Annotated in this window: 59 protein-coding genes (1 of these 59 only partly in view); 28 read left to right on the forward strand and 31 right to left on the reverse strand. The window is 63.4% G+C overall.

The window, feature by feature from the left end; genetic code table 11:
• On the reverse strand, positions 1-152 hold a 152-nt coding region (locus tag C481_RS13240), incomplete at its 3' end, for an NAD(P)H-binding protein (protein ID WP_006109737.1).
• A 165-nt stretch (positions 153-317) separates the two neighbouring features.
• Between C481_RS13240 and C481_RS13245 the strand changes: the two genes are divergently transcribed.
• On the forward strand, positions 318-1373 hold the full coding sequence (locus C481_RS13245; protein ID WP_006109738.1) for a phytoene/squalene synthase family protein: 1056 nt from the start codon (positions 318-320) through the stop codon (positions 1371-1373).
• A gap of 71 nt (positions 1374-1444) precedes the next feature.
• On the opposite strand, the gene C481_RS13250 is transcribed toward C481_RS13245, so the two are convergent.
• On the reverse strand, positions 1445-2668 hold the full coding sequence (locus C481_RS13250; RefSeq protein ID WP_006109739.1) for a hypothetical protein: 1224 nt from the start codon (positions 2666-2668) through the stop codon (positions 1445-1447).
• Positions 2669-2929: 261 nt separating this feature from the next.
• Between C481_RS13250 and C481_RS13255 the strand changes: the two genes are divergently transcribed.
• From C481_RS13255 to C481_RS13265, 3 genes are all read left to right on the forward strand, one after another.
• Positions 2930-3850 carry a helix-hairpin-helix domain-containing protein gene (locus C481_RS13255; protein WP_006109740.1) on the forward strand — a complete coding sequence of 307 codons (921 nt, stop codon included), beginning with the start codon at positions 2930-2932 and terminating at the stop codon, positions 3848-3850.
• A 134-nt stretch (positions 3851-3984) separates the two neighbouring features.
• Positions 3985-4773 carry a class I fructose-bisphosphate aldolase gene (locus C481_RS13260; RefSeq protein ID WP_006109741.1) on the forward strand — a complete coding sequence of 263 codons (789 nt, stop codon included), beginning with the start codon at positions 3985-3987 and terminating at the stop codon, positions 4771-4773.
• A gap of 6 nt (positions 4774-4779) precedes the next feature.
• On the forward strand, positions 4780-5667 hold the full coding sequence (locus tag C481_RS13265; RefSeq protein ID WP_006109742.1) for a class 1 fructose-bisphosphatase: 888 nt from the start codon (positions 4780-4782) through the stop codon (positions 5665-5667).
• 156 nt (positions 5668-5823) lie between these two features.
• Here C481_RS13265 and C481_RS22235 read toward each other — a convergent pair whose 3' ends face one another.
• A complete protein-coding gene (locus C481_RS22235) occupies positions 5824-5991 on the reverse strand; it encodes a hypothetical protein (RefSeq protein ID WP_169331457.1) in 168 nt (55 codons plus the stop codon).
• Between the two features lie 260 nt (positions 5992-6251).
• Positions 6252-7385, reverse strand: a complete 1134-nt coding sequence (locus tag C481_RS13270) for a hypothetical protein (RefSeq protein WP_006109743.1) — start codon at positions 7383-7385, stop codon at positions 6252-6254.
• Positions 7386-8095: 710 nt separating this feature from the next.
• On the opposite strand from C481_RS13270, the gene C481_RS13275 reads away from it, so the two are divergent.
• On the forward strand, positions 8096-8446 hold the full coding sequence (locus C481_RS13275; protein WP_049904659.1) for a DUF5658 family protein: 351 nt from the start codon (positions 8096-8098) through the stop codon (positions 8444-8446).
• A gap of 48 nt (positions 8447-8494) precedes the next feature.
• Here the strand turns inward: C481_RS13275 and C481_RS13280 are convergent, their stop codons facing one another.
• The 4 genes from C481_RS13280 to C481_RS13295 all read right to left on the reverse strand — a co-directional run bounded on the left by C481_RS13280 (position 8495) and on the right by C481_RS13295 (position 12022).
• Complete coding sequence (locus tag C481_RS13280; protein WP_006109745.1) at positions 8495-9190, reverse strand: PH domain-containing protein; 696 nt, start codon at positions 9188-9190, stop codon at positions 8495-8497.
• On the reverse strand, positions 9187-9927 hold the full coding sequence (locus C481_RS13285) for a PH domain-containing protein (RefSeq protein ID WP_006109746.1): 741 nt from the start codon (positions 9925-9927) through the stop codon (positions 9187-9189). Before C481_RS13285 ends, C481_RS13280 begins: the two co-directional genes overlap by 4 nt.
• The gene (locus tag C481_RS13290) at positions 9924-10409 is read right to left on the reverse strand and encodes a MaoC family dehydratase (protein WP_338043605.1); all 486 of its coding nucleotides are present in this window, start codon (positions 10407-10409) and stop codon (positions 9924-9926) included. Before C481_RS13290 ends, C481_RS13285 begins: the two co-directional genes overlap by 4 nt.
• A gap of 191 nt (positions 10410-10600) precedes the next feature.
• Positions 10601-12022 carry an NAD-dependent succinate-semialdehyde dehydrogenase gene (locus C481_RS13295; RefSeq protein ID WP_006109748.1) on the reverse strand — a complete coding sequence of 474 codons (1422 nt, stop codon included), beginning with the start codon at positions 12020-12022 and terminating at the stop codon, positions 10601-10603.
• A 404-nt stretch (positions 12023-12426) separates the two neighbouring features.
• On the opposite strand from C481_RS13295, the gene gdhB reads away from it, so the two are divergent.
• Positions 12427-13710, forward strand: a complete 1284-nt coding sequence (gdhB, locus tag C481_RS13300) for a glutamate dehydrogenase GdhB (protein WP_006109749.1) — start codon at positions 12427-12429, stop codon at positions 13708-13710.
• Between the two features lie 151 nt (positions 13711-13861).
• Here gdhB and C481_RS13305 read toward each other — a convergent pair whose 3' ends face one another.
• Positions 13862-15229: a Cdc6/Cdc18 family protein gene (locus C481_RS13305; protein WP_006109750.1), complete on the reverse strand. Its 1368-nt coding sequence runs from the start codon at positions 15227-15229 to the stop codon at positions 13862-13864.
• A gap of 412 nt (positions 15230-15641) precedes the next feature.
• Positions 15642-16142, reverse strand: a complete 501-nt coding sequence (locus tag C481_RS13310) for a pyridoxamine 5'-phosphate oxidase family protein (protein WP_006109751.1) — start codon at positions 16140-16142, stop codon at positions 15642-15644.
• A gap of 586 nt (positions 16143-16728) precedes the next feature.
• On the opposite strand from C481_RS13310, the gene C481_RS13315 reads away from it, so the two are divergent.
• From C481_RS13315 to C481_RS13330, 4 genes are all read left to right on the forward strand, one after another.
• The gene (locus C481_RS13315; RefSeq protein ID WP_083860918.1) at positions 16729-17613 is read left to right on the forward strand and encodes an HpcH/HpaI aldolase/citrate lyase family protein; all 885 of its coding nucleotides are present in this window, start codon (positions 16729-16731) and stop codon (positions 17611-17613) included.
• A gap of 145 nt (positions 17614-17758) precedes the next feature.
• Positions 17759-19015, forward strand: coding sequence for a Glu/Leu/Phe/Val family dehydrogenase (locus C481_RS13320; protein WP_006109753.1), 1257 nt, complete (start codon positions 17759-17761; stop codon positions 19013-19015).
• A 135-nt stretch (positions 19016-19150) separates the two neighbouring features.
• Positions 19151-19654, forward strand: a complete 504-nt coding sequence (locus tag C481_RS13325) for a DUF2062 domain-containing protein (RefSeq protein ID WP_006109754.1) — start codon at positions 19151-19153, stop codon at positions 19652-19654.
• 94 nt (positions 19655-19748) lie between these two features.
• Positions 19749-20561 (forward strand): DUF6517 family protein, encoded by an 813-nt coding sequence (locus C481_RS13330; RefSeq protein WP_006109755.1) that lies wholly within the window; start codon positions 19749-19751, stop codon positions 20559-20561.
• 129 nt (positions 20562-20690) lie between these two features.
• Here the strand turns inward: C481_RS13330 and C481_RS13335 are convergent, their stop codons facing one another.
• Entirely contained in the window at positions 20691-21878 is a 1188-nt protein-coding gene (locus C481_RS13335) for a DUF7544 domain-containing protein (protein WP_006109756.1), read from the reverse strand.
• A 189-nt stretch (positions 21879-22067) separates the two neighbouring features.
• On the opposite strand from C481_RS13335, the gene C481_RS13340 reads away from it, so the two are divergent.
• Positions 22068-22877 (forward strand): RIO1 family regulatory kinase/ATPase domain-containing protein, encoded by an 810-nt coding sequence (locus C481_RS13340; protein ID WP_006109757.1) that lies wholly within the window; start codon positions 22068-22070, stop codon positions 22875-22877.
• A gap of 760 nt (positions 22878-23637) precedes the next feature.
• Here the strand turns inward: C481_RS13340 and C481_RS13345 are convergent.
• A complete protein-coding gene (locus C481_RS13345) occupies positions 23638-25047 on the reverse strand; it encodes a sodium:solute symporter family protein (RefSeq protein ID WP_006109758.1) in 1410 nt (469 codons plus the stop codon).
• A gap of 143 nt (positions 25048-25190) precedes the next feature.
• Between C481_RS13345 and C481_RS13350 the strand changes: the two genes are divergently transcribed.
• The 3 genes from C481_RS13350 to C481_RS13360 all read left to right on the forward strand — a co-directional run bounded on the left by C481_RS13350 (position 25191) and on the right by C481_RS13360 (position 29156).
• On the forward strand, positions 25191-26363 hold the full coding sequence (locus tag C481_RS13350) for a M24 family metallopeptidase (protein WP_006109759.1): 1173 nt from the start codon (positions 25191-25193) through the stop codon (positions 26361-26363).
• A 124-nt stretch (positions 26364-26487) separates the two neighbouring features.
• Positions 26488-27210 carry a helix-turn-helix domain-containing protein gene (locus tag C481_RS13355; protein WP_006109760.1) on the forward strand — a complete coding sequence of 241 codons (723 nt, stop codon included), beginning with the start codon at positions 26488-26490 and terminating at the stop codon, positions 27208-27210.
• A 410-nt stretch (positions 27211-27620) separates the two neighbouring features.
• Complete coding sequence (locus C481_RS13360; protein ID WP_006109761.1) at positions 27621-29156, forward strand: aldehyde dehydrogenase family protein; 1536 nt, start codon at positions 27621-27623, stop codon at positions 29154-29156.
• Positions 29157-29591: 435 nt separating this feature from the next.
• Here C481_RS13360 and C481_RS13365 read toward each other — a convergent pair whose 3' ends face one another.
• The 6 genes from C481_RS13365 to C481_RS13390 all read right to left on the reverse strand — a co-directional run bounded on the left by C481_RS13365 (position 29592) and on the right by C481_RS13390 (position 33921).
• Positions 29592-30449 (reverse strand): carbon-nitrogen family hydrolase, encoded by an 858-nt coding sequence (locus tag C481_RS13365; RefSeq protein ID WP_006109762.1) that lies wholly within the window; start codon positions 30447-30449, stop codon positions 29592-29594.
• On the reverse strand, positions 30446-30880 hold the full coding sequence (locus tag C481_RS13370) for a CoxG family protein (RefSeq protein WP_006109763.1): 435 nt from the start codon (positions 30878-30880) through the stop codon (positions 30446-30448). Before C481_RS13370 ends, C481_RS13365 begins: the two co-directional genes overlap by 4 nt.
• 102 nt (positions 30881-30982) lie before the next feature.
• Positions 30983-31219: a DUF7123 family protein gene (locus C481_RS13375; RefSeq protein WP_006109764.1), complete on the reverse strand. Its 237-nt coding sequence runs from the start codon at positions 31217-31219 to the stop codon at positions 30983-30985.
• 68 nt (positions 31220-31287) lie between these two features.
• Complete coding sequence (locus C481_RS13380) at positions 31288-31476, reverse strand: DUF7525 family protein (protein ID WP_006109765.1); 189 nt, start codon at positions 31474-31476, stop codon at positions 31288-31290.
• A 102-nt stretch (positions 31477-31578) separates the two neighbouring features.
• Positions 31579-32610: a phosphate signaling complex PhoU family protein gene (locus tag C481_RS13385; RefSeq protein ID WP_006109766.1), complete on the reverse strand. Its 1032-nt coding sequence runs from the start codon at positions 32608-32610 to the stop codon at positions 31579-31581.
• A 105-nt stretch (positions 32611-32715) separates the two neighbouring features.
• Entirely contained in the window at positions 32716-33921 is a 1206-nt protein-coding gene (locus C481_RS13390) for an ATP-NAD kinase family protein (RefSeq protein WP_006109767.1), read from the reverse strand.
• 127 nt (positions 33922-34048) lie between these two features.
• Between C481_RS13390 and C481_RS22975 the strand changes: the two genes are divergently transcribed.
• The gene (locus C481_RS22975) at positions 34049-34177 is read left to right on the forward strand and encodes a hypothetical protein (protein WP_006109768.1); all 129 of its coding nucleotides are present in this window, start codon (positions 34049-34051) and stop codon (positions 34175-34177) included.
• Positions 34178-34205: 28 nt separating this feature from the next.
• On the opposite strand, the gene C481_RS13395 is transcribed toward C481_RS22975, so the two are convergent.
• Positions 34206-34889, reverse strand: coding sequence for a competence/damage-inducible protein A (locus C481_RS13395; RefSeq protein WP_006109769.1), 684 nt, complete (start codon positions 34887-34889; stop codon positions 34206-34208).
• Positions 34890-35029: 140 nt separating this feature from the next.
• Here C481_RS13395 and C481_RS13400 point away from each other — a divergent pair, with 140 nt between their 5' ends.
• The 4 genes from C481_RS13400 (at position 35030) to queC (ending at position 37605) form a co-directional block, all read left to right on the forward strand.
• Positions 35030-35383, forward strand: coding sequence for a winged helix-turn-helix domain-containing protein (locus tag C481_RS13400; protein WP_006109770.1), 354 nt, complete (start codon positions 35030-35032; stop codon positions 35381-35383).
• Positions 35384-35516: 133 nt separating this feature from the next.
• On the forward strand, positions 35517-36005 hold the full coding sequence (locus C481_RS13405; protein WP_006109771.1) for a 6-pyruvoyl trahydropterin synthase family protein: 489 nt from the start codon (positions 35517-35519) through the stop codon (positions 36003-36005).
• Positions 36006-36010: 5 nt separating this feature from the next.
• Positions 36011-36835, forward strand: a complete 825-nt coding sequence (locus C481_RS13410; RefSeq protein ID WP_006109772.1) for a 7-carboxy-7-deazaguanine synthase QueE — start codon at positions 36011-36013, stop codon at positions 36833-36835.
• A gap of 29 nt (positions 36836-36864) precedes the next feature.
• Positions 36865-37605: a 7-cyano-7-deazaguanine synthase QueC gene (queC, locus tag C481_RS13415; RefSeq protein WP_006109773.1), complete on the forward strand. Its 741-nt coding sequence runs from the start codon at positions 36865-36867 to the stop codon at positions 37603-37605.
• Between the two features lie 160 nt (positions 37606-37765).
• On the opposite strand, the gene C481_RS13420 is transcribed toward queC, so the two are convergent.
• Together C481_RS13420 and C481_RS13425 are read right to left on the reverse strand one after the other, a co-directional pair.
• Positions 37766-38185, reverse strand: coding sequence for a hypothetical protein (locus C481_RS13420; protein WP_006109774.1), 420 nt, complete (start codon positions 38183-38185; stop codon positions 37766-37768).
• A gap of 48 nt (positions 38186-38233) precedes the next feature.
• Complete coding sequence (locus tag C481_RS13425; RefSeq protein WP_049904664.1) at positions 38234-39499, reverse strand: iron-containing alcohol dehydrogenase family protein; 1266 nt, start codon at positions 39497-39499, stop codon at positions 38234-38236.
• Between the two features lie 137 nt (positions 39500-39636).
• Between C481_RS13425 and C481_RS13430 the strand changes: the two genes are divergently transcribed.
• Positions 39637-40836, forward strand: a complete 1200-nt coding sequence (locus tag C481_RS13430; protein ID WP_006109776.1) for a M48 family metallopeptidase — start codon at positions 39637-39639, stop codon at positions 40834-40836.
• Between the two features lie 30 nt (positions 40837-40866).
• On the opposite strand, the gene C481_RS13435 is transcribed toward C481_RS13430, so the two are convergent.
• On the reverse strand, positions 40867-41847 hold the full coding sequence (locus C481_RS13435) for a ring-cleaving dioxygenase (RefSeq protein WP_006109777.1): 981 nt from the start codon (positions 41845-41847) through the stop codon (positions 40867-40869).
• A 120-nt stretch (positions 41848-41967) separates the two neighbouring features.
• Here C481_RS13435 and C481_RS13440 point away from each other — a divergent pair, with 120 nt between their 5' ends.
• From C481_RS13440 to yqeC, 4 genes are all read left to right on the forward strand, one after another.
• On the forward strand, positions 41968-42756 hold the full coding sequence (locus C481_RS13440) for a hypothetical protein (RefSeq protein WP_006109778.1): 789 nt from the start codon (positions 41968-41970) through the stop codon (positions 42754-42756).
• A gap of 185 nt (positions 42757-42941) precedes the next feature.
• On the forward strand, positions 42942-43226 hold the full coding sequence (locus C481_RS13445; RefSeq protein WP_006109779.1) for a hypothetical protein: 285 nt from the start codon (positions 42942-42944) through the stop codon (positions 43224-43226).
• Complete coding sequence (locus tag C481_RS13450) at positions 43223-44065, forward strand: BKACE family enzyme (protein ID WP_006109780.1); 843 nt, start codon at positions 43223-43225, stop codon at positions 44063-44065. The genes C481_RS13445 and C481_RS13450 overlap by 4 nt, the downstream gene beginning before the upstream one ends.
• Positions 44066-44144: 79 nt before the next feature.
• Complete coding sequence (gene yqeC, locus C481_RS13455; RefSeq protein WP_006109781.1) at positions 44145-44897, forward strand: selenium cofactor biosynthesis protein YqeC; 753 nt, start codon at positions 44145-44147, stop codon at positions 44895-44897.
• A 53-nt stretch (positions 44898-44950) separates the two neighbouring features.
• Here the strand turns inward: yqeC and C481_RS13460 are convergent, their stop codons facing one another.
• The gene (locus C481_RS13460) at positions 44951-45655 is read right to left on the reverse strand and encodes a molybdenum cofactor guanylyltransferase (RefSeq protein WP_006109782.1); all 705 of its coding nucleotides are present in this window, start codon (positions 45653-45655) and stop codon (positions 44951-44953) included.
• A 57-nt stretch (positions 45656-45712) separates the two neighbouring features.
• The gene (locus tag C481_RS13465; RefSeq protein ID WP_006109783.1) at positions 45713-46297 is read right to left on the reverse strand and encodes a hypothetical protein; all 585 of its coding nucleotides are present in this window, start codon (positions 46295-46297) and stop codon (positions 45713-45715) included.
• Positions 46298-46463: 166 nt separating this feature from the next.
• Between C481_RS13465 and fdhF the strand changes: the two genes are divergently transcribed.
• Together fdhF and C481_RS13475 are read left to right on the forward strand one after the other, a co-directional pair.
• Positions 46464-48572, forward strand: a complete 2109-nt coding sequence (gene fdhF / locus C481_RS13470) for a formate dehydrogenase subunit alpha (RefSeq protein ID WP_006109784.1) — start codon at positions 46464-46466, stop codon at positions 48570-48572.
• A 111-nt stretch (positions 48573-48683) separates the two neighbouring features.
• Positions 48684-49109: a methylated-DNA--[protein]-cysteine S-methyltransferase gene (locus C481_RS13475; RefSeq protein WP_006109785.1), complete on the forward strand. Its 426-nt coding sequence runs from the start codon at positions 48684-48686 to the stop codon at positions 49107-49109.
• Between the two features lie 64 nt (positions 49110-49173).
• Here the strand turns inward: C481_RS13475 and C481_RS13480 are convergent, their stop codons facing one another.
• From C481_RS13480 to C481_RS13500, 5 genes are all read right to left on the reverse strand, one after another.
• Positions 49174-49542 carry a hypothetical protein gene (locus C481_RS13480; RefSeq protein WP_006109786.1) on the reverse strand — a complete coding sequence of 123 codons (369 nt, stop codon included), beginning with the start codon at positions 49540-49542 and terminating at the stop codon, positions 49174-49176.
• Between the two features lie 332 nt (positions 49543-49874).
• Positions 49875-50303 (reverse strand): VOC family protein, encoded by a 429-nt coding sequence (locus C481_RS13485; protein WP_006109787.1) that lies wholly within the window; start codon positions 50301-50303, stop codon positions 49875-49877.
• Between the two features lie 8 nt (positions 50304-50311).
• Positions 50312-51313, reverse strand: a complete 1002-nt coding sequence (locus tag C481_RS13490) for an ABC transporter substrate-binding protein (RefSeq protein WP_006109788.1) — start codon at positions 51311-51313, stop codon at positions 50312-50314.
• Positions 51310-52338 carry an ABC transporter substrate-binding protein gene (locus C481_RS13495; protein WP_006109789.1) on the reverse strand — a complete coding sequence of 343 codons (1029 nt, stop codon included), beginning with the start codon at positions 52336-52338 and terminating at the stop codon, positions 51310-51312. The genes C481_RS13490 and C481_RS13495 overlap by 4 nt, the downstream gene beginning before the upstream one ends.
• Positions 52335-53243, reverse strand: coding sequence for an ABC transporter substrate-binding protein (locus C481_RS13500; RefSeq protein ID WP_049904666.1), 909 nt, complete (start codon positions 53241-53243; stop codon positions 52335-52337). The genes C481_RS13495 and C481_RS13500 overlap by 4 nt, the downstream gene beginning before the upstream one ends.
• Before the next feature lie 142 nt (positions 53244-53385).
• On the opposite strand from C481_RS13500, the gene C481_RS13505 reads away from it, so the two are divergent.
• Complete coding sequence (locus tag C481_RS13505; RefSeq protein ID WP_006109791.1) at positions 53386-53733, forward strand: cupin domain-containing protein; 348 nt, start codon at positions 53386-53388, stop codon at positions 53731-53733.
• Positions 53734-53830: 97 nt separating this feature from the next.
• On the opposite strand, the gene C481_RS13510 is transcribed toward C481_RS13505, so the two are convergent.
• On the reverse strand, positions 53831-54064 hold the full coding sequence (locus tag C481_RS13510) for a hypothetical protein (protein ID WP_006109792.1): 234 nt from the start codon (positions 54062-54064) through the stop codon (positions 53831-53833).
• A 113-nt stretch (positions 54065-54177) separates the two neighbouring features.
• Positions 54178-55044, reverse strand: a complete 867-nt coding sequence (locus C481_RS13515; protein ID WP_006109793.1) for a hypothetical protein — start codon at positions 55042-55044, stop codon at positions 54178-54180.
• A 174-nt stretch (positions 55045-55218) separates the two neighbouring features.
• Between C481_RS13515 and C481_RS13520 the strand changes: the two genes are divergently transcribed.
• Positions 55219-55725: the 5' portion of a hypothetical protein gene (locus tag C481_RS13520; protein WP_006109794.1), read on the forward strand. Its footprint extends 411 nt past the window's final position; 507 of the gene's 918 nt are visible here — the first part of the coding sequence; it begins with the start codon at positions 55219-55221; its stop codon lies beyond the right edge, outside the window.

Consider the following 55725-nt stretch of genomic DNA (forward strand, 5'->3'; position numbering starts at 1 on the left):
ATCGCTTCCATCTCCTCGACCTGGTCGTCCGCCCGGACCATCGCGCGGACGGCGTGATCGCTCGCGACGAGTTCAGTCGTGACGTGCTGGCCGACCTGTCCGTGGGAGCCGGCGACGAGGACGGTCGTATTCGAATCGGTGGTGTCCGCCATACGTACCCGTCGGCGAGAAGGGGGATAGTGTTAGTCCCGAGGACTGCCGGGGTGAGTGGGTGCCACGGGTGCCGACGGCGATGATTCCGTGGCGCGAGTTCCAACAGAATGAAATGTTTGGACCGCGGTGTTTTTCCGGGATGGGGTCGAAATAGGAGCGAGTAGATGACTACGGGCCAGTCCGAACACACAACTGACGCCGACATGGAGTGGTGTTACGATGCGGTTCATGGCGTTTCGCGGACCTTCTCGATCACAATCGACCGACTCGAGGAACCAATGGCGAAGCACATCTGCCTGGGCTACCTCTTGTGTCGGGTTGCTGATACGATCGAGGACGCGGGCCACATTCCGCCGGCAGAACAGACTGCCCTACTCTCGACGTACGACCGCCTGCTCGACCCGAATGCGGCACACTCCCTGGAGTCGTTCATGGACGACATCGAGCCGTGGCTCCCCGGTCCGGAAAACCGATCCAACGACTGGGAGGTCGTCGCCAACACGCCGCGCGTGTTAGCCACGTTCGAAACCCTCGACGAGGAACCCCGCGAGATCATGCGCGAACCCGTTCGTGAACTCGTCGACGGGATGGCGATGTTCACCGACCGGTACGCCGACGAGGGCGGACTGCGCCTCCAGACGCTCGACGAACTCGAGGAGTACTGCTGGTACGCCGCCGGGACCGTGGGGACGCTCATCACCGGACTGGTCGCCCGCGGTGCCTCCCCGGAGCGAGCAGCAGAGATGCGGGACAACGCCCGATCGTTCGCGTTACTCTTACAACTCGTCAACATCGCCAAGGACGTTGAGACGGACTACCACGAGGAAAACAACGTCTATCTCCCCGCCGAGTGGCTGGCCGAGGAAGATGTCGACGTCGAGGCCGTCACCGAGGTGGAAAACAAAAGCGGCGTGACGAACGTCGTCAAACGAATTACGGGCCGCGCGGAAACCTATCTCGACGATGCCCAGCGGTATCTCGAGGTCGTCCCCGAATGCCACGGAAACCGCCTTTCGGCGTGGGCGATTCCGTATCTGCTCGCAGTCGGGACGATGCGCGAACTGCGCGAACGTCCCGAGGATGTCGTCGAGGAGGGGAACGTAAAGATCGCGCGCGCAGAGGTCTATGCGCTGATCCAGCAGTTCGAGGAGGGCACGTCCCGCTCGCGGCTCGACGAACTCCGGAGCAAAATGGCCGAGCAGCCGCTTCACCACAACTAACCGTCGAATTCTACGGCGCAGAAGGCGTGTCGACGATTGGACGTGCCGACGGTGAGTGACGACGACGAGGATCACTCCGCTGCCACGCGCCGTCCGATCAGCGAGAGGACGTATCCGACGAGGCCGGCCCCGAGCGACCACGGGAGGAACAGCAAGACGACGACGTACAGCAGTGAAAGCGAACTACCATACGGCGCGAAGGCGGTCGCTACTGCGAGCGGCCCCAAAACGGCGAGTCCGCTGTAACCCCACACAGCAGCGGTATCGCCGCGTTCGAGCGCGTGCCCGAGCGGGAGGAACGATGCGGCGGCGAGGACGAACGAACCGACGAGGACCGCATTCGCGAATCCGAACGCAATCCAGGTTCCGACGGTGAGGACGGCCCCCGCGCCGAACGCGAGCAGCGAAAGCGTTCGTCGTCCGGAGGAGAGACCGAGTGCAGCACAGCCCGTCTCGATCGCAGTTTGACCATGGGCGCTGATCGATCGCCGAGCGCCGAACATCCCGACCCGTCCGATCCCGAACTGCCTCGTCGTACCGATTGCAAAACCGAGAACGACGACGGGGACGACGCCGGCGCGGACGGCGTGTGCCGTTACCAGCGGCCCGAACGTCACCGCCGCCCCACCCCAGGAAGCGAGCGTGCCGGCAACGCCGGTCGGTCCGTAGGTGACGTACGTGCGACTGCCGAACTCGTCAGTGGCGAACTCGTCTGCGACGTAATCGCGAGCCCACGTCAGCGTCCCATCCTCGGCGGCGGAACTCGATGGCGAGTTCGTCGCCGCGTACCCCTCCGGCAGATGGATCGAAACGCGCTCGGCGACGAGGTCGTACCGGTCGGACGTGTCGCCGGCGTAGAAGTAATCGAGAACCCAGCCGTCGCCGACCGCTGAACTCGCGACGGCCGGAACGGTATAGTTGACGCGGACCGTCCGGCTTTCGGGCTCGATCGACGGCGTGATGTCCCGAGCATCGTCGGCGGCGACGTCGTAGCGGTGCCAGCCGTCCTCGACGGCGGTCTCGAGTGCGGTGGTGTTCGTCCGGTAGGTTTCGGCCGCCGTGTGGTTGACGGGGACGCGAGCGACCCAGCGCGAGTCCCCGGCGTCGTCGACGTGGATGTCGAGCGTTCCCGGCCCGGACGCTCCGTCGATCGAGTCCGGACCGCAGACGCCGCAGATGGACAGCGGTGGTGGGGCAGCAGCGACGAGCGAGACGGTCGTGAGACAACAGAGGGCGACGAAAGAGAGGGCGAGCGCCGAACGCACGACCACAGCGGGGGACCGGAGTGAGAGCATAGCCCACGATTGGTGTTGGAAATTATAATTGTTTGGATCAGTTGAACGATCGTCGCTGGGAACGTGATCAGCGACCTGTTGTACGAGCTGTCTGTCAGGATAGTCGATAGGCAAACCACCGAGTTCATCCCGAGTGTCCTGAGTCCGGCACAGCGTCCGTCTCCCGCCCGCCGTTCGCGACACGAACGCGTCTGACGGGAGTCAACTCGAGGACAAGTTTCAAGGCTAGACGGTGAGAGCTACAGACGAGCGGTGACTCGCGTGAGTAAAGAACAGTTCGTAACCGAGTCGGGGGAACCGAGTTCGGGGCGCGGCCGAGAGCGGGGTACGGGGACGAGAACGGGAAGCCAACACGAGGACGATACCGGTCGATCGGCGGTCGCAACGAGGGCCGAAGACGGCGGGAGTGAGCGCGATAACGGGTCCGATAGTGATGCTGACGCCAACGACGACGCCGACGCCAGCAGAACCGACACCGCCGAAAGCGGGACGCGGGAAACGGACGCCGGAACGCGAACGATCAGCCTCGGCATCGGCCTCGGTATCGAACTCGAGGTCGACCCCGATGCCGACGAGGTGTTCGAGGTGGAGACGACTGGGCGGTCACAGGGAATGCCCAGATCGAACTCGCGGTTCGAATCCGCAGAACGGGCGTCGCTTGCGGCCGCGGATATCGAGCCCGAGGCAGTTGCGAACAAGGAGTACTCCTACCAGATGCTGCTCGAAACGGAAATCGACGAAGACCTCGCAGACTGCCTTCGGCGACGGTTTTCGCTGCCGTGGTCGTTCCAGACGGACGACGACCACAACCTCGACCGACGCTCGAACGAGGTTCGCGGGCTCGGGGCGGCCGAACGCGCCTGGATCGCAGCGAGCGGTGACGAGGCGTGGCAGACCTTCGAGGGGATGGCCCCCGACGCCGATGATGACGGGGCAACCGGGATCGGCGGGGACCGGACAGACGCCGAACGCGACGGCGGGAACCGACCCTGGCCGCGACCAACGCCGGTGACGACGGTGACCGGAGTCGGCCCGAACGACGCCGAAACGCTCGCCGAGGCGGGCATCCGCTCCGCGGAACGGTTGGCGACGATCAACGCCGCGACCGTTGCCCGCCTCCTCGAACTCGACGTGCTCCACGTTCGGACATGGCGTCACAACGCGCGCGAAGTCATCAACTAACCGCGTACTGACGAGTGTAACCAGTTCACAAACGCCGGACTGGACGTCGGTTCCGAACACTTACTACCCAAATAAGTAATTTCGATAATACGGACCATCAGAGATATATAGCGGCCTAGTGGACCATCAAACAGATGATTCCGATCGACGATTCCCCGATCGTTCGTGACGGTAAAACACTGATCCTCGCGATGGACCACGGGCTGGAACACGGACCGACCGATTTCGCGGACGTGCCGGAGAAACTCGACCCGGAGACGGTCTTCGAGACGGCGACCCACGACGCCGTCACCGCGATGGCCGTCCAGAAGGGAATCGCGGAGGGGTACTACCCGAGCTACGAGGACGACGTGAATCTGCTGGCCAAACTCAACGGCACCTCGAACATGTGGATGGGCGAACCCGACTCCTCGATCAACTGGTCGGTCGACTACGCCGCAGAGGTGGGGGCCGACGCCATCGGCTTTACCGTCTACAGCGGCTCGAACCACGAAGTCGAGATGTACGAAGAGTTCCGTAAGGCCCAGGAAAAGGCCCGCGAGCACGACCTGCCGGTCGTCATGTGGTCCTACCCGCGCGGACAGGGGCTCAAGAACGACACCAAACCGGGCACGATCGCCTACGCCAGCCGCATCGCGCTCGAACTCGGGGCTGACATTGCGAAGGTCAAGTATCCCGGCAGCCCCGAGGCGATGCAACGCGCCTGCAAGGCTGCGGGCGATATGAACGTCGTCATGAGCGGCGGCTCGAAAACCTCGGATTACGAGTTCCTTTCGACGGTCGAGGCGGCGGTCAACGCCGGCTGCACCGGCCTTGCCGTCGGCCGGAACGTCTGGCAGCGCGATGACCCAACCCGCCTCCTCGATGCGCTCGAAAAGGTTATTTACGAGGAGGAAACCGCCGACGCTGCACTCGAGGACTAACGCTGCATGACGGTATCCGATCCGATCGTCGAGAGCGTCATCACGACGCTCAGTCGCTCGGTAAGGGAGATTCGACAGGGACTGATCGGTCGCCGCGGGAGCGCAAACGCCGAGAACCCGAGCGGCGAAACCCAGATGGAGGCCGACATCTGGGCGGATGATCTGCTCGCGGACCGTCTCTCCTCGATCGATGGCATCAGTCAGTACGCAAGCGAAGAGCGAGACACGGTTCTCGACTGCGGGGGCGATACCTCGACCGGGGACGGCTACGCCGTCGCAGTCGACCCGCTCGACGGCTCCTCGAACCTCAAATCGAACAACGCCATGGGGACCATCGTCGGCATCTACGACGCTCCCCTGCCAGCCCGCGGCGATGAACTCGTTGCGGCGGCGTACGTGCTCTACGGACCGATCACGACGATGGTCCTGGCGACCGACGAGACCGTCCTGGAGTACGAATTGACGGGTGGCGAGCGACGACTCGTTCGCCGCGACGTGACGCTCCCCGAGGATCCCGTCGTCTACGGCTTCGGCGGCCGCGTTCCCGACTGGACCGACGAGTTCAGGAGTTACGCTCGTGCGATCGAACAGGAGTACAAACTCCGGTACGGTGGTGCGATGATCGGCGATATCAATCAGGTGCTGACCTACGGCGGGGTGTTCGGCTATCCGGGACTCGTCTCCCGTCCGGAGGGGAAGCTTCGGTTGCAGTTCGAAGGCAATCCGATCGGTTACATCGTCGAACGGGCGGGCGGCAGGTCCTCGAACGGGCACCAGTCGCTGTTGACGGTTGATCCGAACGCCGACGACATCCACGAGCGGACGCCGGTGTTCGTCGGCAACGACGCGCTGATCGATCGCCTCGAAGCTGAACTCGCGGATACACGGATGTAGCCGAGGGAGATCGGTCGCATCGGTAGCCGTTCGCTGCTTCTCGATGCTATTCGACGCTGTCCGATGCGTCTCGTCGGTTTTCGATAGTTGGTTCTCGATAGCTGCGTGGGTGCGGCAAACGCTTGCCGACGGCGAGACCGTCGCTCCAGTTGGGGCTCAGTTACTGAGCCAGGGCCGAGTTATGAAAACGTAGCCGCCGACGGAGACCGCGACCAGTCCGTAGAACGCCGCCCGCGGTATCCCGGTTCGGAGGGCGACCAGCGTCAGCAGCAGGACGAGAGCCAGAACCGCGATAGCATCGACAACGATCTTGAGGGCGGTCATGGCGACACTCCCCAGTCCTGCTTCAGCCGGTGAACGCCCGGAGTCGGACCGAGAGGCGATCGCTGTCCCATCCGTGGACGCACCCCCGGAACTACCGTCGGCGTCGGATCCGGCGGTGGGACCGGAGCCAGTAGTCTGACGCCGGACGCGCGTTGGCTCTCGATCGCGTTCGTGGGGTGATCGTCGGTCACTCATCGTTCACCGAGCGGTATTCACGGCAGTACGTACTCGTCGAGGGCAGTTCGCTGGCCGGTTGTTTGTTAGAAGTGATAGCCATGGCGTTCAGTCATCTTGTACGCACTAACGCCCCAGACGTAACTCTGGCCGGGCCACCAGGTACGAGCGTTGTTGAATCCCGCAATCAGGACATCGCCGTCCTCGCCGTCTGGATCTTCGTGAAAGCTAACCGAGCCGCTATCACCGTCGGTCAGGTCCATTTCACCGCCCCAACGAATCTGTCCACGCCGACAGAACGCCTCCGTGAAGCAGGTAACGGCATCGATTCCTTGAATGGCGCCGGTCGTATGGCCGGTCATCGCACCGACTTTCTCGAGGCGCTCGCCGCGAGCCATGAGATCTGCAAGGCCGAATCTCGTGTACTGTCCGCGCACGCGTAATGGCGATGGCGAGTCGATTAGACTCGTCGGCTCGAGTTCACTGGTCGGTTCGACCGTCGCGAGGTCGAGGACGGGGTGGGTAGCTGAGAGCGTGCCGATCGCGACCGGATCGCCGCCCTCGACGGGCAGCGTGAGGTGCGTCTCATCTTCGGATGCCGACTTGAAGGCGTGATTCGCGGTGACGAAGAGCGACTGTTCCGTCTCCGGGTGATACAGTGCTGGTCCGAGCGTCGCCAGACTCGTGGCTGTCTCACAGGCAACGCCGCTCGGAGCATAGCCACTGTGGGCCTGTTCGACGAGTCGCGGTTCGAACGAATCCGCACCCCCCTCGAGATCGTCGAGGTCATCGATACCCTCGTCGTCGAAATCGTCTCCCTCGAAAATCGTCTCGATATCGACCGGGAAGCCGGCAATGAGCCGTTCGATGAACTCGCGCAGTGACACCCAGTCCCGCGAGATACCGACCGAGACGGCGGCCGTCCCGTTCTCGTAGGAACCGGGGACGACCGCGCTACCTAAATACCCGGTGAAGGCTACCCGTGCAAGGAGTTCGTTCAGTTCGAACGCTTTCTTGACGGCAGCGTACCACTCCGCGGGGACGTATCGCGTCCGCTCTGTCAGCGACCAGGGATCGTCCGGATCTTCCCTGACCAGCGCAGTGACGACCGGAACCTCCCCATCGCCGGCCGAAAGAAAATCATCGACACCGAGAAACTGAGCGACCCCGATCGCGTACCCGCCGGTCGCAAGCGTCCGAATGAACTCGCGGCGGTCCATTCCCCCATCGAGTTGCTCACGGAGCGTCGATAGTCGCTGAACAGTTCCCGAATTACTCTCCTCTGACATAAGCTGATAGCCGGTTCCGTCTTCGGTTCCACCCCCTCACGCTAAAGCTAATATTCACGTACACGGGTCACTCCAGTACGCCTCGTAGGATCGAGCGAACTGCGAATAGCCGTTTTGCCTGCAGTCGCTACCATTTTGTCCGCTACAAATAAAGTATCTGATACCTATTATAGGGGAGAATTTGCTTATAATATCTGTCTCACTGAACGCAACCGTTCGTGGGTTCCGAGCCACTACCCGAACTCGTCTCCGTGTTGGTGACCGCGGAGACACCACCGAACCGACACACCGCGACGTGAGTCGTGCCAGCCGTTCCCGCACGCACCTCTCTTCGCCTGTTCGAGGGAGTTGCCGCCCTGTCGGGAAACGGGTGGCTCGACTCGTCGTCCGCTCTCGCTGTGACTACCGCGAATACCCGTGAGCAACTGGCCGGAGACTCTCTACAGCATTTCTGCCGCCCGTATTCGTCCGCACCCTCGTTCGAGTTTATCACCGCTTACTCGGCCGTAATGACCGATGATACCGATCTATGGTTCGGATAACAATACCGCCGCTTCGTGACCCATCGATCGCGAGAGCGCCTCTCGATGGGAACGCGGCCCGCGTCGGGCCGCTCCCGGTTCGATTCCGGGCGAGAGTCTATGCAATTCAACCGCGACCTCCGCTCTCGCGGATTGTCGGTCGCCGTTACGCCATCCGAACTCGAACGATTGCTCTGGGGACTCGTCGCCGTTTCGCTCATCGGAGACGTACTCACGACCTTCGTCGGCCTGCATCTCGGTCTGACGGAGTCGAACCCGGTCGCTCACAGCGCAATCGCGGGCTACGGCGTCATCGGAATGCTCGCGCTCAAAGCCGGCGCACTGGCCGTCGGACTCGCCTGTCGACCCCTGCTTCCGCCAACGTACCGGGCTGTCGTTCCGGCCGGCCTCGCGATTCCGTGGACGCTCGCCGTCGGCATCAACGTCTACATGATCTCGACGGTCGTCTGATATCGCCCGACCGACGCCGCACAAACTGACCGGTTTTCACCGACGCTATCACCGAACCGTTTCGCGTTCATCGAGCGCCCGGCGCGCCGCACGAACCTCCTCGCGGACCGCCTGCCACTGCGCGAGCGTCCCCGGAATCGGCTCCGAGCGAGCCGAGCGCGAGACGGCCTCACTTTGCAGTCGCCGATCACGACACCGGGACCGATACCGATTGAGCGTCCGCCGAACTGAACTCGGGTCATCGACGTTCCAGAACGCGAGGAGCGTGCCGCCGGCGGTATCGATCGAGACGGTGCCGTACCCGACGAACCGACCGGCGACGCCCTGCGTGACCGTCGTATTCTGGATGTGTTCGAGTGAAACCGTTCGGACGGAGCGGCCGAGCACTCCCTGCCTGATCGCAACTCGCCGCGCCGTGATCACGAATACCGTTCGCGAGAGACGCGCGTACTGCCAGGCCGTCGGAACGACAAGGAGAACCACCAGAAGGAGCCCCTGCCAGGGAACGAGTTCACGGACGACGGCGGCGAGGAGTGTGAGCGTTCCCAGGAGTGTGACGGCGAGCCAGGGATAGATAGTCTGGATACGCGGGCGGCCACGCCACCGGATGGGTTCGTCGGGAGCGAGTGCGAGCCAGGCGAGTTCGGCGTCACCGAGAGCCGTGGAGTCGGATGGACCCGGAGAACCGGCTGCAGCGTCGCGTTTGCCGGCAGAGTTACCGGACGCGCCATCGTGTGAGTTCATGATCCGGTCGAGTGGTCGTCGTACGTGTGCGTGCGCGTCTTGTTCGCGCCTGTGTTGTCGTCGTCCGTCCCTGTGTTGTCGTGGGTGGGGGTTCGCTCGGTTTCCGTGCGAGCACCAGTTCCTGCGTGGCGGTCACGGTCGTCCGAGGGGCCGGTCCCGTGAGCGCCCTCCGGCTCCTCCAGCAGTTCGCGGATCGTCCGGAGTTCAGTGCGAATATCGACGAGTACGTCCGCTTTTGTAGCGTCACTGCCTCCTTGCGGTTCGGAATCGGTCCGTTGGGGTGCTCCTCGCTCGCGGCGACCGCGTCGTGTTCGGTCGAGTCGTTCGCTGAGCAGTTGCTGTACTCCCGTCGGGTCCGGCACCGAGTTGAACGACATTTCGACGCCCGACCCGCCCGCAGTGCTGATCTCGACCGTTCCGTAGCCGAGTCGCGTTCCGAGGGCGGACTGCGAGTAGGAACTGTCCTGTACCTTCTCGTGTTCGATGCGCTTGACGTCTCGCGAGATGATACCCGTCTTCCGGTAGAGCGCACGGTTCGTGACGACGTACTGGGTGTTCGTGACGCGGAGATACTCGGCCGCGATGATGACGAGTCCGATCAGCACGATCGAGAGCGGAATGCCGATGAGTACCACCGGCAGGAGCGTTCGCCGATCCGGACCGCTCTCCCAGACGAGTTCTTCGTCGTCGTCTATCGTGAGCCACTCCAGATCGGCGTCGGTCTGTGGCTCGCTCATTGGGTGGGGTCGTCGGCGAACTCTCGTTTCAACGAGAGGACGGTCCGGTCGAACGCGCAGACGAGGTCGTCGTCCTGGTTGAAGACCTCGACGCGCATGGTGACGACGCCGCGCTCGCCGTCGCTGGTCTCGCGCTTGTCCGTGACCGTCGATCGGGCGCGGATGGTATCGCCGTGAAAGACCGGCTGGGGATGTTCGACGTTGTCGTACGAGAGGTTCGCGACGATAGTGCCGTCGGTCGTCTCGGGGATCGAAACGCCGACGGCGAGACTCATGGTGTAGAGCCCGTTAACCAGCCGTTCGCCGAACTCGGTGTCGCCCGCGAACTCGGCGTCGAGATGCAGCGGTTGCTGGTTCATCGTCATATCGCAGAACCGTTGGTTGTCGCTTTCCGAAATCGTTCGCCGACGCTCGTGGGCGATCGTCTCGCCGACTGTGAACTCCTCGTAGTACAGCCCGGTCATAGAGTCGCAGTGGGGCAGGGCCACCAAAAAACTAGTGCCGTGCGTCGAGTTTTGGTACGGGCGGCTGCGATATCGTATTCGTATCCCGGCGCAGTCACCGGTCGGGACACTGTTTTTCACTGCGCCCGCTCGTGCGGACGAGCGAGCGCGTTACTCGACCAGATCCGTCTCCTCACCCGCTTCCTGCTGCACCCAGATCGTCTTCGTGTTCACGAACTCGCGAATGCCCTCTCGCGCGAGTTCGCGACAGTAGCCCGAATCTTTCNCTGCTGCACCCAGATCGTCTTCGTGTTCACGAACTCGCGAATGCCCTCTCGCGCGAGTTCGCGACCGTAGCCCGAATCTTTCACCCCGCCGAAGGGCAGTCGCGGGTCCGACTTGACGAGTTCGTTGACGAACGCCAGGCCGGATTCGAACTCGCGGGCGACGCGCTCGCCGCGGTCCAGATCCGCGGTCCAAACGCTCGCTCCCAGTCCGAACCGAGTGTCGTTCGCCTTCTCGATCGCGGCGTCCTCGTCGGGGACGCGAAACACCGTCGCGACGGGGCCGAACAGTTCCTCGCTGTCGGCGGGCGCGTCCGCGGGAACGTCCGTCAGTACCGTCGGCGGGTAGAAGGCACCCTCGCGGTCCATCGGCTCGCCGCCCAGTCGAACCTCGCCGCCCCGATCGACCGTCTCTTGGACTTGCTCGTGAAGCTGATCGGCCAAGTCGTCGCGGGCCTGCGGGCCGATGTCCGTCTCCTCGGCCATCGGATCGCCGACGACCTGGTCGTCCATCTCCTCGACGAACCGATCCATGAACTCGTCGTAGACGTCCTCGACGACGATGAACCGCTTGGCTGCGATGCACGACTGCCCCGAGTTCAGCAGTCGGGCCTGGACCGCCGTCTCGACGGTCTCGTCCATCGGGGCGTCCTCGAGCACGACGAAGGGGTCGCTGCCGCCGAGTTCGAGAACGGTCTTTTTGAGTTCGCTGCCGGCGGTTTCGGCGACGGCTCGGCCCGCCCCGTCGCTGCCGGTGAGCGTAACGCCGGCGATGCGGTCGTCTTCGATCACCGCGTCGATCTCGTCGGAACCGATCAACAGCGTGGAAAAGACGTTCTCCGGGAAGCCCGCTTCGCGGAACACGTCCTCGATGGCGCGCGCACAGCCGGGGACGTTCGAGGCGTGTTTCAACAGGCCGACGTTACCCGCGACGAGGTTCGGCGCGGCGAATCGAAACACCTGCCAGAACGGGAAGTTCCACGGCATGATCGCGAGTATCGGCCCCAGCGGCTGGTGAGCGACGACCGTCCGCGCGTTCGGGTCGCCGGCAACGACCTCGTCCCCTAAGAACTCGGCCGCGTGCTCGGCGTAGTAGTCACAGACCCACGCGCACTTCTCGACCTCCGAACGCGCCTGGTCGATCGGTTTTCCCATCTCCGCCGTCATCAGTTCCGCGTACTCCTCGCTGCCGTCTCGAAGCACGTCGCCGGCGGCGGCGAGCAGTTGCTGGCGCGTCTCGATGGAGACCGTCCGCCACTCGTCGAACGCCTCCGTCGCGTTCTCGAGGTGGTCGTCCCACGTGTCCGAGTCCGCCTCGTAGGTGTCGATGGTCTCGCCGGTCGCCGGATTCGTGCTCTCGATACTCATGCGGAGACCCACCACGAGGAGACACTTGAACGGCCCCGGTTAGGACGCAACCACAACTCGCGGTCACCCGGTGCCCGTCGCGCTGAACTCGGTGGACGGAGAAAGTAACGTCCTCTGTCCAGGGCCGCCAGGACGGAATCGACCGGAGACTGATCGAGGCGGACTGTCGGCAGTCGGTTCCGGCGCCCCCCGCAGGACGGTTCGCGGGTACGCCTGGAAACCGGTACAGCAGACCGTCTGAACTGGCGAGTGCAAGTATTGCACGAACTAAATGTGAGTAACAAGGGTTATGGCAGTGGACCGGAAACTGCCTCATCTACACCCGCCTGACAGTCACGCCGTGACTGCCCATTCACTATGGGGCGTCCGATCGTCGTTCCACGCGGGGACTCCACTCTCTGACTATGACAGCAGCCGAACCGACAACGGAATCGGAAATAGCGGAGGAGGAAAGTGCCGTCGAAACAGCCCGTCGCCAACTCGAACGCGCGGCCGCACATCTCGATGTCGACGAGGGTATCGTCGAACGGCTCCGCCACCCAACGAGCGTCTACCGCGTCACGATTCCCCTCGAGCGCGACGATGGAACGCGCGAGATGTTCACCGGCTATCGCGCCCACCACGACAGCGTTCGTGGTCCCTACAAGGGCGGGCTGCGCTACCACCCTGCCGTCAACGAGGAGGAGTGCGTCGGGCTCTCGATGTGGATGACCTGGAAGTGCGCCGTGATGGACCTTCCATTCGGCGGCGCGAAAGGCGGCGTCGTCGTCGACCCCAAGGACCTTAGCTCCGACGAAAAGGAACGGCTCACCCGCCGCTTTGCGGAAGAACTCCGTCCCGTCATCGGACCGAAAACCGACATTCCCGCGCCAGACATGGGCACCGATCCGAAGACGATGGCCTGGTTCATGGACGCCTACTCGATGCAGGAAGGCGAAACCGAGCCCGGCGTCGTCACCGGCAAACCCCCGGTCGTCGGCGGCTCTTACGGCCGCGAGAAGGCACCCGGCCGCAGCGTCGGTATCATCACCGAACAGGCGATCGACTACTACGACTGGGACATTACCGACACGACCGTTGCCGTCCAGGGATTCGGTAGCGTCGGGGCGAATGCCGCCCGCTACCTCGACGACCTCGGCGCCTCGATCGTCGCCGTCTCCGACATCGACGGCGCAATTTACGACCCGGACGGTTTCGATACGAACGATGTCGAAGACCACGACGAAACCCCCGGTATGGTCTCCGGCTACGCTGACGCGCAGTCTCTCTCGAACGACGAACTCCTCGAACTCGATGTCGACGTGCTCATCCCCGCCGCAATCGGCAACGTGCTGACCGGCGAAAACGCTCGCCGCGTCCAGGCGGACATGATCGTCGAAGGAGCAAACGGACCCACGACCTCGACGGCGGGTCAAATCTTCGAAGAGCGCGATATCCCCGTCATCCCCGACATCCTCGCCAACGCCGGCGGCGTCACCGTCTCGTACTTCGAGTGGCTGCAGGACATCAACCGACGCTCCTGGCGGCTCGAACGCGTCCACGAAGAACTCCAGACCGAAATGCTGCGCGCCTGGGAAGGCGTCCGTGACGAATACGACGCCCGCGATATCACCTGGCGCGATGCTGCCTACATCGTCGCACTCGAACGAATCGCCGAGGCACACGAGGCCCGCGGCCTCTGGCCATAACGCGACCGCGATCGATTCTCCGCTTCGGTATCGCATTGATTCTCGCCGCCCCCACCCCCTGTTCAGACTGAAAGCGGCGCGAACTGCCCCGGGTAGAACTCGATCGGACTTACGCGAAATTCTTCCCCCACCCCCGTCGTTCAGACTGAACTCACGAGAACGAGGAGAGGTCCGTCTCGATGTCGCGCTTGTGCGAGGACCCGCCGGTGTTCACGAGCTGATCGTAGGCTGGTAACTCTTCGAGTGAAGAGTCGCGTCGAACCGCCTTGACGATGTGCTTCGGATCCGTCACGAGCCGATGGAGGAGGTAGCTCCCCTGCGAACGGCCACCGCCCGTCTTTTCGGACTCGATGACGCCGAGAAAGGCCTGTTCTTTGAGCTGTCGGTACAGCCCGTTCTCCGTGATCGGATCGTTTGCAACCATCTCACAGATTCCGACGTATCGCTGATAGATTTCCCGCGTCTTGTACGTCTCGCGATCACCGGTGATAATACGGCTCGCGAGCGAGTAGAGCGCGAGTTTTGCGTGAACCGTCGCCCCGCTCGTTAGTTCTTCGATGCGATTGATCTCGGCGACCTCCTGGGCCTGCTGGATGTGGCTCTCGGAGACGGTCTCCGAGCCCGTCCGCCGAGCGAGTTCACCCGCTTCCTTGAGAATCNCCTGCTGGATGTGGCTCTCGGAGACGGTCTCCGAGCCCGTCCGCCGAGCGAGTTCACCCGCTTCCTTGAGAATCTCGATCGCCTTGCGGGCGTCGCCGTGTTTCTTCGCGGCGAGGGCGGCGCAGAGTTCGATCGTCCCGTCCTCGAGAACGTCGGGCTGGAAGGCGTCCTCGCGATTTCGCATGATCTCACGGAGCTGAGAGGCGTCGTAGGGGTGAAAGAACAGTTCGCGATGACCGAAACTGCTGTCGATGCGTTCGTCGAGCGTTTCGCGGTACTGGACCTTGTTGCTGATGCCGATCACGCCGATGTAAGCGTCGGTTTTACGCGCCTCGCGAGCGCGGGAGAGTTGCATCAGGATGTTGCTGTTATCGAGTTTGTCGATCTCGTCGAGAATGATGATCGTCGCGTCGAAAAACGACTCCAGAATCCCCCAGATGTGTTGGTAGTACTCCATCGTCCCGACGCCGCGAAGCGGAATGTGATCCTGGTAGCTCGTTTGTTCCTTGAGGTTGAGAGCGAGTTGTCGCGTTGCCCGCGTTTCCGTATTCGCCTCGGAACAGTCGACATAGAGGACGCCACAGTCGATATCGTTGTCCCGAGCGGCATCCTGTGCTCGCGTCGCGACGTGGCGAGAGATGAGGCTCTTTCCGGTACCGGTCTTGCCGTAGATCATCACGTTGTTCGGTGGATCGCCGCGGGTGATCGCGCCGACTTCGGCAGCGACTGACTGAATTTCGTTGTCCCGGCCGACAATTCGATCCTCATCGGGAACGTGTCCGACGTGCAAGAGTTCTTTCCGATTGAAGATCGGATCGTGAGATTGAAAGAGCGGGTCCCCACCAGCCGTATCAGCCATGCTTCCATTCTGGAAGACAGGTATTATAAAACCAGGGGAAAGAATTCAGACTGATAACGAACTGCACTGGTCGAAGTTTCCCGAGGTGAGCGTCAGATGCCGCCGTATAGCACGGGTTCGTGTTCTATTGCTCGGAACTATTGCTCCGAACGGACCCGCCCCTTATTCAGAGTGAAACGGACGGCGGTGGGTGCGGGTCACGACGGTTCGGTATCGAGCGTACCGTACCAGTGGTCCTAAATGGAACGATACGACGAGAGGAATTCATCAACTGGGTAACTGTATGGCGCGTCCAGTTCGGAGCGGCAAAGGCTATCGCCGAGAAGATCACCGGCGAGAAGACCTCTGGTGAGAAAACCATCGTCGGGAAGACCGATACGGATCGGCAAGCGGACGGAACCGCGAGCCATTCCTACTCGAACTGCCAGCGCGTCGAGGAAACCGAGGCATCCAGACCGAAGCCGAAGACCGTCTCCGGGGTTACTTCGTACACCTCGTACGGCGGTTCTCCCGCAGTAGGGGCTCCAGCAGCGTAAAACGCACCGTCACGAACCTCCACCTCCCACTCGTATTTAGTCGCATACGCGCCAGCCACGTCTTGGAGCGCGGTTTCGTCGCTCCGCTTCGTCGCCTCGCCTTCGACCACGAAGTGGAACGTATCCGTTTCGGTCGCGAGACTGCAGGACGGAACGGCTGTGAGATACCCAGACTTTCGCGTGGCTGCCCCCGAACAGAAGTACATCGCGTCCGCGACCCAGACGGCGAGCAACGGTCGAACGTGCGGCCGACCGTCCGAATGCACTGTTGCGAGCCAGTAGTAATCGGCTGCCGCGAGCCGCCCGCGCGCATCCGTCCACGCAGTCGCGTTACCGTCTCCGAGGGGCTGTGTTTCCGGTCGCTTCCTTTGAGTCATCGATGCTTCCCGTACTCCCTTCGATCGCCACCTACATGAACAGCGCGCCACGGGAAATAGACGAGAAAATGATGATCGGCGTGTAACTGCTCTGTCCGATCTGTAACCGTTCTTTCCCGGTCGTTTTCGTTCTAGTCTAGTTTTGTATTGTATATTTCGATACCAGACGTTCTCGCCGGGAACAATACATCTCTCTTTCACGCTCGTTTCCTCCATCGAAACCGACGACAAAACTCCGCTTCTTCTCCCCCCACCCGGCCCTCGACCGGATACACTCTGAATCGGGGGTGCCCCCGGGCGACCACACCCGGTTCATTGATTCGATAACGACTGCACCGGCTCTCACCCGCTATCGCGTTCGAAAATAGGTACTGGTTACCGTGAGAACCATCGAGAGTTCACGAGAACGCCACCCCTGATTCAGAGTGAAAACGATTCGGCGGACGTCGGTCCCTCACGCCGGCCGTTTCACTTTGAACGAGGGGTGTCTCAGCGAGCCACCGATCGGTGAGCGCACTCGGGTACCCACGACGGGGCGAGATTCGGAATCCCTACTTTCACGTCACCACTTCACGCACACTGAGACATGGTACGACGTAGTCTCCTCTTCACACCCGGTGATCGCCCGGAAATGCTCCACAAAGCGCCCGAATCCGGTGCCGACACGATCGTCTTCGATCTCGAAGATGCGGTGGCACCCAGTCGGAAAGATGCGGCCCGAGAAACGGTCCGCGAGGTCCTCTCGGATCCCGAGTTCGCGTCGGATTGTGAAGTCTGCGTGCGCGTCAACGCGTCGTCCGCGGCCGTCGCCGCAGATCTCGAGGCGCTTCTCGCTCACGGACCCATCCGACTCGACAGTCTGTTGCTCCCGAAAGTCGAGCGTCCCGACGACGTCGAAACCCTCACGGGTGAACTCGAACGGTTCGACAGCGACGCCGCTGACGTTCCCGTTCTCGCGTTGATCGAAACCGCTCGCGGCGTCCTCGCCGCACCCGACATCGCCGGCGTTCCGGAAACCGACGCGCTCGTCTTCGGCGCTGAAGACCTCTCAGCCGACATCGGAGCCACGCGAACCGACGACGGGACTGAAGTGCTCTACGCCCGCGAACGCGTCGTTCTCGCCGCCGCTGCGAACGACTGTTCTGCAATCGATACCGTCTTCACCGATTTCGGGGATGAGGCGGGACTGATCGACGAAACCGAGTTCGCCATTCGACTCGGGTACGACGGCAAACTCGCGATTCATCCTGCCCAGGTCGACCCGATCAACGACGCGTTCACGCCGACGACTGAAGAACTCGAGTGGGCAAGAGGCGTTCTGGACGCGAAACGAGACGCCGACGCTGACGGCCGCGGTGTCTTCGCGGTCGACGGGCAGATGATCGACGCGCCACTGATCGCGCAGGCAGAACGAATCGAGGCCCGAGCTGCGGCGGCTTCCGCGGACGAAGACGGCAGTTCCGACACCTAGCTTTTCCGACTGCCTCCGATCCGAGCGAATTGCCACCTAGTACCATTTCACAGAATATAATGGAATCTATAATCCTTATATTGTGTTTTACTTACTATGGACATCTTCGTCACGCTTATTTCCGGTTCGTTAGAATTGGGGGATAATGGTAGCAGACATCAACCCATTCGAGAGCCTCCAGTCGCAGATCGACGACGCGGCGGCGCACCTCGATATCGGCGACGACGTCATCGAACGACTCAAGCACCCGGAACGAGTTCTCGAAACGAACCTCACGGTCGAACTCGACGACGGTGAACTCGAGCGGTTCAAAGCGTTCCGCTCGCAGTTTAACGGCGACCGCGGCCCGTACAAGGGCGGTATCCGCTACCACCCGAACGTCTCCCGCGACGAGGTCAAGGCCCTGTCGGGCTGGATGGTCTACAAGTGCGCCATCGTCGACATCCCTTACGGCGGCGGCAAGGGCGGCATTATCGTCGATCCGGACGAGTACTCCGTAAGTGAACTCGAACGCCTGACGCGGTCGTTCGCGACGGAGCTTCGTCCTCTCATCGGTGTGGACCGCGATATTCCCGCCCCCGATGTGAACACGGGCCAGCGGGAGATGAACTGGATCAAGGACACCTACGAGACGCTCGAGAATACTACCGAGCCAGGCGTCATTACGGGGAAAAACATCGCGAGCGGAGGCAGCGAGGGCCGCGTCGAGGCGACCGGGCGCTCGACGGTGATCGCCGCGCGCGAGGCGTTCGACTACCTCGACAAGGACCTCGAGGGCGCGACCGTGGCCGTCCAGGGCTACGGGAACGCCGGCTGGATCGCCGCCAAGCTCATCGACGAGATGGGGGCCACCGTCGTCGCCGCGAGCGACTCCAGCGGCGGTATCTACAATCCCGACGGCTTCGATCCGGTTGCCGTGAGGGGCCACAAAAACGAAACCGGCAGCGTCGTCGGCTACGAGGAAAGCGTCGAGGAGGTCACCAACGAGGACGTACTCACGATGGATGTCGATCTGCTCATCCCCGCCGCACTCGAGAACGCAATCGACCGTGACCTCGCCACAGACGTCACCGCCGACGTCATTTCCGAGGCCGCGAACGGGCCATTGACGCCCGAAGCCGACGAAGTACTTCGGAAACGGGACACCTTCGTCATCCCGGACATCCTCGCAAACGCCGGCGGCGTTACCGTCTCGTACTTCGAATGGGTCCAGAACCGCCAGCGCTTTTCCTGGAGCGAACAGCGTGTCAACGACGAACTCGAGACGCTCATCGTCGACGCCTTCGATGCGCTCGTCGATACCTACGAGACATACGATCTTGACAACCCACGGACTGCTGCATACGTCGTCGCAGTCGACCGCGTTGCCAACGCCTACGAGGAAGCGGGTAGCTTCCCCTGATCGGCTATCGAACCGCAGCGCCGCCCTCGACCGTCAGTTATCTTCGAGTTCAGCGAGATGCTGTCAGGGTGACACTACGTCTTTGTCGACCGGGGTCTTTTTCCACGTCCGTCTGGATAGGCCATATAGAGACGCGTGAGCATACGGGACCGGCTCGGTCACTATCGCGAAGAAGCCCTCCACAAGTTAACCGTCGCGATCCAGGAGGAACACACACCCCACGAGGTCGCCGTCAGTTTCGCGATTGGAATTTTCGTGACGACATTACCAACCGGTGGTCTCGGTATCGGTCTGTTCTTCGTGTTCAGTGCCCTGTGGTCGTGGATCTGCAAGCCTGCGCTGTTCGCCTCGGTCGCCGTCCTCAACCCGTTCGTCAAACCCGCCGTCTACCTTTCGAGTGTTCACGTCGGCGGCGTCCTCCTCGGCACCAATCCGATCCGCTCGCACGAAACGATAGCCGAATCTGCCACCGTGACCGCTCACCAACTGATCGTCGGCAACGTCGTGCTCGCGACGATACTCTCGGCCATCAGTTACGTCATCGTCCGGCGACTGACGCGGCTTCACCGTCGCCGAGCGCACCACTCGTCCGATCGCTCGCTCGTCTCGACGATCCGTCAGGTGCTCCGTCGCAACTAAGAACGCCACACGACGGTATCGAGTCCTGTTAGGGAACCGAGAGACAATCACAAGACCAGTAAACACTTATAAACTGATCATTGATTGTGGTAGCATGAAACGTCGAACGCTCCTGGGAAGTCTCGGTGTCGCCGGCCTTACCGGCCTTTCGGGTTGTCTGGGACTCGTTGGTCTGGCGCGCCACGAGTCCTCTCCCGCCGGTGTCGACGCTACCGTTCGCAACGAGACCGGGTACGAGCAGACTGCAATCAACGAGTTCTCCGTCGAGCGAGAGGTCGGTGTCAGCATCGCAACCGAAACGGTCGTGATCACGAATTACATGACCGAACACGAGAAGGCGGTCGACATGGGCCCGCTGGGTGAGCAACGCGGGGCCGTCTTCATCGTCCTGACGACGCCGCAGGTCAATGCGCTCGGTTCGCAGTTCAATCCCGTCGAGGACATGTCCACCGACGAACTCGTCGAGTTGGTCGCGAGCAATTACGACGATATCGGATCCGTATCCTTCGTCGAGGAAACGTCGGTGACGGTGTTCGACGAGTCGACGACCCAGTCCAGATACACCGCCGAAGCGTCGTTCCAGGGACAGCCTGTCGATGTCGCGTTGCACGTGAGCGAGGCCATCGAGACCGACGACGATCTGCTCGTAACGGTCGGCGTCTATCCGAACGAATTCGATTGGAGCGAGGAAGAACAGATATTCTCGCTGATGGACGGTGTCGTTCCGGATATCGACGAGGAGGCCGCTGGCGATACCGAGAACGGAACCGACGAGTCGGACAGTGACGGCAACGACACCGATACCGGCTCCGAGAGCGATACCGAGGGCAACGATACCGACACCGGTAACGGGACGGACGAAAACGGTGACAACGAGGACGACGACCTTCTTTCTGATAGCAACTGACGGGCGTCAATCCTAATCCGTCTGGTTGAGTGCCAACCCGACCATCTGGTTGCGCGTCACCCCCAAGCCGTCTTGTTGGTAGACGTGAGCCGATTTCGACGAGTACATCGAGTTCAGCGAGGGACTGCCTCACCAGCCGCGGTCAGCGTCGTCGTCGCGGTCGTCGCTGGGAGTAGTGTCGTCATTGCGGTCATCGGTGGCGTCGGTTCCAGTTCGGTCATTATCACGGAATCCGGACTCGTCGAGCCACCCGTAGTCGTCGGTTTCGTCGCGGGATTCGGCGTCGAACTCGTCGTGTACGTCGTCGGGGCGATGGGTCCGCTCGTCGGCTCGAACCGTCTCGCCGGCACCGGTGTGATTGGTCCGGGCGGCGCCTCGTTGCTCCGGAACGAGGTCGAGTTCGGAATCGGTGTCGCCGAGCAGGAGCAGCGCGTAGTACTGGAAGTAGGTTCGGACCGGCATCTGGACGAGAGCGACGAGTGCGATGAGCGCGAGCAGACCGACGACGCCGATGGCACCGGCGAGGTAGACCCCGACGCCGCCCAGCGCATACGCCAGTACGCCGACGATCACGAACGGAATCGCGAGGACGACCGCGCCGAAGAGGACGACGAACCCGACGGCGATACTCGTCACGAGTTGCAGAATCCAGACCAAAAGCAGGTAGACGACGTACTCGCCGACGTTCCCTCGAAGCGTCGCCCAGAATCGCCGCCACCCGCCGAGCACGCCGCGGTCCTCGAGCAGCATGATCGGCGCGACGAACTCGGACGTAAAGCGCATCGCGATGGCGTAGACGATATAGAGCGGAATCGCCACGAGCGCAATAAGCGCGAGTTCGCCGACGAACTCGTCCGTGGTGGCCGTGCTGGTGAGGAAGTATCCGACCGGGATGGCGATGACTGCAAGCAGGGCGAGCGAGACGAGCGCCCGGAACGCAAAGAGCCGGATGCCGCGACCGAGATTCGCCCTGCTGTATCGTCGCACGTGAATCTCCGTCGATCGGAGCGTTTCGATGAAGACGAATTCCATGATGGCACCGAGAAGCGCGAACAGGGTCCAGAGCAGGATGCCGACAATGGCGAGGACGACGATTGCCGCAAGGACATCGTCTGGAATCTCGCCGAGTCCGTCCTGTGGCATCGGCTCGTCGGCGACCATCTGTGGATCGCTGGTTGCGAGGTTTCCCGGCGAACCCAGGCTCCCACCGACGAAGAGCACGACGATAGATAGCTTGAGCCACAACCACACGCGCACCGGGAGTAACAGCGCTCGCGTGGTTTCGATCGCATCCCCGAGATCGTCGACAGCATCCATAGCTACGGTAAACGTCTCAGAGCAACGATAAAAATGGTGCTGTCTCTCGTATCCCGTTCGAACTCGAGCGTGAGCCGAGAGTGATGGTTCGCCCGTGCTGTCGATGCGAGCAGCGTTCAGGCGACCGAACACATCTCGTTTGAAACACTTCGAGACGCATTTAACCGCGAATCCACTCACGGTCTAGTAATGGATCTCCGCCAGCTCGCCCGCGGGACCGTCGAGTGGGGACGCATCGAGCGCGTCATCCGCACGCTGGCGGAACGTCACGACCGCGAGTTCGTCCGCGTCGAGTTCCTCGAAGCCGATAACTGGTTGTCGACGCCCTGCGTCATCGACGAGCGATGGTTCGTTAAAATCGTCAGCCGTCAGAACGCGCTCGTCCACGCGCTCTTGACGACGGGGCGGAACGTCGGCGCGGTGTCCTCGGGTACCGAGGGCTTTTTCGACCGCTTCGATACGCCCCGCGAGATGGTCGAACACGAGTACGAGGCGACCCAGCGGATGCGCGAAGTCGGTCTCAACGCCCCTCGGCCGATCGAAGCCTTCGAAGTCAACGGCCTGGGCGTGCTCGTCCTCGAGTACCTTCCCGAGTTCGAGTCGCTCGGAGCGGTCTCGGACGCCGTCGTCGCCGAGCGCGCGCCGGATCTCTTCGAAATGCTCTCGCTCCTGCACGACCACGGCCTGGCACACGGCGACCTGCGCGACGAAAACATCTTGCTTTGCGACGGCGACCTCTACTTCATCGATGCGACCAGCGTCCACGAGAACCGCGTCGCGGAGACGACCGCCTACGACCTCGCCTGCGCGCTCGCCATTCTGGAACCGCGTATCGGTGCCCGCGAGGCCGTCCTCGCCGCCTCGTCGGTCTACGACACCGACGAACTCCTCTCGGCGCGACGCTTCCTCGACTTCGTCCGCCTGCGCCCCGATCACGAGTTCGACTCGACGCTCCTCCGAAGTGAACTCGAGAAGGCGGCGGATCTGAGCCAGCACTGACTGATTGAACGCGTCTCGCAGCGGATCGGACGGTTGCGGTGAGAACGCTGTCCGTGGAAGTTTCGTTTCGGGTTGATGGCTGCGTTTTCGCGCACAGTCAGTGGGTCGCCGTCACTACCGTCAATCGCGAATGCAAAGGTAATCAACCCACATCTTTCGATAATCCACTGATATCCTCATGCAAATTGTAACTCTCTGCTAGAGGGGAAACACGAGATTCATAGCTGAATAGTGCTGACGCTATACTCCGAGTGGACGCCGACGGGCCGATACAGGTTCGGTAGGTCGAGAACAATCCAGGTCTAACGACGCTACGGTTGGCCTCGAGGCAGTCGGCCAGCGAGGTTGTTTAGGACGTCTGTGAGAGCGCTTCGAGTAGAGCGCATCTCAAAGCACTTGGCCCGTTTTCGATGTGATTACAATATTCTCCTCATTACATTTTCTCTGCAATTTGTTCAATTGCTCGCACAAAACGCCAAATAAGGTATAACAATATTGTTGGAATAGCATAATTAAACAAAAGTAACGGTGATACGGGAAATATGCCCGATAGTAAAACGGCTCCGATAACTACTGCAAACGGGACTATTTTTGATAGGTATTGGTCATTCATAGATCGTTAGCGGTTCCGCATTCGAATAGACGTACTCTCACGCATGAGACTCATTTCATCTATCATTTCAGAAGCATATTAAACTAATCGGAGTGATAGCCGCGTCGTCCGAGCGGAAAGCCGGAAAGTACGGCGGGATTCCCCAGTTCAGGCGCGCGTCGGCGACGGCGACGACAACGTACTCGTGAGGTAACTGACGAGGACGATGAGCACGCCGGCGACCGGTGCTGCGATAATCACCGCATCCAGTCCGTAGGGACTCCCGAGAACCGTGTCCCAGGAGACCGCGAGCACGGCACCGGCGATCATTCCGGCGAGGCCGCCGATCTTGGTCAGGCGCTCTCGCATTAGGAAGATCGCGAGCAGCGGCGGCGTGATTGCGGCCCCGTAGGCCGTGTACGAGTACATCTGGATCTCGAGAATCGTCGGGAAATATTGCCCCAGGACGAACGCAAAAATACCGAGGACGACCACGAACGCCCGGGTCAGCCAGAAGACCTGTTGGTCGGACGCATCGGGATTAATGAGTCCCCTGTAGAGGTCCTGGGAGAGGTTGGTACAGGCAGACAGCAGGTAGGAACTCCCCGTCGTGACGATAAACGCCGTGGCGGCGGCCAGCAAAATGCCACCGATCCAGGTCGGAATCTCCGTCGTCGTCGCGATCAGCGCCATTCCCGGATCGAGTTCGGGGAACATCGCTCGCGAGGCGAACGCGATGAGGGGGACCAGCGTCATGGTTGCGACCGCGCCGCCGAACCAGGCGATGAGTCCGGTGTTCGTCCCGTCGTCGGTTTCGCCGGCGATGATGCGCTGGTACATGTTCTGGTCGGCGAGGATCAACAGCAACGGCGGAGCCCACAGCGCGAAGAACTCGAAGAACGAGAGGTTTCCGAGCGCGTCGAGGTGGGTCGCGGGGACGTTCGCGGTGACCCCGCTCCAACCGCCGGCTTCGATGAGGACGAACGGGACTGCGACGACGAGCCCGACGAGCATCAGGAACGCGCTGATCGCGTCCGTGTACGCGACGGACATGAGGCCGCCCATCGCAGCGAGTGCGATGATAATGGCGGTTCCGATGAGCGTCCCCTGGGTGACCGGGATGCCGGTCGTGACGTTCAGTACGTATCCGAGCCCGGTGAACTGGTAGGAAACGATTCCGACGTATGCGAACGCGATGACGAGCAGGCTGATAATACGGCCCTCCTTGCCCAGTTCCTCCTCGATCATTTCGGGGACCGTCAGTTTGTTGAAGGCCCTGATACGCGGCGCGAGCGCTTTCAGGACGCCGATACCGAGGAGTGATCCCGTACCGAGAATAATCGCGGGCCACAGCCCGTTTCCGTACGCCACCGAGTTCGCGCCGCCGGTCACCGTGCCGGACCCCATCCACGTCGCAAGCAGCGTTCCGGCGATAATGACCGCGCCGAGGCTCCGGCCGGCGACCATGAAGTCCTCCGCGGTGTTCGTTTTTCCGTACGCCCAGACACCGACGCCGAGCATCACGACCAGATACGCGGCGACGATGTACAGTAACGTCATGTCGCTCTCGACTGCCATGGCGTGAGAATATGAGACACGGGTGTTAAATACCTCACCGACCAATCGTTCCTGATCGATACACACAGATATCAAATATAAACGCGGCAAGACCGACCTGGTCGGGTTCGGTTTTAATATCGCGAGCCGTCTGATGGCGTGTGATGGCAGACCTCACTATCCCCGAATCGGAACATCGCGAGCGAAAGCGAACAGTGCTAGAGCGCGCTGACGCGGACGGTTACGACGGTCTCGTTCTCTTCGGATCGATAAACATTCACTACGTCAGCGGCATGTACCACCTGCCGACCGAGCGGCCGGTCGCACTCGGGATCACCGACGAGCGCGTCGAGGCCGTCGTTCCGCGACTCGAACAGGAACACGCCTCTCGGGACGAGTTCATAATCGACGAGGTCACGACGTACTTCGACTATCCCCAGGGCGAGCCGATGGAGGCGGTCGCCGATATGTGTGCCCGACTTGGAATCGCCGACGGGAGCATTGCGGTCGATGCTGACGGGAGTCCGGCCCGAAACGGATACACCGGCCCCGCGCTCTCGTCGGTCGTCGCCGCGGACGTCGGCGTCGAGGAGTACATCACCGAGTTGCGCGAAACGAAAAGCGACCACGAAATCGAACTCATCCGCGAGGCGAGCGTCTGGGCTAACCTCGGCCATCGACTCTTGCAGGAGCGCATCGAGCCGGGCCGACGCCCCATCGAAGTCCGGGCGGAAGTCGAGGCCGAGGCGGTCAAGACGATGCTCGATACGCTCGGCGACCGCTACGAGATGCGCTCGTGGGCGAACCCGATGCAGTGTCTGTTCACGACCGGCGACGTGACGGCACGGCCCCACAGCATGGACCAGACGACGCGAATCGAACGCGGAGACAACGTCGTCACGATCGTCAAACCGAACGTCGGCGGCTACACGACCGAACTCGAGCGGACGATGTTCGTCGGGGAGGCTTCCGACGAACAACGGACGTACTTCGAGATCATGACGGAATCTCAGGAGATCGCGATCGACGCGATCGGACCGGGTGTCGAGTACGCCGCAGTCGAGGAGGCCGTCGTCGACTACTACGAAGAGCAAGGCGTAGCCGAGTTCACCCAACACCATGCCGGCCACAACATCGGTATGCAGGGCCACGAACGGCCGTTTCTCGATGTCGACGGTGACGGTGAAATCCGTTCGGGCGAACTGTTCACCGTCGAACCCGGATTCTACGTTCCCGGTCTGGGCGGCTTTCGCCACTCCGATACGGTGCTCGTGACCGACGATGGAACGGAGACGCTGACGTACTATCCCCGCGATCTCGAGAGCCTGATCGTTTGAGAAAGCGCCGGCACGGATTCAGGGAAACCACATATTTTCTAGATTGATGCCCATACTCTTTTCAATCGACACAATTAGCGGACAAAGCGCAACATAGAAGCCCTTGCTACAGACACGCAGAGACATGAGCCTGGAGCACGAGTTATCGAGCGTTCGATTAACCCTCGACCTGTGGCACCCGGACTGCTGGGCCATCGAAGCGACGGACCGAACGGGCGGTGGCGTCCTCGCACACGCGGTCTACAATTCTCCGAAAACCGATGGGACCAGCCCGAACACGGTCGAGGGCCTGTTCACCGCGTTTGGCGATACCGCCGCGGAGGTCCGAGACCTCCTCGATGCGATCCGCGCGTCGAACCATGCCGGAGAACTGTTCGAGCTCCAAAAGCGGTTCGGACGTGCACGCAACGCTCCCGGCAACGTCGTCCGCGAGTTCTTCCTCGAGTACGATCCCGACGAGATGGTCTGTCCGACGCTCCTGGAGAACGGCTTTGTCCACAGCGCGCCGGTCCGGATCCAGAACGGGAGCGAGGAGTGGAACCTCTGTTTCGCGGGCGATCGATCCCGGATCGAAGAATCCTTAGATGACGTGCGCGATCAGGCTGGCGCGGAGGTAACGATCACGTCGATTACGACCGCCGATTCGTCCGAGCGCTCGACGCGCGACCAGCGACTCGATACGCTCACGACGGCCCAGCGCGAAGTATTCGAACGCGCCCGCGAGGCCGGCTACTACGAGTGGCCCCGCGAAATAACGACCCGCGAGCTGGCGGCTGAACTCGATATTGCGAAGTCGACGCTGCTCGAACATCTGCGGACGGCTGAATCGAAGCTTTTGGACCCGTAGTCACGCTCTTGCAACCTCGCTCCAAACGGCCGATCGACGAAGGATCGCTGACGGACACAGACGACGAACACGGACGAGACGCTCCGTCCGCTCTCGAACTCGTCGGTAGACGTCGGAGAATCATTCGGTGTCGTACGGACTATACTGGTGGACGCCGAGCCCGTCAGCGGCCAGTTCGTACTGCGCATCCGTCCGGATGTCCATTACATATAAACCCTGATTATCCCTCCCTTCCCCGGTGCGCCGGCGAGTCGTTCGGGATCCTCCCGAGCTCGGTCGAGATTCGCCCGGAGGAAGGCGTCCAAGTCGGTTCCCGACCAATTGATCGGATTCAAAGGAGCCGAAAACAACCGCCGACACGTGACCATGATCGGTGGGGATTACATGGGATTAGCGCGTAGTTATGAACTATGTCGCACCAATCCGGAACGCAACTGAACCAACACTACATCGATGGCGAGTGGACCGACGGCGACGGCTCGGACACGTTCGCAAGCGAGAGCCCCGCAACGGGAGAGACACTGGCGGAGTTCACACGCGGCACCGAGACCGATGTCGATGCTGCGCTAGCCGCAGCGGACGAAGCCACCGAGGAATGGCGTGAACTCTCGTATATCGACCGTGCGGAGTATCTCTGGGATATCTATCACGAACTGCGCGACCGGCATCAGGAATTAGGCGAGGTCGTCTCCAAGGAGTGTGGCAAGGAGATCTCGGAAGGGAAAGCCGACGTGACCGAAGCCTGGCACATGGTCGAGTGGGCGGCGGGCAACGCTCGCCACCCCCACGGTGACGTAGTTCCGTCGGAAGTCGGTGCCAAGGACGCCTACATGCGACGGAAGCCACGGGGCGTCGTCGGCTGTATCACACCCTGGAACTTCCCGGTCGCGATCCCGTTCTGGCACATGGCTATCGCCCTCGTGGAAGGGAATACGGTCGTCTGGAAGCCGGCCGAACAGACGCCGTGGTGTGGCCAGATTATCGCCGAGATGTTCGACGACGCCGGCATTCCAGACGGCGTGTTTAACATGGTCCAGGGCTTCGGCGACGCCGGCGCGGCGATCACGGACGACGAACGCGTCGACACCGTTCTCTTTACGGGCTCGGCAGAGGTCGGCCAGGAAATCGCCAGCAAGGTCGGCGGCGAACCCGGCAAGCTCGCAGCCTGTGAGATGGGCGGCAAGAACGGCATCATCATCACCGAGGAAGCCGATCTGGACATCGCCGTTCACTCGGCGATCATGTCCTCGTTCAAGACCACGGGTCAGCGCTGTGTCTCTTCCGAGCGCCTGATCGTCCACACGGACGTTTACGACGAGTTCAAGGAGCGCTACGTCGAGATCGCCAAAGACATCGCGGTGGGCGATCCGCTCGAAGAATCGACGTTCATGGGACCGGCAATCGAGCCCGAACACGTCGAGAAGATCCGCAAGCACAACGAACTCGCCGAGCAGGAGGGGGCGAACGTCCTCGTCGATCGCTTCGAACTCGGCGAAGACGAGATCCCGGACGGCCACGAAGACGGCAACTGGGTCGGCCCGTTCGTTTACGAGATCGAGTACGACACGGACCTGCGCTGTCTCAAAGAGGAGTGCTTCGGCCCGCACGTCGCCCTGCTCGAATACGAGGGTGACATCGAGGATGCCGTCGATATCCACAACGACACGCCCTACGGTCTTGCCGGCGCCGTGATATCCGAGGATTACCGCCAGATCAACTACTTCCGCGATCACGCCGAGATCGGTCTCGCGTACGCGAATCTGCCGTGTATCGGTGCCGAAGTGCACCTGCCGTTCGGCGGAGTCAAAAAGTCCGGCAACGGCTACCCCTCGGCTCGCGAGGCCATCGAGGCCGTCACCGAGCGTACCGCCTGGACGATGAACAATTCCAAGGACATTCAGATGGCTCAGGGCCTTTCGGCCGACATCACCACGCAGGACGACTGACTGTCGCCGACGCTCTGTTCCCGGGTTTTCTTCTCTTGTGAGTCGGTTTCAACCGATCCAGCGGAACGACGAGTTCAGTGAGTCGGTACTGGTTGTGCCATCGATCGATAACTGATAGCAATGGGCGGTGACAACTGAATAGTACGTAATGAGCGGTGAGCAACGGCTGGTAACTGGTAAAAGGCGAAAGGAAGATGTGGACGAGGGGCGAGGAGACGGGAGTGCTCGTTCCCGGGAACGAGCAGTGCCGAGCCGGAGACGCGCTTGCCGGGTACGACGTGAAAAGCGTCTGTACCGGCACCTGTATTTCGATTTGCTGGACCAAAAAGTCAGCGGTCAGCGAACGTCAGGTGTGGACTAGTGACACAGTATCTCGCTGCCGGTTCCGCGTTTCCGTTTTGTTGTCGCGATGCCGGCATTCCAATTATCGGCGATTTAGAACCGTCGGTCCCGTAGTGCAGGGAACTCTTCGCGCACGGCAGACACCGTCTCTCGGTCGATTTCGGCCGTCACGAGGCCGGGATCGTCGCCGGTCGAGGCGAGGGTGACGCCCCAGGGATCGGTGATGGTCGAGCGGCCGAGCAGCGTCGTCGTGTCGCCGGTGTCGCCGTCGGTGAACTGGCCGGAGCCGTTGATCGTCGCCACGTAACACTGGTTTTCGATGGCCCGCGCCCGCGAGAGCGTCCGCCAGTGTTCGAGTCGCGGGTAGGGCCACGCGCTCGGGACGAGGACGAGTTCAGCGCCAGCATCCACCAAGCGGCGGTAGAGTGCGGGAAAGCGCAGGTCGTAGCAGGTCGTCACGCCGACGGTTAGTCCGCCGATGGTTGCGGTTTCGATCCGTTCGCCGGGAACGAGCAGGTTGGATTCGGCGGAGTCGTAGCCGAAGAGGTGGTGTTTGCGGTAGACCAGTTTCAGGTCGCCGTCGGCGTCGAACAGCGCGGCGGTATTGGCGAGTCCGCTGTCGGCGGGCGTGTCTACGGCGGTCGTCGCGCCGAGGTCCTCGACGATACTGCCGGCGAGGACGGCGATATCGTGTTCGGCGGCCGCCTCTCGGAGGCGCGCGTTCGTCGCGCCGAGCAGGGGTTGTGCATCCTGTTCGTACCGGTCGAACGCGAAGTAGCCCACGTTGAACAGTTCGGGGAGAGCAACTAGATCGGCACCGCGGGCGGCCGCGCGATCGATCGCGTCGAGTGCCCGGTCGACGTTGTCGTCGAGTGCACCCGCTTCGACGCGGAGTTGGGCCAGGGCCAGCGTGAGTGGTGACGTTGCCTGTAGTGTGGTCTCGGCGGTCATCGTGTCGTCTGGAGGTGGTGCTCGAGTTCGTTGCGGAGGTTTTCGAGTTCGTCGTCGAGGTTGCGTTTGAAGAATTTTTCGACGCCCGGGAGTTTACCGTCGACGACGAAGTGGTTCTCGAGGCGCGCCCCGGTTTCGGTCGCGACGATTTCGTGTTCGCCGGTGACGTCCAGGACGCTCGAGTTGCCGACGAACTTGACGTATTCCGGCCGTCTTCGTGTCACGTCTTCGGTGTCGACGGTGACGGTCCGTCGAACGAACGGAATCGGCAGGGCGACCTGCCAGGTCACCTTGTGGCTCGCCGGGTCGGTGACGGTGAACTCGTCGACGACGCTGATCGCGCGGGCGCGGTTCTCGGGGTCGGCGATAAACGACCAGACGCGTTCGGGTGGTGCCGATAGCTCGAACGACCGGTCGACCCGTACAGTCATGCCACTAACTGTGCGCGTAGTGGATAAAAAGGCCGTGGGACCGTCATGAATCGAACGGAGAGTCGAAGACCGGTCTGGTGGCGCAATTCGAACTGGGGGTCATCAGGCGGTTGAGGAGCTCAGGGTTACCTTCCACGTGGTCGAACGCGCACGGCCCCACTTTTCGATGTCCACGTCGTCGGATTTCTCCGCGAGGTGTGGGAGTCGCGCGCCAACCTGTTTCGACGAAAGTCCGATCGCATCGGCGATGTTTTTCGACCGGAAGTAACGTTCACCGCGGGTAGCGCTCTCGCGCAGATACGAGATAATCCGCTGTTCTTCGTCGGAGTAGTCGGTCATCGTCCGTACGAAACATAGGAGGCCGCCGCTCTTAACTCTTGACGGCCGTTATGGCATGTGTTGGCGCGTCAGTCCCAGTAGAGATGAATGCCGACAACTGCGAGTGAGCTAAAGAGAACGGCACCGGCGAACCCGAAGGCAGCATCGATTTCCGGTGCGCCTGTCACCATCACGAGTGCGCCAATCGTGGCGAGCGCACCGAGCGCAAGCGCCAGCCCGACGCCCTTGTCCGTCGTCGACTCCGATTGCGTAGCCATACTCGTGGGTTTGTCAACGGGGTCTCTTAATTGCACTTATTCCGGCCAGCGAGAGGGTGTGTCACACCCGATCGTCGTCGCCGCCAGTCACCGCACGCCGTTTCAGTTAATCGTCGTGTGCTCCGATTCCTCGTTCAGCGCGAGATTCGCCGCGATCTCCGCGTTTCGCATCGCGTACTGGGCGGTCTGCTGAAGGCTCACGAGGACTTCCCGAACGCGAAGAAGTTCTCCGTTCGACATTTCCGGTAGCTCCGCCAGGATTTCGTCCTCACGGTCGGCGATTTCGTGGAAGAGTTCACGAACCTCGTTCGATTTGTCGTAGTCGCGTTCGACTGCGGATTCGACCGCGAGCGAGGTGATTTCGTCGACCAGATCGTTCAGTTCGCGGATGTCGCGCATGACGGAGCCCTCGACGTCGAGCGTGTGGCCGTTCGTCTCGATGACGATCTCGGCGATGTCCTCACCGTTGTCGGCCGTGAGTTCGAGGTTCTTTGCAATCGAGCGGTAGCCGATGAGCGGAAAGCCGCTGTTGAGACCGACCGCACGCGCGAGGTTCGGGTTCTGGTAGGCCGTAAAAATGAGTCGCAAGAGGAGGACGAAGATCTTATTCGCCTGTCGCTCGCGGTTGAGCGCCCGCTGTGCCAGGTCGGTATTCCCGTGAGCGAGCGCCTTGATCCCCTCGCCTCGCATCGTCTGCCCGGTTCGTTCGAGTCGCTCGAGCAGGTTATTGAGCGTAAAGTCCTCCGGATCGACCGAACAGCGAATCGCGATACTCTCGGGCGTCTCCTCGATGACGCCCAGTCCCATCAGTTGCGTCTCGGCCTGGTACACCGCGTTGATGTGTGCCGATTCGAGCGCCCCCTCTTCGCGCTCGATTCGAATGACGCGCCGACCGAGGACGTACTGGGCGACGATCGCCCGTTCGACGGCCCCAGCGTCCAGGTTGTCCGCGTGGATAATCGCCTCCGTCTCTTCTGAACTCGCTGACTCGGGCATCACCGTTAGCGTCCCCTTGCCGCTCGTTCGGAGTGAGACCTCGTCTCCCTTCTCAACGTCGTGTTCGGACGCCCACTCGGCGGGCAGGGTCATCGCCAGCGTGGATGGCCCGAGTCGCTGGACTTTCCGCGTTTCCATGCTCTCTCCGTAGTAGCGACACGACCTTAATATTGACTATACACCCATTATGTGAAACGCCGAGGGTTATATGGTTCTGTTTCTCACCCGCTTATCACCGTTCCCTTAAACAACGTTTACGAGTCGCGTCGTGAACCGCCCCGTCCGAACCTGCTGCCAGCCGCGCAGTTCGTCGTTGATCGCCTCATCGTCCGTGTCGACGCGCAGCGCCTCGATCCCGTCGAGTTTGTCTTCGTCGGCGACGACGACGAGTTCGTCGGCGAACTCGATGACGGGCGGGGAAATCTGGTGGTTGCCGCGGCCGAAGATGACGCCCTGGCCGCCGATGGGTGAGACGACGATCGTCGCGGGTTCGTCGAGTGCGGCCAGAATCTCGGATTCCGACGCATCGCGCGCGAGAAGCGTTCCGTTTCGCGTTTCGTCTGCCTCGTCTCTGCCGCCCGCCGACTCGGTGTTCGAACCGGAACCGGCGCGCCAGACGTCCACCCCGAGCGGAGCGAAATCGATGCCGAGTTCGGATTCGATCGCGCCGACGGTGCCGCCGGGGCCGAAGACGTAGGTTCGCTCGGGCTCGACTTCGCGGGCGAAGCCGGCCGCCAGCGCGTCGACGGTCCCGCTCGAGAGCTGTTTGCTCGACTGGACGTTCGGGGCGACCGGGACGGGGACGACGGCCTTGAGCTCGGAGCGGACCTCGCCCTCTCGGTAGGCCGCCTCGTCGATGTCGTTGACCTCGCGGGATTCGACGCGGTCGAACTCGGCGGCGATCCGACCGGCGTCGGTCGGGGTGACGGCGAAGACGGAGGAGTAGATCTTGACGCCGGCGGGGACGCCGAGCATCGGCGTGACTGCTTGCTTTGCGTCGCTCCGGTCGGCATCGTCGCCCCGGTCGAGTTCATGCGCCCCTCGTTCCTCGAGGACGGTTGCGACATCGACCGCCGTTCCGTCACCGCCGACGAACAGGACGAGGGAAACGTCGTGATCGAGCAGCGCGCGAACGGTCCGGCAGGTGTCCGCGGCGGTCGTTTCGGCGGTGGCGGGGTCGACAGTCGAGTCGGCGGTCGGATCGTAGACGGTGATCGGTTCGTAGCCGGCATCGCGCGCGGCGAACTCACCCATGATGCCGGTCGCGGTGTAAACGGTTGCGTCCGGGGCGTGGCGAGAGAGCGCAGTCAGCGCCTCGCGAGCTCGCGTCGGGGCGCGCGGTTCGGCACCGCGCTCGCGGGCCTCGGCGAGTGTCTCGTCGGTTCCTTTGAGTCCGACTCGGCCGCCCATGCCGGCGATCGGGTTGACGACGACGCCCAGCGCGTCCATGGCCGGGCTACGGGAGGCGATTCAAAAAGCCGTGCGATTGCGGCCCCGTCACGGCGACCGGTCGCCGAGTCCGTCGTTATTGGGCCGTTTCTCAAAAACTAAGAGGGATCGGGCTAGAGCACCGTTCATGAACGAACTACCATACGTTCTCGCGGCGGAGTCGGAACTTCCGATGCCGATGGAGTACGTCGGGTGGAGTGTCATGGCCCTGAGTCTTCTCGTCACGATCGCCTGGCTCGCCTACTTCTACCGGTAATTCGGCGGCGCGGTCGACGGAACACCGACTACGCGCTTTCGACCCGCTCGCGCAGCCACGCGGCGGCCTCCGCGACCGTCCGTTCGTCCGTTCCTTCGATCGAAATACGAACGCCGTCGCCGGGATAACTGCCGACCGATACGTCGAACTGCTGTCGGAGTTTGGCGATCCGATCGAGCAGCGCACTCTCGGGTTCGTCCGCGACGACGACGAGTCGATGCGTCGGTTCGCCGTTGAACTCCGAGGCCACCGTCTCGAACATCGCTTTCATCTCCTCGGGGACCCCCGGAAGCACGTAGACGTTTTCGAGGACCGCGCCCGGAGCCACCCCAACATCGTTGTGTAGCGCCCGCGCGCCCGCCGGCAACTCCGCCGTTCCGTCCGCGAGTTCAGCGTGAGAGTACCCGTTTTCTTCGAGCCAGGTGCGAGCGGCGTCGTGTGCCGTCAGCGATCGGCCGAGCGCGGCGGCGACGCCGTCCATCGTGACGTCGTCGTGCGTCGGTCCCAGGCCGCCCGTGACGACCACGGCGTCGTAGGCCGCTCGATACTCGTTGACCACGCGTGCGATGTCCGAAACGCGGTCCGGGATCGTCGTCACTCGCTCGATGTCGACACCGCGCTCGACGAGTCGCTCGCAAAGCCACGTGGCGTTCGTGTTTGCCGTCCGTCCGGCGAGGAGTTCGTCACCGACCGTAACGACCGCAGCGTTCATACCCGCTCGTTCGCGGTCCCCCCTCAAATGTGTCTCGTCCGCGTCATTCGATTTAAAATATCACCTTACTGACCACTCAGAATCCCTGTTACTCATCGTAACCACAAGATTCAATTCTGATAATTAGTAACGGTGTGACAATGCCTCGTCGGACGCAACGAACTGACACCAATTCGACTACGGTTCTTTCGGCACTCGGCAGCAAGTACAGTGCCGAAATCCTCTGTGCTGCGGGAACTCCGAAGTCGGCACAGACGCTGAGCGAAGACATCGAAATACCCATCGCAACCTGCTATCGACGCATCGAAGAACTCGTCGACGCGGGACTGCTTACCTGCGAAGGACGACAACTCTCCGAAGAAGGGCGACGAACGAACATTTATCGCCGCACGGTCGACGAACTCGAGGTCGATTTCTCCGACGAGCAACCGACGTTCTCCCAGAAGCGCCGCACCGAGGCCAAAAACCGGCTGCAGGACAAACTCGAGAAGTAAACTCACCGACACGGTGGTGCCGTGTACGCGATAGAATCACCCGTATAGTGACGACTCCGTCACCGCTCGCTCAAGTTCATCCCAGAGCGGGGCGTTCGACCAGATTTAAGTATTCCCGAGAGAATACTCGTGTATGACTGAATACGCCTCGGACGACCACCACGACGAGGCCGATGGAATGGCGACGGCCGACGAGCGCCTGGTCGGTCGTTCTCAGACCCTCCATATTGGCCGCGACCGCCCGATCAGAATCAGCACCGGCCACCGAATCCTCCACCACGACGGCAAGTGCGCCAGACCGCACGGCCACAACTACGAAGTCGCGGTTACCATCGAGGGGACGCTCACCGAGGAGGGCTGGATCGCCGACAAGGGTGATATTACTGCAGTAATAGACGAGTGGGACCACCGGTTCCTCCTTCAGCGCGGGGACCCCCTCGTCGAGGCCTTCGAAGCGGCCGGCGACGCGGACGGAATCGTCGTCCTCGATCAGCCGCCGACGGCCGAGGTGATGAGCGTTCTCCTCGAAGACAAACTCCGCGCCGAACTCGGAGAGAACGTTACCGACGTCGCCGTTCAGGTCAACGAAACGAGCGAACTCTGCGGCGGAAGTCAGTTCTGATCACAATGCCGGTCTCTCACTCGGTCGACCGAGAACCGTCCGAGGCGACGAACAGCACGGCGAACGAGCACCAAAACCGACCCGACGACGGCGATGGCGACCGACCCGACGACGGACTCCCGATCAACGAACTCTTCTCCTCGCTGCAAGGCGAGGGTACCCTCGCCGGCGTCCCCTCCGTCTTCGTCCGCACGAGCGGCTGTAACCTCCGCTGTTGGTTCTGTGACTCCTATCACACCTCCTGGGAACCGACCCACGCCTGGATGAGCCTCGACGAAATCCTCGCCGAGATCGAATCCTACGACGCGGACCACGTCGTCCTCACCGGCGGCGAGCCGATGCTCCACGACGCGAGCGCGGACCTGCTCTCCGAACTCGACGACCGCGGCTACCACACCACCGTCGAGACGAACGGGACGATCCACCGCGACGCCCCCATCGACCTCGCCTCGATCAGCCCGAAACTCGAGAGCAGCACGCCGACTCCCGAGCGCGATCCTGCCGGCGACGGCGAGTGGGAACAGCGCCACGAGAACGCCCGTCTCGACCTCGACGCACTCACCGAACTCGTCGAGACCCACCCGTTCCAGTTGAAGTTCGTCGTCACCGACGCGGACGACATGCCGGAGATCCTCGACCTGCTCGCCGAACTGCGGGACGCAGCGACCGTTCCCGTTCGCGACGAGAACGTCCTGCTGATGCCCGAGGGCGCGACCCGCGAGCGCCTCGCCGAAACGCGAACGCGCGTCGCCGAACTCGCGATGGAGCACGGCTTCCGGTACACGCCGCGGCTGCACGTGGATCTGTGGAACGACGCACCCGAGACATAACCAATACCATCCCGATACGAAGAGACACGATGACATCCGATTCACCCACCACCGACGCCGGTACCGAACCGACGACCGACTCGAAGCGCGCCGTCGTCCTCCTTTCGGGCGGCATGGACAGCGCCACCGCCGCCTACGAGGCCCGCGAGCGCGGCTACGACCTCTACGCCCTCCACACTTCCTACGGCCAGCGCACCGAAAACCGTGAACTCGACTGCGCAAAACGGCTCGCCGACGACCTCGAGATGAACGACTTCTTGCAGATCGAAACCGGACACCTCTCGGCGATCGGCGACTCGAGTCTCACCGACGACGAACTCGCCGTCGCGGACGCGGACATGGACAGCGACGAGATCCCCACCTCCTACGTCCCCTTCCGGAACGCGAACCTGCTCGCGATGGCCGTCTCCTACGCCGAGGCCAACGACTGCGAGGCGGTCTTCATCGGCGCCCACAGCGAAGATTTCTCGGGTTATCCGGACTGTCGCCCCGAGTTCTTCGAGGCGTTCGAAACCGTGGTTGACGTGGGGACGAAACCCGAGACCGACATCTCGATCGAAGCCCCGTTCGTCGAGTGGTCGAAGACCGATATCGCGGCCCGCGGCACCGAACTCGACGTTCCTTACGAACACACCTGGAGTTGCTACCGCGACGACCGGCCGGCCTGTGGCACCTGCGACGCCTGCGCCTATCGCTTGCAGGCGTTCCAGCGCAACGACCGTCGAGACCCGATCGAGTACGCCGAGCGGCCGTCCTACGTCGAGGAGTGAGACGATCGCCCGCGGATCGATCGCGGCGGTGCGAGGTTGCTTGGGCCCTGGGTCGAGTCACCGATATCGACAACACGTGCGACGGCGGTCCGATCGCCGATGGCGAACGCCGGTGTTCGTGACGTGTTCGTCAAGTCGTCAGAACGACACTGCGGACTCTCTACGTCTCGATCGAAAACTCGACGTACGACACCAGATACACGACGCCCTCGTACTCCACGAATCTCGCCCCCGACTCGAGTTCGGCCGGCGCGTCGTCGGCGTCGGCGCTGACGGACGCAAGAACTCGGAAGCCGCGTTCGCCGAAGTCGTCCGCCATGCCGTCCTCGTACGCGTCGCTCGCGTCGTCGAGCGCGGCGGCGATCCGATCGTTCTCGGTCAGTCCAGCGTCGACAGCATCGACCGGATCGATATCGGCCGGCACGTCCTCCTCGACGGACACCTGGAGAATCGATTCCGTCGGCCGGGTCGTCCCTCCCTCGTCGTTAGCCGGTTTCTGCGGATCGTCCGAGGCGCTCAAACAACCGGCCGACAGAGCCGCCGTCGCGCCGAGCGCACCGAGAACGTGCCGTCGATTCATCACGATCCGTTCACGGAGATGACGTAAATACGAACCGGAAAGGCTCGCTCACCACGCCGCTTCGAGTACGGCGACGAGTTCGTCGACCGACGGGTCGAGCCCCGGCGGCGCGTTCGCCACGATGCGATCCGCGAGCGTCGCCTCCGCGACGGCCCTGAACTCGTCGGGTTCGGGGCCGTCAACGTCCCGAAGCCGGGTTGGAAGCGAGAGCGCGTCGCGGACCGCGGTCACGCGGTCGACGACCGCGGCGGCCGGCTCCGCGTTTGCGCCGACGCCGAGCGCGTCCGCGAGCAAATCGACGCGGGCGTCAACGTCCTCCTGGGCGAAGACGAACTCGAGGACGTGCGGGGCGACGACCGCGTGGGCCGCCCCCTGTTGCACGTCGTTCGTGCGCGTCAGCCCGTGGCCGAAGGCGTGGATGATCGAGAGCGTCGTCTCGCCGGGGCGGGAGATGCCGTACTGGACGAGGACGATCCCTTCGAGAACGGTCTCGAACGTCTCGGGATCGCGCTCGCCGCGGCCGTACGCGCGCAGCCCGGACTCCAGTGCGGCCAGTCCGCGCGAGGCCGTCGCGTCGGTGATCGGCGTCGCGTTGGCGGCGTAGATCGTTTCGAGCCCCTTGTCGAAGCCGTTCATCGCGGACCCCGCGAGGACGGATTCGGGCGTCGTCGCGACCAGTTCGGGGTCGTAGAAGGCGGCCGCGGGCATCAGCTCCCGGCCGCCGATTCCGCCCCCGAGTTCCTCGTCGATCCGACCCGATCCGTCCGACGCCGGTGCGGCCGTGACGCCGGCGGCCTGCGAGAGATCCGCCCCCGCGAGCGTCGTCGGCACCGCGAGGATCGACACCAGCCCCGACTCGGGAACGGCGATCGTTCCCGTCTCGCTGAACTCGGCGACGATATCACCGCGCGAGCGCTCGTCGGCCGCGAGCGCGCTGATCACCTTCGCCACGTCGAGGCTGCTGCCGCCGCCGACCGCGACGATCGCGTCGGCGTCGGTCTCGTGCAAGCGGTCGAGTCCGTCGAACGCCGTCCCGAGCCGTTTCTTCGGCGTCGTCTCGTCGAAGACGCCCGCGAGTTCAGCGCCGAGTCCCGTCCGGACCGGGTCGATCACCGCCGACGTGCTCCCGACGGTCGACCCGCAGACGACCAATGCGCGCTCACAGTTCAGCCGCTCGAGTTCGGCGTCGAGGTCGGCGACGCAGCCCCGGCCGAAGCGGATCGTCGGCGAGGCGAACTCGAAGCGAAACGGGGTCGAGTCTCGCGTTCGAGGGTTCTGTTCGCCGCCGTTCGAGTCGGATTCGGGTGCGGTCATGGGGTCGTCTACGGACGGGCGGGTGTTAACGGTGAAGTCCGGCGGAGTCGCGTCCGCCGTCCACATCGATCTATCGTCCCCGCGTGTCGATCCCTCGTTCCAAAACACTGTTGCTGCGTCCGGAACGATATCGCCGCGTGGCACTCACACCGAACTGGCGACTCCGGGTTCGAATCGCTGCCGCGCTCGCGCTGGTTGTGGGAGTGAACGGACTCCTGCTCGCGGCGCTCGCTTGGAGCGCTCTCCGCCTGCTTTCCGCGAGCGGTCGATCGGTGCCGATCGAACTCGGCCTTCCGCTCACCGTCGGGACGCTTCTCCTCGCCGCCGTCGGTCTCGTCGCCGTGCAGGCGCGATACGGCTCGCGGACGATCGTCTCCGGGCTCGATCTCGACGAACTCGGGGAACTCGACGACACCGACGAACTCGAGGGAACCAACCCGCGAACCCTCGATGGCCGAGTTCGGCGACTCGCAGCGCAGGCGGACGTCCAACGTCCGTCGGTGGCCGTCGCGAACCGAGCCGAACCCGCCTGTCTGACCGTCGGAACGCAACGCTCGCCGACGATCGTGGTCACGACGGGACTGCTCGAGCGACTCGACGACGGTGAACTCGACGCAGCCCTCGCACACGAGGTCGCCCACGTCGCCAACCGAGACCTGCCGGTCGTGACCGCAGTCGCTGCAACGGTCGCGATCGGCGATCGGTTACTCGAGCGCGAGCGGAAACTCCGCGGCGTTCTCGCCGGCATGGCGGTGGTCGCCCTCTTTACCGGGATCGGGCTCCTCATCTTCGCGGTCCCGATTCTCGTGGTCGGCGTGGTATACCTCGCCGTGAGTGTCCTCGCGCGGGCGCTGCTCGGACTGAACTCGATCGCGCTCGGACTGTTTTCGAAGACCCGCGAGTTCGCCGCTGATCGCGGCGCGAGTCAACTGACCGGCGAGCCGGCGGCGGTGGCGAGCGCGCTCGAAACGCTCGATGACGAGCGATCGAAACCGACCCGGGATGCGCGGCTGCACGCGAGCGCGACGCTCGGGATCGTTCCACAGCCGCTGGCGTTCGAGCGCCCGGCTGAGGACGGCGAGGGTGAGGAGCACTGGTTCGATCGGTGGTTCGTCGGTCAGTTTTCCCTCGAGGCCGTCGACGAGCAAGCATCCGATGGCCCGCCGGGACCCATCGCTCGGCGCAAAGAACGCGTCAAAACGTGGTTCCGCACGAGGATCATCGAGCCAGTGCGGACGCGTATTCGACGGGTACTCGCGTGGCGGCCCCCGACGCATCCTGCGACCGAGGAGCGGATCGACCAGCTGCGGACGCTCGAACGGCGGCGGCGCGGCTGAGACCGATCCCGAGGGCGCGACGGCGACGAACTACCGGTCCTCCGATGGCTCGGACTCGACCGCCGGACCGTCGAACGGCGGCAGCTGCGCCTCGATCCGCTCGCGTTCGTCCTCGAGCCACTCGGGCAGCGCCAGGCTGGACCCCAGTTCGTCGCGGTCCTCGTCGGCCGTGAAACCGGGCTCGGTGGTCGCCATCTCGAAGAGGACGCCGCCGGGCTCGCGGGTGTAGACCGACTGGAAGTACGTTCGGTCGATGATCTCGCTCGGGGAAAGTCCCTGCTCGGCGTAGGCCTCCCGCCAGCGCTCTTGTTCCTCGAGATCGGCCGCCTCGAAGGCGACGTGGTGGACCGTTCCGACACCCGTCCGTCCGCGACCAGCGTCGATCTCGATCAAATCGACGATCGAGCCCGGCCCGCCGGCCGCGCTCCGGTACCGGCGGCGATCGCCGGCCTCGGCTTCGAGTTCGTAGCCGAGCACGTCGGTTACGATCGACGCCGTCGGCCTGAACTCGCTGACGGCGAGCGTGACGCTGTGAAAGCCGCGGAGCTGGTGGGCGGTCGGGACGGGGCCGTCTTCCCACGGCGTCGCGTCGCTCTCGGCGGCCGAACCGTCGGCCGGCGCGACGAGTTCGAGTTCGATCCCGTCGGGGTCGGCAAATCGGAGGACGGTTTCGTCGAAGCGCTGCGTCCGCTCGACTTCGAGACCCTCGCGCTCGAGTCGGTCGAGCCAGTAGTCGATCGAGTCGGGGCGGATCAGGTAGGCGGTCGCCTGCGTCTGGCCGGCACCGAACTCGCCCCGGCGGCCGCGGTCGGTCCAGGGAAAGAACGTGATATTCGTGCCGGGCGTCCCGCCTTCGTCGCCGAAGTAGAAGTGGTAGGAACCGGGGTCGTCGTGGTTGACGGTCCGCTTGACGAACCGGAGGCCGAGCGTGCCGACGTAGAACTCGGCGTTCCGATCGGGATCGCCGGCGATCGCCGTGACGTGGTGTAATCCGGGCGTGGTCGGTGACATACGGCGTGTAGGCGCTCGGCCCTTGTGAGGGTTGTCCACGGTCGTGTTACCAGGGGACGCGGCCGTTACCGGGCGCACGGCTCGCGGTTTCTTTATGTGCTCTCACAATAGATTAGAAATATGAACCGACGACAGTGCGTGGTCGGTATCGCCGCCCTCTCCTCGAGTGCCGTCGCAGGGTGTTTCTCGCGGGAATCGGGCGGCACACAGCAGTTGAACCTCACCCCGACCGACGACCGAGACGTCGAGGCGGTTTCCTCGACGACGTTCGATGAGGACGTGACGCCGATCTGCACCGCGGGCGAGTCGCTGACCGCGACCGTCGACGGACCGAACGCGGACGCCGTGGCCGCCCACGAGTTCGTCCGCGATCCCGAGAGCGGGCGGTACGGCGTTCGCGGTCGGATCGAGCCCGGAGAACGGGGGAATATACCGAGTATTCGCGCGGCGTTCGACGACGGGTCGAGTGAGTCGATTCGAGTGTACGGTCTCGATGCGGACGAAACGTTTCTGTTTACGATCACGACCGCGGACGGAGCGGCCGACGAAATCGGCGAGTACACGCTCACCGTTCGCGACGGGGAGACCGCGGACATCGGTCGCGTTTCGGAGCGGTACGCCACCGTCGACGGCGACTGGGGACAGATCGGAACGTACGACGGGTCGCCGGTCTACGGCTACAGCGCGACGGTCGCGAACGATCACGACGAAGCCGTCGAACTGTATCCGCGGCTGAAAGCGTACCTGGATGAGACGACCGTGGCGTACAGCGGGGCGTCTGCCGAGTCGAGCATCGACGTCGCACCCGGCGAGACGAGAGCGGTCTCCTTCCCGTATCCCCGGTGCGATCCCGGGAGCATTGTTACAGTTGAGGCGTGGCTCGACTGGTCGACGATGCTGTATCCCTGATCGAACGGTTCGTGGTTCGCGGTTCGCGGTTTGCGGTTTGCGGTTCGTGATTCGCGGTTTTCCGCAGTATCAACCGCTCGGCGTATGGCGGACGACGAGCGGCGAGTAGCGAACGGCGATCCTCAGCGGGCGGACGACGAACCCGGACGGCGAACAGCTAACACGATCGGCCCGGAACGATGCCTATGTCCTGTCCGTTCCTGGACTACCGACTCGAGGCGAACGAGCGGCGATTCGACGAACCGCGGGCATACTGCGAGGCGGCGGCGCGGTTCGTCCAGCCGATGCGTGCTGATATCTGCAACGACCGCTACGACCTGGCACACGACAGCGACTGCGAAATCTACCTCGAGCACGCCGGGGCTGCCGACGAGAACGAGGGCGAGAACGAGCGGGAGCCGGAAAACGGGACCGAGAACCGAAGCGGTGACGGCGACGAGGATCGGGCCGGGTCCGGTGAAGGCGCGTGAGTTACGACGAGTTCCTCGCCGGCGAACCGGTCATCGTCACCGCCGCCCTGACCGGCGGCGTACACGGTAAGGAGACCACGCCGCACCTCCCTGAAACGCCCGAAGAGATCGGGAAAGCGGCGGCGGAAGCCGAAGCCGCCGGCGCGGCCGTCGTCCACGTTCACGCGCGCCAGCCGAACGGCGAGCGCACGTTCGCGACCGAGCGCTTTCAGGAGATCGACGACGCCGTCCGCCGCCGCGCTGAGGACGTGATCATCCAGCACTCCACCGGCGGAACGGGCGCGCCGGATGCGGATCGACATCTTCCCCTGCGGACTGACCCCGCCCCGGAGATGGCCTCGCTCGACATGGGGCCGTTGAACCGGTACGACCACCTCACCAGCGAGAACACCCGCGGCCTCGTCGACTCGCTCCGCGCGGAGATGGTCGAACGCGGCGTGAAACCCGAACTCGAACTCTTCAACGACGGCCACCTGAACGAGGCGCTCGGTCTGCTCGATCGGCGCGACCTCGCCGATCCCGTCTACGGAACCCTGATCTTCGGCCCCGGCACGCTCACCCCGCCGACGCCGCGGAACTTCCTGACCGCGATCGACAACCTGCCCGCGGGCGCGCAGTTCAACACCCTCGGCTTCGGCCGCCACCAACTTCCGTTCGCGACGATGGGCCTCCTCTTCGGCGGCCACGTCCGCGTCGGTCTGGAGGACAACGTCTACTACCGACAGGGTGAACTCGCAACGAGCAACGCGCAACTGGTCGAGCGAGTCGTCCGCATCGCCGACGAACTCGGCCGCCCGGTCGCGACGCCGTCGCAGGCGCGCGAAATTCTGGGTCTCTGAGTCGCTTCCGCCCCCGTCCTCCGACGAATCCGGCGAAAATCGACCCAAACCATTAGCGCCCTTCCATCGTACCGGGTCTATGGTCGCGGACGACTCGCCTCTCACGGAGGNCGGGTCCGGCGTGGTCGCCGTCGTCGGCGCCGGCGGCAAGAAAACGACGGTCTACACGCTGGCGGAACGCGCCGCTCGACTGCCGTCTTCGAGAACCGTCCTCACCGCAACCGTTCGGATTCCCGTTTTCGATCGGCACGTCCAGCGGGTCGCCGTCTCGGACGATCCGGTCGCAACCGCGGCCGCCGCGGACCGCTGGCCGCTCGGCGTCGTGCCCGACCGGGAGGGCGACCGCTACGTCGGCTACGATCCCGCTACTATCGATGAACTCGCAGCCGCTGACACCGCCGACCTCGTTCTCGTTAAAGCCGACGGCGCGCGAACGCGCGAGTTCAAAGCGCCGGGGGATCACGAACCGCAACTGCCGCGGCGGACGGACACCGTCGTCCCGATCGCGAGCGTGCAGGTCGTCGGCAAGCCCCTCTCGGCCGAGTTCGTCCACCGACCCGAGCGCGTCGCGGCGATCACCGATCGTGAACTCGGGGAGGAGATCCGGCCCGACGACGTTGCGCGGGTGCTCGCGAGCGAGCGCGGCGGGTTGAAGGACGTTCCGGACGGGGCGACTGTCGTGCCGGTGCTCAACAAGGTAGACGACCCGTCGCTCCGGGCGACCGGCGAGGAGATCGCAGCGGCCCTGCTCGATCGCGCACCGCCAGTCTCTCGCGTCGTGCTCACGTGCTTGATCGACGACGAGCCGGTGGTTGCGGTTCTCGAGTCCTGATCCGGGTAATCCGGTCTTGGCCCCGACGGAAGCGAGTTCCGGCGTCACCCCCGCTAGGACGAATCGGCGAGTCGCTCACACGCCGCGTCGAACTCCTCGCGCGTGTTGACGTTCTCGAACGTCTCCAGATCGGTGTAGTCGCGTATCTCGTCCGTCTCGACGACGACGTAGTCGAGATCGAACAGGGGTTCGACGACCCGTCGGTCGCCGCGGTCGACGGCGCGTTCGCAGGCCTCTCCCATCGGCTCGGTTCGGTAGACCGCCTGCGTCGTCTGGAACCACTCGTCTTCGAGTCGCGGGACCGCAGCGTCCGCGTCCGCGCTTGCCGCCCGGTCGAAGAGAGACGAGACGAGTTCGGGATCGACGAACGGCATGTCGCAGGCGACGACGACGGCGAACTCGGTCCGCGCCGCGCGGAGTCCGGTCATGATGCCCGCCATCGGGCCGCGGTCGGGAACCGGATCGACGGCGAAGGAGACCGGTGGCTCGCCAGCGTCGTCGGAGTCGCCCGCATCGGCTGTGAGTGCATCGTCGATAACGGGCACCTGGTCGTCCCGACAGTTGATGATGAACTCGTCGACGACGGGGCGGAGTCGATCGACGACGCGGCGGATCATGGGCGTTCCCGCGAGTTCAGCGACGGCCTTGTCTTCGTCGCCGAAGCGGGTCGAGTGGCCGCCCGCGAGGACGACGGCCGTCCGCTCGTCCGGCACGGCGTCCGCGTGCCCAGCGTCACCCGGTCCGGTTGCAGGGGGCATACGTGCGTGTTGGGCAACCGGCGGCAAAAGTCCGCGGCCGACCGTCCGAATCGAGTATTACTGGTCGGTAGTAGTGTCCGAGAGACGCCAGAGCGCCCGACGAACCGTCCGCAACTCGCAGTCGGTCGTCGTCGCAATCGATCGACAGCGGTCGAGATACGTCTCGTAGTCGCTCGCCGTTGGTGCGGTCGGGTACGGCTCCGCGAGTTCACCTGCGTCGTGAAGGACGGCCCACTCGCGAGGCCCGAGGACGGTGAAGTGCTGCGGGGCGAGAAACGTGAGAAAGGCGGTGGCGACCGGCACGTCGACGCCGTCTAGGGCAGTGAGGGCATCGATCGCAACGGCGGCGTCCCGCTCTGGGACGGTGATCGCATCGACGGCGTCCGCGATCGCCGCTCGGATAGCGTCGAGATCGTTCTCCTGAAAGCGCTCTTCTGCGGCCCGCCGCTCGGCGTCTAGAGAGGAGCCGAGAAACCGCCGGTAGTACCACCTGACGACCCAGGCGGCGTCGCGCCACCCGAACGCGGCCGTCTCGAACGCTCGCGGGAGCGTTTCGAGTTGCTCCTGTTCGACGGGATAGAAAGGGTTCTCCGCCCGGTAGTCGGCCGCTTCGGAGCGTACTAGCTCGCGCGTAAACTCCATCGTGCGATCGTCTGTCAGGGATCGCTATTAGCGTTCGCCCGAGCGGATCGCGTTTCCTCCTGTCCGGTTACTCGTCCCTGGTGTGGTAGTTGGTGTGGTAGAAAAACTCATGCACGCTCGCGTTGTGAATGCACGCACCGCGATCCACCACCGAACGGAGCAGCCAATGTCCAGTGATCAACACCAGACCGACGAACCGGTCACGACGATTTGCCCGTACTGCGGTGTCGGCTGCGGGATTCAGGTTACACAGGGCGATGACCCGGGTGACGTGCAGTTCATGCCCTGGGGCGACGCGCCGGTCAACGAGGGCCGCATCTGTATCAAAGGCGGCGCGGCGACGGAGGTCGTCGACCACGAGGACCGACTGACCGACCCGCTCATCAAAGACGACAGCGGCGAGTTCCGCGAGGCGACCTGGGAGGAGTGCTACGAGTTCATCGTCGGTGAACTCGAGCGGATTCGTGCGGCGTACGGCCCGGACGCGGTGGGCTTTTTCGGCTCCTCGAAGACGATGAACGAGGAAAACTACCTCCTGCAGAAGATCGCCCGCCGCTACGGGACGAACAACGTCGACAACTGCACGCGGATGTGCCACGCCTCGACGGTCTGGGCGTTGCGGACGAGTCTGGGTGCGGGCGCGATGACGAACAGCATGGCCGACTTGCGGGCCGAAACCGACGTGTTCTGGATTCAAGGGGCCAATCCGGGCGAGCAACATCCCATTGCGAACAGCCAGTACTTCCGGCAGGCCGTCCTCGACGGCGCGACCGTCGTCCAGGTCGATCCGCACGCGAACAAGACGACTCGTTCGTTCCAGATCGACGAGACGGATCGACACATGCACCTCCAGTTGAATCCGGGGACCGACGTTCCCCTGTTGAACATCGTCCTCAAAACGGTGCTCGAGAACGATTGGATCGACGACGAGTTCATCGCGGAGCGAACCGAGGGCTTCGAGCACCTGCGGGAGACGCTCGCCGAGTTCGACAAAGCAGCCGCCGCCGAGGAGTGTGGGGTCCCGCTCGAGCGGATCGAACTCGCCGCGAAGAAGTACGCCACGGCCGAGAACGCGGCCGTCTTCACCGGCATGGGGATGAGTCAGCACCGTTGCGGCGTCGACAACGTCCAGAACGAGATCAACCTGGCGCTGATCACGGGGAATCTCGGTCGCCCCGGGACCGGCGTCAATCCGCTGCGCGGCCAGAACAACGTTCAGGGGACCTGCGACGTGGGCGCGATGCCGAACGTCCTGCCGGGCTACCAGCTCGTCGACGACGACGAGGCCCGCGAGCGCGTCGAGGAGGTCTGGGGCTTCGACATCCCCGACGAGCCCGGCCTCACGAACGTCGAAATCTCACACCAGTTCGGCGACGGGATTCGCGGGCTGTACGTCATGGGCGAGAACCCGATCATGAGCGAACCCGACGCGAACCGGGTCGCAGAACGGATGGAAGAACTCGAGTTCATGGTAGTGCAGGACATCTTCCCGACGGAGACGGCCGAGTACGCCGACGTGATCCTTCCGGCGACGACCTGGGCGGAGCGCGGCGGGACGGTCACCAATACGGATCGTCGCGTCCAGCGGATGCGCGGCGTCGAGAAAGTTCACGAGAACACGAAACACGATCTCGAGATCCTTTCGGAAGTCGGCGCGCGACTCTTCGGCGCGGCCGGATTCGACTTCGATACCCCCGAAGCCGTCTTCGAAGAACTCCGGCAGGTCTGCCCGAGCTACCACGGGATGACCTACGACCTGCTCGGCGAGGAAGGGCTCCACTGGCCCTGCTACGAACTCGGCGACGAGGGCGACCCGTACCTCTACGAGGAGACGTTCGACACCGAGAGCGGCCTAGGACACATCGAGGGCGTCAGACACACCCCGCCGGCCGAGACGCCGGACGAGGAGTACCCGCTGATCCTCACGACGGCGCGGCTCGAGGAGCACTACAACACTGGGACGATGAGCCGCCGGTCGCCGACGCTCAACCGCCAGACACCGGAGAACTTCGTCGACGTCCATCCGGCTGACGCCGAGCGGTACGGCGTCGAGGACGGCCAGACGGTCACCCTCAGATCCAGACGCGGCGAGATCACGGTCGAGGCGCAGGTCACGGAAGACACCAAGGAGGGCGTCGTCTGGACGACGCCGCACTTCGCGGCCGCCTCGGCGAACAGGCTGACGAACGACGTGCTCGACGACCGGGCGAAGATCCCCGAGTACAAGGCCGCGGCGGCGGAGATCGAGGTAGGGCTCGAGCCCGCAGACGACTGACCGAACGAGGGGTGACCGCGCAGGATCGAGGCAGGCGGCCGACGACCAGTTTCGGCGTGCGGACGGCACTTATGCTCACCGGGACCCAAGAGCGACCAACGAAGAGAGCCAATGAAACTACAGATTCTGGACGGGGAAATCGGGATCGACGAGTCGATTATCGCCGAATCGGCAGCCGAAATCCGGGCGCAGGTGCGCGAGTACGAGCGGGGCGACCGGCGGCGCTTCGACCTCGACGTAACCGTGCCCGACGGGCTAACCGGCGACGTAATGGCCGCGATGATGACAATCCCCTACGGCGAAACGCGCACGTACGGCGACCTCGCCGCCGACCTCGGAACGAGTCCAGTCGCCGTGGGCCAGGCCTGCGGCCGCAATCCCGTGCCGGTAGTCGTCCCCTGCCACCGCGTCGTCGGTAGCGACGGCGCGCTCACCGGCTACTCGGCGGCCGACGGCGTCGCGACGAAGCGCCGGCTGCTCGAACTCGAGGCGCGCGAGAGCGGCGGCCCGGTACAGATGCGATTGCCGACGAAGTGACGCTATCGTAGAACTGTTCTCGCACCTCGATCTAATGATTACAACTACCTGTCAGTAACGACATCTACTTCTCGTTCGGGTAGTCGCGCTTCTCAGACCATTCAAACTCGTTGATGTCAGCGTCCCAGTCCGAGATAGTCCCGCTCTGAACGTCGTGAACATGGAATTGATTATCTGTCACTTCGACAGCAGCTTGGTCCCCGAATTGAACAGTATTGAAATCCTCTCGGGAGATTTTTGTGTTCCGACATCCCCATTCATCGTCCGAATTGAAGTCGCTCCCGCAAAAACCGACGACGTATTTTACCGCCTCGAAATCGGACTTGGAGTCATCATGAAAGTCCGCTGAAGCAGTAACTTCGGAGGGAGAAGAAATAACACTCTTATATTCCGATGCCACTCTACCCCGTATCTCGCCTTCTCCATCGAACATTAACTGAAGAATTTGGTCACCGTACGAGCGCCCGTTATGACGCCATTTGACACTGATGGCTTTCAACTGAAGCAGCTCGGCAGAACGAGTATTCGGCCCCAAAAGGCAGCCTGCACTTCCAATTCCTATGAGACCAGCACCCGAAGTAGCTAGTAGTTCCCGCCTGGAAGGCATTAGTTACAATCAGATAAGAAATATAATATGCTTTCCGGTATGTCGGAATAGAAACCCGTCCGTTCACACCGGAGCTACCGGCGAGTTCGGCTCAGTTCTGCGTGGGTGGATTCCGTGCAACCGGTTCTATGACACTCTCGACGACGTGAGAGTTCGCCTTACTCGACATCGTCGTGCGTCAGTAGCGGTCGCTCGCGCTCGCCCGCCGGCGACTCGTAGGTGATCACCTCGAGCAGGTTCCCGCTCGGATCGAGGAAGTAGAACCCCTCGAACTCGTCCCAGTCGTAGGGCCCCTGCTTCGGAAACTGGCCGCCGAGTTCAGCCGTCAGCCGCTCGTACTCCTCCCGGTCGGTCTCGAAGGCGACGTGGGCCTTGTCGAGCGGGTGATCGAGGCCGCGCTCGTCCCAGGCGTCGGCGCGACCGGTTTCGGCCAGCGTGACGACCGTCTCGCCGACCTGGAACATGGCGTGCTCGCCCCGGAAGTCGGACGGCTCGCGGCGGACGCCGAGCCCGAGTTCGTCGCGGTAGAACTCGTAGCAGGCGGCGAGGTCGTCGACGTCGATGTTGATGTGGTCGACTGCGTGCATGGGTATCGTCAGGTCCGCGGTTCCGTTTCCGACTCGGCGACGCGCTCCGCGTAGTTCCCGATCACCTCGTCGTCCGCGTCGATGAACTCGTTCGTCCAGACCGCGTCGGGATCGATCTCACCCTCGAGAAGATCCGTCTCGGCGAGCGTCCGGCCGAGCGTCCGCCAGCGCTCGCCCTCGTGCACGCCCCATCCCTCCGCCCGCGTCCGGTCGGTGAACTGGAGGTCGGTCGCCGCCGTCTCGAACTTGCGCCGCTCGACGGGTCGATTCCGTTCGAGCGTCGCGTTGCGTTCGACGAGCACGTCGATCGCCGCATCCGGGTCGGTCGTCGCGGCTGCCCAGCCGCGGGCGGTCGCCCGGAGAAAGGAGCGGACCGTCTCCGGCTCTGTGCGGGCGAACTCCGGGCTTGTGACCAGCATCATCCCGTAGACGCCGAGGTGATCCCCGATCGGGAGTTCGTCCGCCGTGCGGTCGTGTTCGCGCTCGAGTTCGTAGCCGTTCGTGACGACGCCGACGGCGGCGTCGACCCGGCCGTCGAGGAGCTTGTGCTGCACGCGGTGGTGCGTGTGATCGTCGACGCCGAGGAGGTCGACCGCTTCTGCGATTCCGGCGTCCGCGAGCAACTGAGCCGTCAAGATGCGCGTCTTGGTCGCCGACGGCGCGACGGTCCGGTCCGCGAGTTGCGCGGGTTCGGTCAGCGCCTCGCCGAACTCGTCCCGGAGGGTGTAGATCGCGGCGGGCGTCTTGCCGGTGACGGCGGCGACGGCGAGCGGGTCGAGCCCGCGGCTCTGCACCGAGAGGACGGCGCTTGCGCCCGCCAGCGCGAACTCGGCTCGACCTTGGGCGGCTTGCTCGGCGGCGAAGGGCGAGCCGTGGCCCTCGACGAACCGCACGTCCAGTCCCTCGTCGTCGTAGAAGCCGCGATCGCGCGCGAGGAAGTAGGGTGCCTGAAAGCCGTTCGGCTCCCAGTTGAGTTGAAAGTCGACGGTCGGTGTCGCGTCCGGTGTCATTGCGACGGCACCTCCAGCCGGAACAGGTCGTCCGGGACGTGATCGACGCCGAGTGCCTCCGGGCCGGCGACTGCGAGCAGGTGATCGAACAACTGTTCCATCGCATCGACCGTCTCCGCGTTCCACTCGGTAACGACCATCTCCCGCCAGTGATCCCGAACGCCGCGAACGACGGCGGGGTCGTTCCCGTACATGAGTCGGTCGCCCAACTCGTCCCAGAGTTCGTCGTCGGTTTGCAGGCGCTCGACGGCGTCGGCGTACGCGCGCTTGAACCCCCGGATGGCTTCTGGCTGGTTTGCCAGGTAGTCCTCGCTCGTGAGGAACGTCGAGATGGGCAACGTCTGCTCGACGCCCGAAAGCCGCTGGACGAGTTCGGCCATCGGGATCGCTTCGCGGTAGGGGCCGGGCTCGACGAGTTCGGGGATGAGCTGCCAGAACTGGAGGGCGGCGTCGACCTCCCCGTCGCGAAGCAACCGGGTGAGTTCGACTTTCGAGCCCGCCTCGACCGACGCGGCTTCGGTTTCGGGATCGAACTCGTGGAACTCGCGGCAGGCGGCCCGCGTGAGAATCCAGTTCTTGTCGAGGCGGCGGACGACGCCGATGCGGTGGCCGGGGAGGTCGGCCAGGCCGTCGATCGGCGAGTTCTCGGGGACGACGAGGCCGCCGACGGTTCGGCCGTAGGGATGGACGGCGACGATGGGTGCGCCGCCGGCCCGCTCGCGCGCCGTCGAGATGTAGTCGATGTCGATCAGATCCGCGTCGCCCTGGTGCAGTTTGGCCTCGACCGTTTCGAGGCCGTCCTCGAGTTCGTCCGAGACGAGTTCGACGTCGAGGTGGAAGCCGTGGTCGTGGTCGAAGCCGAACCGCTTGATGGTGTACAGCATGTAGCGGGGGCTGCCGTTGTGTTCGAAACGGGCGCGCAGTTCCGGAAGCTTAAGGCCGGTCGCGTCGTCGCTCTCTGTCCGAGCGGGTGCGTCGTGGAGTTCGTCCAGTGCCGCTTGCTGGGTTTCGATGTCGATGGTCATTGGCTCGAGGGGGAGACGATCGTCCTGATGTCGGCCCGGTCGTCGATCAGCTCTCGATCCTTCATCCACTCGAGGTGACCGTCGAGTTCGTCCGGATCGGCGAGTTCTGGGACCTCGTACCGGGGAACGGTCACCGACTCGCGAACGGTTTCGAGGTCGATATCGTCGAAGAGATCCGGTGCGATATCGGCGTCCGACTCGAGCATCGCGAGGTACCGTTCGCGGAAGGCTTGCGGGTCGTCGTTGATCGCCTCGACGGCGCGGCCGTAGGCTCGCATGAAGCCGTCGAGGTCGTCCCCGTCGAGCGCGTCGGTGCCGACGATACCGATGTGGTTTTCGAAGGCGAGAACCTGCTCGAAGCCGAGGTGGTCGGCGAGGGTGCTGTGTGGATCGAGGAGCGTGATGGCGTCGGTATCGCCGTCACGGAGCGCCTGCAGCCGCTCGGTCGGCATGCCGAAGTGTTCGAGTTCGATCTCGTCGGGGTCGACGTACTCCTCGAGCGCTTTGATGGCGGTGTACTCCTGGCCGGTCCGACGATTGACGCCGACGGGGACGCCGGCGAGGTCGGCGGGCGAGTTGATCGGCGTTTCCGGCCGCGTGTAGAGCGTGTACGGAAGGTCGGCAAACGTTCCGTGGGCGACGATTTTGCCGTCACCGAGCGACCAGGTGCGCCGGAGGCTCTCCCACTTGCAGACCGGGTAGAGGTCGACGTTGTCGTCGCCGGTCAGCGTCCAGTCGGCCGGGACGTACTTCCAGTCGACCCGTTGGCGGTCTCGTTCGACCAGTTCGACGTCGAGTCCCTCGTCCTCGAAGTAGCCGCGCTCGGCTGCGACCCGTTGTGGCAGCATGAACGAGAACGGGAGGTGAAAGATGCGCAGTGCACTCTGTATGTCACTCGATGCCATACAGTGTGTGACGGCAACGGGCGGCATAAAACGTTTCTAGGGATCGTTTATACGCCTGTTAGCGGCGAATACAGTCATCGCTGGCTGAAGTAAGATTCACGTATCGCACTCGCTGAGCATACAGGTAACGGCAACTGATATCATGGACCACATACAGACGGCCGACGTCACCGCCGAGGAGGTTGCGGACGGCGTCTATCTCGGCGATCTCTTGGTGGGCGAACGGGCGAGCATGAAATACTGGCGGATCGAACCGGGAGCGACGTTGCCCGCCCACGAGCACGACAACGAGCAGATCGGCTACGTACTATCCGGAACGCTGATAGCGATCGTCGAGGGGGACGAGATCGCTCTCGAAGAAGGTGACGCCTACCGGTTTCCGAGCAACGAGTATCACGGGGCTGAAAACCGACGCGACGAACCGGCGATCGGACTCGGCGTCCTCGCACCGCCACGGCGGCGACCGGACTGGCGGACGAACGTTGACTGACGAACGGATAGCATGGAACGCCGATCACGCCTCAGTGGTCGGTCCATCCTGCTCACGACCGCGATCTGACGCCGCGAACGGATGAGACAGCGGGCGCTCACTCGACGATCGCCAGTAACACAACAATCCCACCCATGGCCGAGAGACACCCGCTGAGTAGTTTCGTCAATGTGACGTTCCACTCGGCCGGTTCGACGGTCCCGGCCGACCGCGTACTCCCGATGGCGTCGAGTTGCTCGTGAAACCGAGTGATCCCGTAGGCGTGTCGTACGCCGAGGAAACCGAGTCCCACTAGAATAGTACCAACCACGATTCCGCCGATCGCAACCATACTCGTACGCTTATGCTACTTGCGTAAAAACTCTCGTTCTCCAACTGCTTTCGCCGCAGTCCCGAATCGAAGCCCCAGCCGTCTCAGCGCCACGAGCGTCGCACCAAGGGGTATCAACGGTGCCCGCTCTCCGGACCCGGAATCCACGCGAGAACTGAACTCGTCTCGGAAACCGCCGTAGAGACGAGCACCCGATCGCAGTCCCGGCAAATCCGTTCGATACCGACTTGCGGCCGACGACAGCAGCGTTCGTCCCGCTCGACGCGCCGAGAGAGCGACCCGCCACAAACGGGACACCGGTCCCGAAGTATCCGCAGGCCGGTGAGAGTCGCTCGCCGATCCGCGGTGTCGACCGCGTCCCAGTCGTCGAGTCGCGATTCGAGTTCACGAGCGGCGGCGACGTCGGCGGCGAGGGCCGCGTCCGACGGCCACCGGACCAGTTTTTCGCCGTCGAGTTCGACGGTGCCGACGCCGCGCCGGGTTGCGGTCTCGGCGTCGAACGCCGTCGCCACGGTCGCCGCGTCGACGGTGACGGACCCGTCGTGGTCCGCTCCGGAGCCGCCAGCGATGGTCGACAATCGGTCGTCCCACTGCGTCGCAAATCCCGTCGCGAGTCGCGGTCCGTCCGCCCGCTCCTCGATAACGCCGGCGGCCGAAAGCGCGCGAACCGCGCCTCCGAACTCGGCGGTGTCGATCGAGGGCCGCCGATGGGCCGCCGTTTCGAACGCCGCGTGAACTCGATCGGGGAGGTATCGCCGCGTAAGCGTCGGCGTACCGGGGAGTAGGTAGCCCCGAAACACGATGATCCCGAGGAACGCGACGAACGCGACCGCGCCGACCGCTCCGGAGACGGCGACACCGAGTCCGATCGCGCCGCCGAGTGCGATGGCGACGTTTCCGATCGTACACGGGAGACAGCGATTTGCGCCCGTATACTCGGGCCGTCTGAGTCGCGAAAACACGTCGGGTAGTCCGGCCATTACCGATCACTCGGGTACCGCTTCGTGCCGAACGGGGAATATACTTGTAGTACGCTCGACATACTGTCGGGATACGATGGAATTATTTCGAACCTATCCGACTGAGACTTAGATAGCGCGTCACCTGTTCGAAGTCTTCGATAATGATTATTCGTTGGCATGTGGGAGCAAACTATGTGTGATGAGAACATGACACATGTAAATGCGAGGCGGGAGCTATCAGGCGCAGACCAAACGAAACTGGCGACGCAACTCGGTGCGACCGAGGTTCCCGATCAGCCGGTAACGTGGAGCGACCTGGCGGGACGGATCGAACCGGACCGATCGCCGACGCTCGCGGCCGCCGGCGCGACGATCCGAGGTGAACTCGCGGAGCGACTCGACGGCGAGGTACTCGAACGCGAGCGCGACAGGCTTGCGGCCCGGATCGAGCGGCTTCCCGAGGTTCGGGAGACCGGCGTTCCGAACGAGCCCCACGGTTGTTACGAGGCGGTGGCCGACCCCGGCTGGCGGCTTTACGAGCACCTGGCGGAGGGCGAGTTCTTCGAGCACCTCGACGAGGCGCTGCCGCGGTTTACGCCCGCACACATCGAGCGCACCGCGCGGGAGCTGGTGCTGACGACGCCGCTTTCGGCGGCGCTCGACGATGTCGGGTTCGACGAGTCAGAGAAGACGGCGTTG

This window comes from Natrialba asiatica DSM 12278 (assembly GCF_000337555.1).
Classification (GTDB): Archaea; Halobacteriota; Halobacteria; order Halobacteriales; family Natrialbaceae; genus Natrialba; species Natrialba asiatica.

Excerpts from the sequence above, each read along its gene's own strand:
- C481_RS13490 (WP_006109788.1), bottom strand. The coding sequence starts at position 51,313 with ATGACACCGGACGCGACACCGACCGTCGACTTTCAACTCAACTGGGAG.
- C481_RS13340 (WP_006109757.1), top strand. The coding sequence starts at position 22,068 with ATGGATCTCCGCCAGCTCGCCCGCGGGACCGTCGAGTGGGGACGCATC.
- C481_RS13385 (WP_006109766.1), bottom strand. The coding sequence starts at position 32,610 with ATGGAAACGCGGAAAGTCCAGCGACTCGGGCCATCCACGCTGGCGATG.
- C481_RS13465 (WP_006109783.1), bottom strand. The coding sequence starts at position 46,297 with ATGGAGTTTACGCGCGAGCTAGTACGCTCCGAAGCGGCCGACTACCGG.
- C481_RS13330 (WP_006109755.1), top strand. The coding sequence starts at position 19,749 with ATGAAACGTCGAACGCTCCTGGGAAGTCTCGGTGTCGCCGGCCTTACC.
- C481_RS13370 (WP_006109763.1), bottom strand. The coding sequence starts at position 30,880 with ATGACTGTACGGGTCGACCGGTCGTTCGAGCTATCGGCACCACCCGAA.
- gdhB (WP_006109749.1), top strand. The coding sequence starts at position 12,427 with ATGACAGCAGCCGAACCGACAACGGAATCGGAAATAGCGGAGGAGGAA.
- C481_RS13495 (WP_006109789.1), bottom strand. The coding sequence starts at position 52,338 with ATGACCATCGACATCGAAACCCAGCAAGCGGCACTGGACGAACTCCAC.
- C481_RS13250 (WP_006109739.1), bottom strand. The coding sequence starts at position 2,668 with ATGCTCTCACTCCGGTCCCCCGCTGTGGTCGTGCGTTCGGCGCTCGCC.
- queC (WP_006109773.1), top strand. The coding sequence starts at position 36,865 with ATGACATCCGATTCACCCACCACCGACGCCGGTACCGAACCGACGACC.
- C481_RS13270 (WP_006109743.1), bottom strand. The coding sequence starts at position 7,385 with ATGGACCGCCGCGAGTTCATTCGGACGCTTGCGACCGGCGGGTACGCG.
- C481_RS13315 (WP_083860918.1), top strand. The coding sequence starts at position 16,729 with ATGGTACGACGTAGTCTCCTCTTCACACCCGGTGATCGCCCGGAAATG.
- C481_RS13280 (WP_006109745.1), bottom strand. The coding sequence starts at position 9,190 with ATGAACTCACACGATGGCGCGTCCGGTAACTCTGCCGGCAAACGCGAC.
- C481_RS13420 (WP_006109774.1), bottom strand. The coding sequence starts at position 38,185 with ATGAATCGACGGCACGTTCTCGGTGCGCTCGGCGCGACGGCGGCTCTG.
- C481_RS13475 (WP_006109785.1), top strand. The coding sequence starts at position 48,684 with ATGAAACTACAGATTCTGGACGGGGAAATCGGGATCGACGAGTCGATT.
- C481_RS13355 (WP_006109760.1), top strand. The coding sequence starts at position 26,488 with ATGAGCCTGGAGCACGAGTTATCGAGCGTTCGATTAACCCTCGACCTG.
- C481_RS13480 (WP_006109786.1), bottom strand. The coding sequence starts at position 49,542 with ATGTTCGATGGAGAAGGCGAGATACGGGGTAGAGTGGCATCGGAATAT.
- C481_RS13275 (WP_049904659.1), top strand. The coding sequence starts at position 8,096 with ATGCAATTCAACCGCGACCTCCGCTCTCGCGGATTGTCGGTCGCCGTT.
- C481_RS13345 (WP_006109758.1), bottom strand. The coding sequence starts at position 25,047 with ATGGCAGTCGAGAGCGACATGACGTTACTGTACATCGTCGCCGCGTAT.
- C481_RS13260 (WP_006109741.1), top strand. The coding sequence starts at position 3,985 with ATGATTCCGATCGACGATTCCCCGATCGTTCGTGACGGTAAAACACTG.
- C481_RS13245 (WP_006109738.1), top strand. The coding sequence starts at position 318 with ATGACTACGGGCCAGTCCGAACACACAACTGACGCCGACATGGAGTGG.
- C481_RS22975 (WP_006109768.1), top strand. The coding sequence starts at position 34,049 with ATGAACGAACTACCATACGTTCTCGCGGCGGAGTCGGAACTTCCGATG.
- C481_RS13440 (WP_006109778.1), top strand. The coding sequence starts at position 41,968 with ATGAACCGACGACAGTGCGTGGTCGGTATCGCCGCCCTCTCCTCGAGT.
- C481_RS13380 (WP_006109765.1), bottom strand. The coding sequence starts at position 31,476 with ATGGCTACGCAATCGGAGTCGACGACGGACAAGGGCGTCGGGCTGGCG.
- C481_RS13435 (WP_006109777.1), bottom strand. The coding sequence starts at position 41,847 with ATGTCACCGACCACGCCCGGATTACACCACGTCACGGCGATCGCCGGC.
- C481_RS13485 (WP_006109787.1), bottom strand. The coding sequence starts at position 50,303 with ATGCACGCAGTCGACCACATCAACATCGACGTCGACGACCTCGCCGCC.
- C481_RS13375 (WP_006109764.1), bottom strand. The coding sequence starts at position 31,219 with ATGACCGACTACTCCGACGAAGAACAGCGGATTATCTCGTATCTGCGC.
- C481_RS13400 (WP_006109770.1), top strand. The coding sequence starts at position 35,030 with ATGCCTCGTCGGACGCAACGAACTGACACCAATTCGACTACGGTTCTT.
- C481_RS13310 (WP_006109751.1), bottom strand. The coding sequence starts at position 16,142 with ATGACTCAAAGGAAGCGACCGGAAACACAGCCCCTCGGAGACGGTAAC.
- C481_RS13265 (WP_006109742.1), top strand. The coding sequence starts at position 4,780 with ATGACGGTATCCGATCCGATCGTCGAGAGCGTCATCACGACGCTCAGT.
- C481_RS13515 (WP_006109793.1), bottom strand. The coding sequence starts at position 55,044 with ATGGCCGGACTACCCGACGTGTTTTCGCGACTCAGACGGCCCGAGTAT.
- C481_RS22235 (WP_169331457.1), bottom strand. The coding sequence starts at position 5,991 with ATGACCGCCCTCAAGATCGTTGTCGATGCTATCGCGGTTCTGGCTCTC.
- C481_RS13285 (WP_006109746.1), bottom strand. The coding sequence starts at position 9,927 with ATGAGCGAGCCACAGACCGACGCCGATCTGGAGTGGCTCACGATAGAC.
- C481_RS13510 (WP_006109792.1), bottom strand. The coding sequence starts at position 54,064 with ATGGTTGCGATCGGCGGAATCGTGGTTGGTACTATTCTAGTGGGACTC.
- C481_RS13395 (WP_006109769.1), bottom strand. The coding sequence starts at position 34,889 with ATGAACGCTGCGGTCGTTACGGTCGGTGACGAACTCCTCGCCGGACGG.
- C481_RS13405 (WP_006109771.1), top strand. The coding sequence starts at position 35,517 with ATGACTGAATACGCCTCGGACGACCACCACGACGAGGCCGATGGAATG.
- C481_RS13505 (WP_006109791.1), top strand. The coding sequence starts at position 53,386 with ATGGACCACATACAGACGGCCGACGTCACCGCCGAGGAGGTTGCGGAC.
- C481_RS13500 (WP_049904666.1), bottom strand. The coding sequence starts at position 53,243 with ATGGCATCGAGTGACATACAGAGTGCACTGCGCATCTTTCACCTCCCG.
- C481_RS13320 (WP_006109753.1), top strand. The coding sequence starts at position 17,759 with ATGGTAGCAGACATCAACCCATTCGAGAGCCTCCAGTCGCAGATCGAC.
- C481_RS13360 (WP_006109761.1), top strand. The coding sequence starts at position 27,621 with ATGTCGCACCAATCCGGAACGCAACTGAACCAACACTACATCGATGGC.
- C481_RS13445 (WP_006109779.1), top strand. The coding sequence starts at position 42,942 with ATGTCCTGTCCGTTCCTGGACTACCGACTCGAGGCGAACGAGCGGCGA.
- C481_RS13390 (WP_006109767.1), bottom strand. The coding sequence starts at position 33,921 with ATGGACGCGCTGGGCGTCGTCGTCAACCCGATCGCCGGCATGGGCGGC.
- C481_RS13350 (WP_006109759.1), top strand. The coding sequence starts at position 25,191 with ATGGCAGACCTCACTATCCCCGAATCGGAACATCGCGAGCGAAAGCGA.
- fdhF (WP_006109784.1), top strand. The coding sequence starts at position 46,464 with ATGTCCAGTGATCAACACCAGACCGACGAACCGGTCACGACGATTTGC.
- C481_RS13410 (WP_006109772.1), top strand. The coding sequence starts at position 36,011 with ATGCCGGTCTCTCACTCGGTCGACCGAGAACCGTCCGAGGCGACGAAC.
- C481_RS13335 (WP_006109756.1), bottom strand. The coding sequence starts at position 21,878 with ATGGATGCTGTCGACGATCTCGGGGATGCGATCGAAACCACGCGAGCG.
- C481_RS13425 (WP_049904664.1), bottom strand. The coding sequence starts at position 39,499 with ATGACCGCACCCGAATCCGACTCGAACGGCGGCGAACAGAACCCTCGA.
- C481_RS13460 (WP_006109782.1), bottom strand. The coding sequence starts at position 45,655 with ATGCCCCCTGCAACCGGACCGGGTGACGCTGGGCACGCGGACGCCGTG.
- C481_RS13365 (WP_006109762.1), bottom strand. The coding sequence starts at position 30,449 with ATGACCGCCGAGACCACACTACAGGCAACGTCACCACTCACGCTGGCC.